This is a genomic window from Lactiplantibacillus sp. 7.2.4, from assembly GCF_018991185.1.
In the GTDB taxonomy this organism is placed as follows: Bacteria; Bacillota; Bacilli; order Lactobacillales; family Lactobacillaceae; genus Lactiplantibacillus; species Lactiplantibacillus pentosus.
Genome location: NZ_JAGYGS010000018.1, coordinates 1 through 56,747 on the forward strand (window position 1 = coordinate 1; position 56,747 = coordinate 56,747).

Consider the following 56,747-nt stretch of genomic DNA (forward strand, 5'->3'; position numbering starts at 1 on the left):
CATTTGAAATTGCGCAGTGGGTTTCTGCGTGAGTTCAAATCGATGTCCGCCCTGTTCCAGCGTTCTCAGCCAGCCCCGGAAGGCGAACTAGGACGCGCATCGGTTGACGAACAGGAATCCACTAAGTAAGTGGGCTTTGACACCGTCGCTGGCCCTCGCTATACTAAAGTTTGAAGTGAGGGATGACAGTTGAAAAATCATGAAGTGTTAGATTTGATTCAAGAAATTACCCGTAATGACGGGACAACTTACATGGAAATTGGCAATATGTTGATGAATGGTCGTGCCGAACTAGCTGCTGAACGGGGATTCATTAAGCAGGTCCGAATCTTGCAGTTGAATATTCCACATTCGACCCACGTGGTGAAATATGAGCAGTACATTAACGAAACCTTTACAATCCCGGATGAGAGTATGGATCATTGGGAAGAATGGACGAAGACACCGGAAATGCAAGAAGAAGTCGATATGATTTTGAAAGAAAACCATATTGGTTAAACGAAACACACCATCGTTCAGTGCATTACTGGTAGCAATTTAAGGGCATCATGATGGGTGACAGCGTGTTGAATGAGTCGCTTCAAACGCTGCGTTACAGGACATTCAACCACTCGATGCTAATTTAAATCAGAACCTAAGGAGAGTCGCCACAAGCAGACAGCGTTATGCTTGTGACGACTTTTTTTGGTGCCGTTGGGCGGGGAAAATAACTTACAAATCAAAAAATCCGTGGTATTATCGTTAAGCGTGCATAGGAGGGTGAGCCGTGACCGAATCATTATTACAATTTATTCAGAATCATTTTCAGACGCGTTTTCGGTTTCGCAACGGCTTTGAATCACGGTTGACCGTTCAAATCTTGACACGGCTAATCAGTGAGCATTCGGAAAGTTTATTATTAACGCGCCCAGAAATCGAGCGTTTGGCGGGGTGTTCCCTAGATGCGCCAGAACTGCGGCGCGAGTACTTCCCGAAGAGTGAAATGACGTTGTTAGAAACGGCGTTAGACGAGTTGACAACGCTCAGTGTCATGATGGTCCAAGATCAGGGACGGACCCGCTATCCCTTATTTCGGAGTATCCAACTTGACCAAGTGTGTCAGCGCATCGTTTTTAATTTGAATTTAGACGTTTTACCCCAATTAACCAGTTGGGCCCAAGAACTTCAGCAAGAACAGGAGCGATATTAAGTGGCAAGAAGTGTGATTGAAACCTTACAAGACCACCGGACTCGGCGGCTGTTCACGGATGAACCCGTCAGTGATGACCAGTTAGCCGAAATTATCACGATGGCACAACGGATGCCGACTAGTCAGTATTTACAAGCGTATAGCTTGATTGAAATTACCAAACCAGCATTGCGGCAGCAATTAGCTGAGATTACCACGATGCCAACGGTCGGCGAACATGGCCGACTATTCGTGGTATTAGCGGACCAGCACCGTAACGTTCAGTTGGCACCGGGCGCAACCACGCGCCAAGCGCTCAGTGAGTTTGATCGGTTCGTCGGCAGTATTGAAGATGCCACGCTGATGACCGCGGCAATGGTGATGGTGGCCGAAAGTCTCGGACTCGGGACGGTCGTGCTAGGGTCGATCAACAATGATACGCAAGCGGTCATTGACGCGTTGAAGTTGCCCGACTTGACCTTGCCAGTATTTGGCTTGCAGTTGGGACATCCGGCTGACGTGCCAGAAGTGAAGCCCCGGCTAGGTCTTTCAGCAGTATTGTTTAAGGATCAATATGCAGAACCGACCACGTATCAAGACGAGTTGACTCGTTTTGATGGCGTGTTGAATCAGTATTACCAACATCGTAGCAGTCATGCTCGGACCGAACATTTAGCCCACATGACGGCCGAAGCAACCCATTCAGCGGCCAAACGTCGGGAATTCTTGAATATTGCGCGTCGACAGGGGTTCTTGCCGGAACTAGATCACTAGTTAACGGGGGCAACTTGTTGCGACTAAGCGATATGAATCAGTATTGAATAGACTATAAATTAAGCGTTTGAAAGCCACGTCATCGAAGTTGAATCGATGGCGTGGCTTTTGGGCATGCTGTATGAGCACTGAGAGGAAGCGGCAGAGACGATGGCGTTTATTGGCGAAGCTTTCCAGGCTGATGATGAATGACTTCGATGATCTTGTGACAACTAATAACATCGACGAATAAGTTTTTAAGTTAAAATAAAATTAGTTATTCAAAAAACTCTCATTGTATTATAATTTAAAGCAAGCGTGATTCTGCCAATTCAAGCTGATGCTTGTTTTAGCGTTTCAGACGCGAACCAGATTCAACCGGCATAACTGTCCGTTGTGAGCAAACGCTGTTGGTGCAATAGTCAATTGGCAGTATCCGGCAAACATAATCATTTTTTGAGAGGGGGAATGACGATTGATCAATCCGAATTTTAGTAAACTGGTCTTTGGGCGGGCCATCGGTAATGCCGGCGATAGTATTTACATGATTGCGATGAACTGGTTTATTCTCAAATTAACCGATAGTGCCTTGTGGATTGGCATCATGAACGCAGCCATTGTGTTGCCAGGCATTCTACTGTTTTTATTTGGGAGTACGATCGACAAGCATTCCAAGCGTCGATTGCTGGTGGCCGTTGAGTTCTCACAATTAGTGGTCGTCGTATTATTGATTGCGGCATTGCTGGCGCACGTGAAGGTAGCGGGCGTCTACGTCATTTTGGTCTTCGTCGCAGCGTTGTTCGGCTCCTTGGCCTATCCCATTCAAGACGCCTTGGTGCCGTTGATTGTCAAAAAGGATGAACTAGTCCAGGCACAGGAATACATGTCGATTGCTTACAAGGGGACTGACTATGTGTTTAACGCGTTGTCGGGGTTCTTGATTGGGCTGTTGTCGGTACTCGGAATCCTTATTGCGGATGCAGCCACCTTCGTCGTGACGGTCCTGACGTTTAATCGAATCAAGGTGCACGAGCCGCACCACCAACCTGCTGAAACGTCTGAACCTTATTTTCAACAAGTACTGGTCGGCTTCAAAATCATTTCGAAAAATCGATTATTGGGCTTATTGACGTTTTCCAGTGCCGTTTTGAACTTCTTTTTCGGTGGGTTGAACACGTACGTGGTATTATTTGGCCGGCACTTTGGTGGTTCAATCTATTATGGGATTCTGGAATCAATGTCCGCAGTCGGGACGTTAGTGGGGATGACGTTGTTATACCGCAGTTTAAAACGATTGTCGGTTCGCGTTGCTTACCTGATTGGCAATCTAGGTTGTACGATATTCATGTTCTTGACGGTCGTCGCATTCAATCAATTTTGGGCGTTTGCGGTGGTCTATTTAGGAAGCTTTATTTTCTTAGGCTTGACCCAAGTGTATGAAACGCCAATGATTCAAGCCAGTGTGGCCGCAGATCAACTTGGTAAGGTCATGACTAGCTTTTATACCCTGGTCTCCATTACGCTCCCGTTAGGTTCAATCGCCTTTGCCTACCTAGCCGACCGCTTCGATTTACGACTCTTTCTCTTCTTATTCGGTGTATTCGACGCCGTGGTGTTCCTATTATTCGCGCTCAGCCGGTCCTTCAGGCGGGTGGATGACTTGCAATTATAATTAATTTGGCCGGTATACATATGGGGGCTGTGGTCAAATGAAAATCGGCGTTCCAACATCAGTGATTGCAATTGATGTTGGGACGCCGATTTCTGGTTAGTGTTTAAATAATTGCGCCGCTTTCACGGCCGTTTGCCAGCCCTGGTAGAGCGTCGTGCGTTGTTCTTCAGACATCTGGGGCTTGAAAACGTGGCCGGCTTGGTGAATGGCTTTGATTTCAGCTAAGTCTTGCCAATAGCCGACTGCGAGCCCCGCTAAAAAGGTGGCCCCGAGCGCTGTGGTTTCCAAGTCAGCGGCCCGAATGATTTCGACGTTCGAGATGTCCGCCTGAAATTGCATCAGCCAGTCATTACGGGTCGCACCGCCATCGACCATCAGTGTTGGCATGGTGATGTGGGCGTCGTGTTTCATCGTGTCGATGACGTCGCGGGATTGATAGGCCAGTGATTGGAGCGTCGCTTTGACAAAATCAGCCCGGGTCGTGCCGCGGGTCAAACCAAAGACGGCGCCACGAGTCTCAGAATCCCAGTACGGCGCGCCTAAACCAGTGAAGGCGGGGACGACATAGACTTCGTCGTGACTAGTGGCTTGACGGGCTAGCGTTTCAGATTCAGGGGCCGTTTCAATCAGTTGCATGCCGTCGCGGAGCCACTGAATCGCGGAACCGGCAACAAAAATCGAGCCTTCCAGGGCGTAATTGACTTCGCCGTTGAGACCGTAAGCAATCGTGGTTAGGAGATTGTGGTCGGAAAGTTGCGGTTGTTGGCCGAGATTCATCACGGTGAAGGCGCCAGTGCCGTATGTATTCTTGACCATGCCGGGTTCAAACGCCATTTGACCAAATAAGGCGGCTTGCTGGTCACCGGCCATCCCACTGATTGGAATTTGGCTGCCATACAGCAAGTAATCCTTGGTTGTGCCGTAAATTTCAGAGTTAGAGCGCACCGTTGGCAACATAGCAGTTGGAATTCGCAACAGATCTAGAATCGTCTGATCCCATTGAAGGTCGTGAATGTTGAATAGCATCGTCCGACTCGCATTCGTGTAGTCGGTGACGTGCGTCGTCCCCCCAGTGAGTTTCCAGACTAACCAAGTGTCAATCGTCCCAAAGAGCAGTTCGCCCCTTTCCGCTCGTCGTTGGGCGCCCGGAACATGGTCTAAGATCCACCGAATTTTGGTAGCCGAGAAGTAGGCGTCGGTCACCAGACCCGTGTGGCGATGAATCAGGTCCCCGTATCCGTCGGCGATAAGTTGTTCAGCCAGTGGGGCAGTTTGCCGGGACTGCCAGACGATCGCGTTGTGAATCGGAAGTCCGGTTTGTTTGTCCCAAACGACCGTTGTTTCCCGCTGATTCGTGATGCCAATGGCTTTAATTAGATTGGGTTTTAAGTCGGCTGAGATGAGCACGTCCGCAATCGTTGATGAGACGGCGTTCCAGATTTCAGTCGCATTGTGTTCGACCCAGCCAGGTTGGGGAAAGTATTGTGGAAATTCACGCTGGGCCTCGGCGACCTTTTGACCGGCGTGATTGAAAATAATGGCCCGGGTACTGGTGGTCCCCTCATCGATAGCCATAATATATTGCGCAGACATAGTTGTTCCTCCAAGTTGTTGAAATCGATAACATCAAGTTTGAGTCTAGCACGCTTAAGAAAATTTGTGAATAAATATCAAAAACTTAATAAAGCCGGCAGGAGTGCCAATCTGGCTGGATTTTTGACGGCTGCACCCATACCAATCCGGATTGATGGCGTAAGGGCTACCATCGCCAATAGATTAATAAGTCGATTGTACAAGCGTTAGTAACGGTATTGAACGAAGATTAAGGAATGTTTGAAAAATAGACCAATCTGATTATAATTGGGAGTCATATCATTGAGAAATGGAGGATTCCCACCATGCAAAAACACCGATTTTATTTAAAAGGCTCGGCTGCGGAAGTCGCCTGGCTCAATCGTCAAGCAGACGCTGGCTATCAACTCGCCGCCATTCATGGATGCACGTACCAATTCGAAGCGACGCCAACTGCAAAGCACGTGGTCGCTGAATACTTGCCAAAGACGACCTTAGACCTGATGACCCCCGTCTTTAAACCGTTCGCGACCCACGTCTTTCACGATGATTTGGCAGTGGTCTATTCCCCAGTGACACCGGAGCAACGGGTGGTCAATGATGATGTCCAGTACCGGTTAGCCGCTTATCGGCATGCGCGGGACGTCGCTCTGAATTGGCTGAATGGCTGGGTGCTCGCCATCTGGTTACTGATGAGTGCCGCAATCGTCTTGAGTTCTCAATTACAGGCGACACCACTTTTGACGCGGATTTTACTGACTAGTCTGGGCTTGGGTGCCGCTCTGATCGTCTTAGGAATCGTGATTGGTGCCCGCGCCGCATTGCGCTGCCACCGCGAAGTTTGCCGCTTGATTCAGGTGACCGGTGATGACCAAGATACCTGGAAACCAACTTTTCACGTGCTATTCAAACACCAAGCTGCGTTGCCAGATACGGAGCAGTGGGCAGACCTGGGCCAGTGGCAATTGACGATGCAAAACCAGCAGGGCGATTATTATTTTGATTTAAGAACGACTCTGAGTGAATTAGAGATTCGCCGCACGATTGCCAAGCTAGTCGCCGATAAGGACTTTACCGTCATGTCGTGGCTTGGTTTGTATTCCATTTGACCATTAAATAAAATCAATATGTGAAATTAGTGTGAATTATTTTAATAAACGCTTGTGTTTTATCAAAAAAGCGTGTATAAATAACGACATAGACATTGCCCGGTAGTTCAGCGGTAGAATAATTGACTGTTAATCAAGAGGTCGCTGGTTCGATCCCAGCCCGGGCAGTTGCTCAATGTCATGAATGGTTGTAGCGGTATCTTCAGAGATACCGCTTTTGTCGACATCATTACTAACCACTACCGGAAAATATTGGTTAATCGGATGTCCCGTAGCTTTAGAAAGTCTTAATTAAAAAAGTTCTGACAAACCTTGACTATTCTTGACTAAGCTCGTATACTTACTATATAAAAGTAAGTGGTGTAATGGCCCTTACTGAAACTTAGGAGGAATTCATCGTGACAGTAAACTTATATTATTCAACGTCCAGCAAGTCCAGTCGTAGTGCGCGCGCATGGTTAGTTGAAAATAACATTCCATTTAATGAACGCGACATTATTGCTAATCCTCTGGATCGCGATGAATTGAAACAAATCCTCCGGCTCACTGAAAATGGCTTCGAGGACATCGTTTCAACGCGTTCTAAGGCTTTTAAAGCATTGCACATTGATTTGGCGGACTTAGGTTTTAATCAGTTACTAGACCTATTAGTTGAAAAACCACAGCTACTCAAGCGGCCGATTATCTATGATGGTCGGCGACTCCAAATTGGGTATAACGAAGAAGATATTCGGGCATTTTTGCCTCGCTCAGTGCGTAAGTCTGAATTACGCGAAATTCAACAAAAACTCTATGATGACGACCAACAAGCAGTTGGCTAACCTTCATCATAACGTCGTTACAACTCGTAGCGGCGTTTTTTGTTTGCCATCAACTCGGCTAAGAAGACTAACCTCAATGCTTGCCTGAGTTGCAATTGCGAGTGACATTGGCCCGCGGCAAGTGGCGTCGGCGCCGGAATGTCAATGATTAGCGACCACTGCAATTGGACGGTACTTAACTAGTTACCATTCGACTTGGATCAAACTTGAAAAGGCAAATGATTTGGTAAGGAATGGTGAATTGTGTACAATGTAAAAAGAATGAATAGAAATGGAGCGCATCAACATGAGTGAACAAGACCAAACTGCTTGGGCGATTCAAGCATTAACAGACCTGCGCACGGCGGATAATCAAGTCGTCATCGATAGTGTCATCAAGGTGTTAGATGACCAGCAAGCTGAAATCGAAAGCTTACGCGGATCAATGGAAGGGCAGCTCTGGAGCCCGACTAGTTGGCATCAGGACCAACAAGCCCGCCACGCCGGTCAGGACAATTCTAAAGCTTAAGTGATCAAGCTGTATCAGCGGGTAACACCAGTAAAGCTTGGTCCTTGACCCCTGAGCACAGCATCAAAAAAGTCGCGACACGTACTTGTGAAAAGACGTGTCGCGACTTTTTTGTATGCCGATTTAGTTAGTGGCCATTTTTACTGATTCGTTGCCAACCGACCCTTGCGCAGACTGACCGCGTGCACGATCATTGCAATGACGGCACCGATTAGAATCCCCAGCGTATTGGCAACAACGTCGTTAATATCACTACTGCGATTGATGAGCCAGTGCTGCGACATGAAGTATTGTAAGCTCTCGATGCCGGCACTAATCAATAGGCCGGCCATCCCGATGCTGATCAATGAGCGTCGTTGGAAGCGCCGTTTGAGCCCCCAGCCTAATGGGATGGTCAATAAGATGTTTTCGAGAAAGCCAACGCCATGGAAGTACAGCCGCGTCAAGTTGACCTGACCAAAGCCCGCTGGCATGACGTACAGTGAATGACCATCAACGGACAGTGGTGTGAATAAAATCACGCTCAGTCCGAATAGGTAGGCGAGTCCGAGTAGTCGCCAACCACGCTGCTTCGCGTTACGGGTCGCAATTAAGATGACTAGGCAACTGACCGTTGTCAGTAATAAGATAAACATGAAAGGTTCCCAGCGCATGCCAACCACTCCTTTTCTGATTTAGGTGACGGAATTCGTCATCTGCTTACCCTTATCTTAGCGGAAGTGTCTGGAATGAAGTAGTTTCAAGATCAGCCTTAAAGAACCTTTTATGGATTTAAACAAAACCTAAGCAAATCAGTGTTGATGGCGAATGGATGAATCATCTGTTTGTCAGCGTTGGCTTAACGTTGACAAACAATCGAGTAGCGGATGAATCGGAGCCAGCACAGTTAATGAATAAACACGCAACCCGATGGCAATCCGGCGACTGTTCCTAATCAGGCCCGCTTATTGCGTTTAACAGTCAGCGCGAGTCCAGCCACTAGTACGATGACAACCAGGCTAAACCAGAGTGCAATCTGAGTCCCGACCGTGGTTTGAAACTTGCTGGCGGCGTGTGGGAAGACGGTGGCACCAAAGGTCATCAGGACGGCCATGATGGCAGTTCCCAGTGACCCCGCATACTGTTGCAAGGTGTTGAACAGCGCGTTACCATCGCCAATCAAGTGTGGCGGCAGTTGTTGTAAGCCATAAGTCAAGGCGTTGTTGAAGAGACAGGCAAATCCAATTTGGAAAATCACGAAGCCACCGACAATCAATGCGACTGACAGGTGACGAGCGGTTAAGGCCAAGCCTAACGTTGCGAGCACGATGAAACCACTCCCGATGAAAAACGGCAACCGTGCGCCTCGCTGGTCCATCAATTTACCAGCAAATGGCGAGATGATGGCGGCGCAGAGACTACCCGCCAGCAGCATGAGGCCTGAAATCAGGGCGTTTTTACCTAAGACTAATTGGGCGAAGTTCGGCAGGAGGAAGGTCATCCCAATCTGAATGAACTGAATCAAAAAGTAAATCAGCAGTGCGTGTGTGAAGTCGCCTTGTTTGAAAACGGTCAGGTTGATCAGCGGATGTGACGCTCGAGCAGCAATCATGATAAAGCCAATCAAAGCGACAATCGCTAGGAGAAGTGGCAAGCCGACATAAATTAGACTGAGACCGTGGCTGCTGAAGTTGTTGACGCCAAACAGCAGGCCGACCAGAGCAACGATGATGAGGATAAATTGGCTACCTGGGAAAGCTAACCGTTGCGGCGCGTGCGGTTGTTGGATGGCTTGTGCAGTGACCAACCACGCGATTAGACCAAATGGTAGGGTAATGCCAAAAATCAAGCGCCAAGAAGCGAGTTGGGTGACTAAGCCGCCGTACGTGGGTCCAAGCGAAGGGGCCAGGGCGATTAGCATACCTGCCGTCCCCGTGAAGCGGCCTTGGGATTCAAACGGGATTTGGGTCATGATTTGTGCGAAGACCAGTGGCAGTGCAAAGCCAGTCCCAATTGCTTGAATAATCCGGCCTAGCAGCAAGACCCATAGTGAGGGCGCCAGGGCACATAACAAACCACCAAGCACAAAGGCGCTACCACCAACATTGATAATCGTTTGCCAGTGAAAACGCGCTTGGATAAAGGCGGTGATCACCATCGTCGCAGCGACCGCTAACAAGTAAGCCGTGGTGACCCACTGCACGGTTTCGAGTGACGTGTTGAACTGGCGCATGAGTGTCGGAAACGTCACGTTCATCGACGTTTCGACTAGAATACCGCAAAAGGCGAGACTCGCTGCGCCAAAGATGGCGGCCTTGGTCCGCGTTGTAATTTGAGTTGAATTTGATGACATATAAAAACCTCCAGTGATCAAGGCCAGCTCGTTTCTGATGTGAAACGATGCTTTTCTTGGTCAACGGAGGTTCCGTGGCAAAGATATACAAGCATTTAAAGACGACCTTGAGTCATAATTGATTGCTTTAATGATGCTTTAAGCTTAGCATAATCTTTTTTGGATTGTCAGTAAAACTTACTCACTAACTTTTGCGTTTTGTTCAGCCAAGTTGGTTAAGTGTTCGAATAGGATTCCTTCACGCAAGCCATTCTGGGAGAAAATCATCCGGTCAGAGTCTAAGAAACGCATCAGACTGATGGCGGGGACCATACCACCGACGATAATGTCGGCCCGGTCCTTGGCGAGTCCCGGAATCGCAGCCCGACCAGCCGCATCTTGTGCGATGACGGTATTAAACGTGTCGTAAATCGCGTTATCGCGCAGTCGGTAGCCATGAATATCCTCAAAATTCAAAATATTACATTGGCGCCGGTTGATTTTCGCTAACGTCCGGTTACTGCCACCTAAGCAGACGAGGGGCAAGTTCAGGCCGTTGCGTAACCACCAAACGCTATTAAAAATTTTATCAACAAAGGTCATCGTTTGGAATAACTGACTCGCGCTGACTTGGTCATTGAGGCCAAATTTTTCAGACAGGCTCACCGCGCCAATCGGGAGGCTGATCAATTCCTTGGCCTGGCCATTGGTGATCAAGACGAGTTCGCAGCTACCACCGCCAGTATCGACCATCACACAGTTAGTCGTGGGCAGGGTGTTCACAACGCCGAGATAGTCGTAGTAAGCCTCAGTAGTGCCCGGAATCACTTCAATATCCAATCCGACTTCACTTTTGACCCGCTTGAGGAACTTCTTTTGATTACTAGCTTTACGGGTCGCAGCCGTGGCGACTGCTTTAATCGTTAGGTTGGGCAAAGTTTCGTAAACGGCTGCAAAGGATTTGAGGGCCGCAATGGTGCGGTCGATGGCATCTGGTTGTAAGGTCGGTTTGTCCGTCGCGTTTTCGTTAGCGGATAGCCGCACCATCTCCTTTAAGCGGTGCGTCACGGTGTAACTGCCATCTTCTTGAATCTGCGTAATCGTCATTCGACACGAGTTAGAACCTAAGTCAATGACCGCGAAATTTTCCATTGCTAATCATCCTCTCTATCTAGATCTGAAGCGTCTGGTTCGTTTTTAGGGCTCATCATGGGAATAAACTGGTGGGCGTTACTTGTCGGTGTCGCTTCACCGTGGTCCTCCTTGACGGCTTGTTCAGCTTCCTGAATAAACGTCGCTTGTGAATCGAACACTTCTAGGCCCCGGCCATCAACGCGCGTGTACGTATTGTCTGGTTGTAAAATCCGGGTCTTGACGGTATCGGCCCACATCGTCGCAAAAATGTTCATCGCACGGTGACTGATTTCGGGTTGCAACAGTGGAAAGAGCAATTCCACCCGCCGATTCAAGTTCCGTGTCATCATGTCCGCACTCGATAGGTAAATCTGCGGTTCGCCGTCATTACTAAAGTAGTAGATTCGACTATGTTCCAGTAACCGGCCAATAATCGAGTGGACCTCGATATTATCTGAGACGCCCTTGATGCCGGTCCGTAAGCAACAGATGCCCCGAATAATCAGCTGAATTTTAACGCCCGCATGGGAAGCTTCATAGAGTTTGCTAATAATTTGCGGGTCAGATAGTGAGTTCATCTTCATCTTAACGACAGCTGGCCGTCCCGCCTTGGCAATCGCGATTTCATCGTCAAGTTTTTCGTTGATGAAGTCGCGAATGCCATCTGGTGAGATGTGCAGCTTGTGGAAGTACGGAGGCTCCGAATAGCCGGACAACATGTTGAAAATGTTGGAGGCATCGATGCCCATGTCAGTATCCGCGGTGAACAGCCCCATATCGGTATAAAAGTGGGCGGTGACGTCGTTATAATTACCAGTTCCCATGTGCATGTAGCGCTTGATACCTTCGTTTTCACGACGTACGACTAACGCCAACTTGCAGTGGGTCTTGAGGCCAATCAAACCGTAGATGACGTGACAGCCCATTTCTTCAAGCTTTTTAGCCCAGTGCACGTTGTTTTCTTCATCAAACCGGGCCTTGACTTCGACCAGTACCGTGACTTGTTTGCCATTCTGCGCCGCTTGTCCGAGGTACTTGATGATTGGTGAGTCCGCCGAGACCCGGTACAAGGTCATCTTAATGGCCAATACATCGTTATCTTCGGCAGCTTCGCGGATGAAATCGACCACGGGTTTGAAATCATCATATGGATATTGCATCAAGATGTCATGATCCTTGATGAGGTCAAAAATCGAACGTTCACGGTATTTCGCCGGATAGTACGCACGATATTTCGGGTAGTTCAAGTCGTCATGACCCTGGACTGCCTTCACAAGCTTGGATAAGAAGGTCAAGTTGAGTGGCCCGTTGATGACGTACAGGGTACTTTCACTAATGCCAAGCGCTTTGGCCAAACGAGTCCGTTGATGCTTACTCATGCTTTTTTCAACTTCCAGCCGCATCACTTTACCACGTTCACGCATCTTCAGTTGTTTCTGGACTTCTTTTAACAGGTCAGACGTATCTTCCTCAGCAACGTCTAAGTCCAGATCCCGCATGACCCGGTAGCAGCTCGTCTCCTTGACCGTATAGTTGATAAATAGGGAACCGACAAACGCCTTGATGATTTCTTCAATCAAAATAAACTGATTGGGTTTGCCAGGTAAGACAACGACCCGTGGAAAGACGTCTGGGACTTGGACGGTCGCAAATTTGCGGTCCTTTTTATCACCATTTTTATAAATCCGTAGCGCAATATTTAAGGTGTTATTGCCAATGAATGGGAAGGGCCGTGAAGAATCATCCGCCATTGGGGTCAACGCCGGGTAGAGTTCATCATCAAAATAATTTTTGACAAACGTGTGTTGTTCTTCATTTAAGTCTGCCATCGTCAACAGGTGAATGTCGTGTTGTTCTAGTAACGGCAACAGGGAACGATTCAAGGTGTTATATTGCCGTTTGACCATTTCATGCGCCTTGTCGTTAATGGCCGCGACCTGATCAGCGGCGGTCAGTCCAGCCGGGTCCGGCTTGGTATAATTGACCGACATTAATTTGCGTAATGACGCGACCCGTACCGTGAAGAACTCGTCGAGGTTGCTCTGTGTGATGCCTAAGAAGCGCACCCGTTCGAGGAGCGGATTGTCCTTATCGCGGGCTTCATCCAAGACACGATAATTAAAATCAAGCCAGCTAAGTTCACGGTTGGTGTAATAACTTTCTTTGTGATAATTCATTTTAACGAACCCCCCGTTGTTTGATGACTGGTGTTAAACCAAAGACTTCTTTGAAAAAGGCTGCTTTTTGAGCGAAGACCCAATTCTCTAAGAACAGGTCGTCGTGGGCAAAGCAGGTGATGATGACGCGTGGATTACGAATCGAAACGGAGATTTTGTCGACTTTTTGTTTGCGACCATCATCGAGTGCGTCCGCAATCCGTAAAATCGCTGACAGTTTCGAGACTAACAACCGCTGTTCGACTTGCAAGTTGGCAAAGTGCCGAATATCTTTCGAAGGGGTTTGTGCGCTGTGATAACGTGAAATCAGCGCGACAATCCGTTTTTCAGTATCGGTCAGACCCATTAATTCAGTTGCTTGTAAGATGTAGTCTGAATGTAGGTAATGTTGATGTGGATCGACATAACTCCCCACGTCATGAACGATAGCGGCAACTTGCAGCAGTAACCGGTCACGTTTGCCAAGGTGGTGCAGCGGCTTTAATTGGTCGAATAGGTGTAATGAGAACTTTGTGACCAGGTCGCGATGCTTCGGTTCAACGTTGTAGCGGTCGGCAATATTCTTGGCCGCGGTAACGATTTGGTCGTTGAAGTTATACTTCTTGTATCCTAGTTTAATGGCTTCTTGGATAATCAGGCCATCGAGGACCGTGACGTTACCCAGCCAAATTTTTTCGGCATTCGTGAGCTGAAGTAGTTCGTTGATCAACAGTAGTTCCGGCACGATCAGGCGGACATCTTCCTCGTCGACTTCGTATTTATCCATTAAATACTGATCCGAGGCGTTGATGACGTCATCGTATAGTGCTTGAAAATCAGCCTTACTGAGTTCTTCGACCCCGGCTTTGGATTGTTGTTGCCGAAAGAGGGTCGCAAAGGGTGCCACACCTAACATCACGACGTTACTAGGTTGGTCGCGATGCCCAGGCAGGAAGCGTCCGAAGTCAATAATTTGACTAGAGATGTAATCATCAAGCACTTCGACATAATTAGGCACACTCGATTGCAAGTTTTCCAGCACTTCCGCAATCCGAACGGGTCCCAAGCGCAGACTGCGTGAATAAATAAAGTTACTCTGGTCGTAATGTGAAATACCGACACTCCCGGAATTGATTCCGAGGAGGTAAGTCGGTTTCGTAATCATTTCCTTAAAACGTGGAAAGTGGACGGCAATCGCGACGGAGCGCAGATAAGTTTCCTGACTACTGGAGAGCCAGTCGATTTTGAGGCCCGTGCGCACGAGTAACTGGTCTTGAATATAGTCGGCGTTATTGGCGGATGATAAAGACCACGATCCCCATAAATGGTAGTCCTTAACCCCGTAATCGTTCATAATCTGCACGAAGCCACTCAACGCTTGTGCGGCCTGTTCCACTGAATCATAGTCGATCGTATGCTGATCGTAAATATCTTCCCCAAGTGAAACGTCGGAACGAACCCGTTCGACTTGGCGGAGTGTTCTTAAATTGACAATCGACAATTCAATACTTTGAACGTTGATCATCATAATTCCAAATAATTTTGCTGCCATGGCGATCCCCCATTTAATGAATTCCTGACCCCGATTAGGTTAAAGTCATGTAATTATTTTTAGTTTAACACAGGTTGAGGTTAGTTAAATTAGTATTTTACTAGTACAAGCGTTAGCTAGCGCTTCTAGGTTATATTCGAAAATTAAGATTAAATCGACTTGTCTTTAGCGGTGTTGGTGCAAATGGACCGGGTATGATTAAAGTTCGTTAGTTTGTAGGGTCAAAACCGCCAGCTCAAGCCCGCTGGAAATAAGGGCAAATTAAAGTAAACCTGCAGTGGTAGGCGCATCCTAGGCCGGCTTCCAGGCATTCTGGGCAATGGCCGGAACGTGGTGGACGCAGATTTAAGCCGACAACCCACGTCTTAAATACTGGTCTTTCACGCTGGCTGCGATATGGGCGAAACGTGCTCGGGTCAGACTGGGACTTCCGGTTAGCTACGCCAGAACGCCAAGCGGAAGTTCGCCGCTTAACGCTCTAGCTAGGCTAATCCTCAGTCCCAACCCGTCTGAACCTCACACTCTGATAAGCACTTGGCCTTGCCCAGAATGCCTTCCAGCCGGGATGGTATTCGAAAGGCAGACATGGGCGGACGCAACTTTTTAATGGACTGGGCATTGATTCTTAGTAAACAGTTGTTTTGGCAATCAACTTTAAGACTGGTTTTCAGTAATTTTGAGGTTGCTTTACTCGTATTTTAATTCTAGAAATCGTCAATAATATTGAACATTTGCAAAATCTTCATAGTTGACTGAGCGGCTGAAGGCCTGATTTGAAGGCAATTGGCACTATTATCGTCTAATTGTAAGGCCATTTTTCATTGGGGTAAGCAATTATTTTTAGGTGATTTTACCGGTATACAAATGACGTAAATCAGCAGCGATATAATTCAAAGTTCATCTGAAGGACGGCCACTAAACATTCAGTGGTCAATTGTACCCAGATAGGTGGTCGTTCATCCGCCATTCGAGCGGTTTCCCGACTGGAGGGGCTGGCGGACAATGCTCAGTAGCCAAATTATTCTTAGTCGGAAGTGTTTTTCTTCCGGCTTAGAATAAGACTCGTATTTGAAATTGCGCAGTGATTTTCTGCGTGAGTTCAAATCGACGTCGGCTACGTTCCAGCAATTGTCAGCCGGCCCCGGAGGTCAGAATAAGGCGCGCACCGGCTGACGAACAGAAATCTGACCCACGCGCCAGTAACTAAAAAGGGCGTGGTTCAGCAGTAACGAGTACCCTGAACCACGCTAGCGACAGTTATAAAATCTCGTGATTATCGATAATTAGTTTGTTCAGATGTTTTTCAACTCGTTTATCGGCTGGTGGTAATTGCATATAGTCGCCGTACATCCGCGTTAGCACGGCATCATAAGCTTTTGGCACGTGAACTTGAAGTGTCTCGAATGGCACGGTCGTCAATTCAGTTAATTCACGATAGGACATGATTTCTTTATCGTAATCATACTGTGACGCTAAGTTTTTGTAGGTCCGTGAGTCTGATTGTTCATACAAGCGCATGTATTCTTCGCGTTCCTGCTTGTGCCGGTTGACTTCGGCGAGCTGTTCAGGCGTGTGTTTGCTTAAGATGTTGCGTAGCGGTGTTTTGACAAAATTATAGTTGAGTTTGAGCAAAATCGCGGCATCCGTTAACTTATAATGAAGCATCTGTGAGCGGCGTAAGGCCTCGTCATCAGGAATCTTGTCGAATGGAAAAATATCAACGAACACGCCTTTGAACGCATTATTGACGTTATTCTTTTCTTCGATATAAGTGTTGACGTCCAGTAACTTCATATAACTGAGGGCGTAATCTGGATCCGAGGCGCCCGTTTGGAGAAAATACTGGTTCGGATCCAGGTGACGATTGGCGACGGCGATAAAGCGCTGGTAGTCGCGACGTCGCATGCCAATGTCGATGTCATCGTCCCACGGGATGAAGCCGTGATGGCGGATGGCACCCAGTAGCGACCCGCCAATTAAAAAGTAATCGATGTTTTCTTCGTCACAAATATCAATAACGACTTGCATGAGGCGTAATTCGACGCGATGTAAAGGTGTCAAAGGCATAGTTTTCGTCTCCGTTTCCGTAAGCGGTTTATCATACTTCAATCATACACTTAGTCACTGAAAATTGTTAGGGAGGATGCTTAACAATGTGAAATGCGGGTAATTACATGCAAAATAGTTAAAGGCGTGATATATTCGAACAAAAGTAATGAAGTGATGGTGATCGCGATGAATAATGACGAATTAAGCAAATTGCTAAATGATTATTTTGAGGCATACCAAAATACAACTAAAATTATGATGGACTTGGTGGCTTGGCCATTAAGTCAAAATAAGCTGTCGTTTGAACAATTTTTGATTTTACGGCGGATTGCGACCACTGAAGACGTGACGCTCAACGATATTGCCATTCAGCGGCAAGTGACGCGCAGTGCGATTTCACGGCAAGTTAAGTCGCTATTGATGCAGCATTACGTGTTCCAAGTACCGGATCCACGTGACCGACGTCGGCTATATCTGCATCTGACGGAACGTGGGCAACAAGTTGAACGGGTCGTCGATCAAGCAATCACGCAACATTTTGATCACTGGGTCAATCAGTTAGGGGCACCGCAAATCGACCAAGTCCTCCAGATGATGGAGACGTTTAGTCAACAGGTCACTGACTTGGGCGAACCGCAGTCACACCCCGTCCTTCACTAGGTTCTACTGAATCTAAATGGTACTGAGGTGAGTAGTCGTCTGCAAGTTATCATAGTAAGTAGGAAAAACATAGGCGCGACAGGAATTTATAACTGAATTCTTGTCGCGCCTATTGTGTTTGGACTGCTATTCAAAGTGAGCAGGACGTATTCGCTGTGGGGACGATCCGTTTGAACCCGGAATCGTGCTAATGAGACTGCAGCGAGACTCATGAAAGTTGCAACGACTAATGTGGATCTAGCCAATGGTCGTTGCGGCTAACTTAGTGTTTAAAAAAGTTATGGTACACGCCTTCGCAAGCTTCCAGGAACATCCCGATGGCCATCAAATACATGACGAGCATGTTTTGCATGGTGAAGACCAGGTAGAGTAAGACTGCATACAGTACCAAAAAGAAGACTGCGGTGAATTTGGAACCAGCCATTCAAATCACCTCTTAAATCAAATTTTGATAAGTGGTTACATGGCATAATGGCGGTTCGGTCTGATGGCTAAAGCCGACATTAAAACAATGAACACGCTTTAATTAACTTTATTTTAACGCAAGCTTTAATGAATTGAAAATCGCATTTAATTCGAATGATAATTATTTATCGTTCGATTATTGCATTTAATTGGACATAATGATACGATTAAACACGTTAAAAGAACGAGTAAACACGAACGTTTACAAATGTGCAATTATCATTTAAGGCGAATAACTGGAGGGAATCATGAATAAAATTGCGGCATATTTTAATTTTTCAGAATTGAAAACGTCAATGCGGACGGAAGTCTTGGCCGGATTGACGACTTTTGTCTCAATGGCTTATATACTATTTGTTAACCCAAGTGTCCTGGGTGCATCCGGGATGGATAAAGGGGCGGTCTTCACCGCCACGGCCTTGGCTTCAGCGTTAGGGTGTTTACTGATGGGGTTAGTGGCGAAGTATCCCATCGCCATCGCGCCCGGTTTAGGGGTCAACGCCTTCTTTACTTATTCCGTAGTTATCGGGATGGGCGTCAAATGGCAGACCGCACTTGCCGGCGTCTTCATTGCCGCTGTTATCTTCATTATCATTACGATTTTTAAGTTACGGGAAATGATTATTGATGCGATTCCCCGTGATATGAAGCTGGCAATTTCTGCAGGGATTGGCTTCTTTATCGCCTTCATCGGGTTACACGGTGGTGGTTTGATCGTGGCGAACAAGTCCACGGTGGTCGGCTTAGGTTCACTGACCGTTGGGACGACTTGGTTGACGATTTTTGGTCTGATTGTTACGTTGATTCTGATGAGTCGTAAAGTGCCCGGTGGGATTTTCATTGGGATGGTGCTGACGTCAATCTTGGGCTTAGTTACTGGCTTAATTAAAATGCCGTCGACGATCGTTTCAGGCGCCCCTTCATTAAAACCAACTTTTGGGGTCGCACTGGCGCACATTGGTGACATTAATTCGTTACAATTAATCATTGTCGTTTTGACTTTCTTATTAGTCACGTTCTTCGATACGGCCGGCACGCTGGTCGGTTTAGCCGAACAAGCTGGTTTTATGAAAAACAACAAGATGCCGCGGGTCGGTAAAGCCTTGATGGCCGATTCGACTTCCATGTTAGTCGGTTCAGTGCTGGGGACTTCACCAACTTCAGCGTACGTTGAATCTTCCGCTGGGATCGCCGTGGGTGGCCGCTCAGGGATGAGTGCCGTGGTTACCGGTGCCCTATTCATCTTCGGACTGTTCTTCTCACCATTGTTAAACGTGGTCACGGACCAAGTTACGGCACCCGCTCTAATTATCGTTGGGGTCTTGATGGCGCAATCCTTGAAGCAAATCAATTGGGATCGGTTTGAAATTGCCGTCCCTGCCTTCTTGACTGTGATTGGGATGCCACTGACTTACAGTATTTCTGACGGGATCGCATTGGGCTTTATCGCGTATGTCATTACGATGGTGGCCACTAAGCATGCTAAGGAAGTTCACCCATTAATGTACGTACTCTTCTTCGTCTTTATTATCTTCTTATGGATTCTAAACGTCTGATGATGGACAGTACTTCATCATTGATTTGAATATTATTGAAACTTGTGTGGTGCGGGTTTCGTTAAATTGGCAGTCATTCCCATTTTGGGGGAGGGCGGCCAATTTTTTTGCGTGCAACTATGGTGGTCATTTAGCGTAACCTATGATCAAAACAGACATATGTGTACCAGCCTTTTGATGGACGAGGATGCAAATCAGCCGATGAACAGTAGGCTGACACAATGGCACGCTTTAATCATGAAGTAACCTGCGACCTGAAAAATCAAAGTAGTTAAGCGCAAAAAATCAAAACTTGCGCGTTGTGCTAGTTATTCTTTAGCCTTAAAGATGGTTAAATCATGACAATTTCTAAGTTCAAGTGCTGCCAGCTGAGACCCGCTGGAAACAGTGCGAGTTACCGTAAACTTGCTGTTGTGGAGACGTCCTACACCGGCTTACAGGCATTTCTGACAACGCTGGAACGTGGTGGACACAGATTTAAGCCGACGACCCACGTCTTAAATACTGGTCTTTCACTAACCAAGCACAAAACGCTTGCTAAGTGAAATTTCACCACTTAGCATTGTCAGAAACACCTTCCAGCCGGGATGGTATTCGAAAGGCAGACATGTGCGGACCCAACTTTTGATGGCATGGTCGTTGGTTCTTAGTAGACAGTCATTTTGACATTCAACGATCCGAATGGTTTCTAACGATTGCTCAGCTTTCTAAACCATAATTTAATAATTCGGACACACAGTTTCACTGAAATTATCAGAATTTCCTCTAGTCAACTGAGATAGCAAAGTCTCGAATTCTAAACGAAGGTCATTTTATCTACAAATTTCAACACTAGTTAACATTGAAATTTGTAATCTTGTGATGGGCGAATAATATTCAGATAATCTTCTCAGTAATTAATTGCTATCAGTCACCATTCGTACTGAATAAGCCTCAGCCTGAAGGACCAGTTACTTAATATTCAGTGGTCAATTGTACCCAGATAGGTGGCCGTTCATCTGCCATTCGAGTGGGTTCCCGACTGGAGGGGCTGGCTGACAATGCTCAAGGGCGAAGTTCTTCTTGTCCGGGTGGTCTTCCCGGGCTAGAAGAAGACTCGTATTTGAAATTGCGCAGTGGGGTTCTGCGTGAGTTCAAATCGATGTCCGCCCTGTTCCAGCGTTGTCAGCCAGCCCCGGAGGTCGGACTAAGGCGCGCATCGGCTGACGAACAGGACGCCAAATTGTCATGATTTAGCCATGATTCATGACAATTCTGGCTGACAAATTACCTAGCACAATGCGTAAAACTTGCCTAAAACTTGATGGTCGTCAAGTTAACGGCCGCAAATGGCGACTATACTACAGTCATGCAATCAGGAATTAGCGATAGCAATTTAAACGGATTGTTACTGAAATAAATGTAAGCGAAATCATTGGCGCTAGCATGAATCATAGATAGATTTCAACGGATGAATCAAAAAAATTCAAAAAAATGGGCGAATTTATCTAAAATTCAAAAAAACGCCTGAACCCTTGATGTGAACGCTTGTAAACCGATAGAAGGTTTAGCAAAATTCACAATGATAGATAAAATCTATTGATAAAAGCGTTTACATTTGTGGAATTCGTGATTACAATAAAGTCGTTAAGTTGATAATTAATTTATATATACATGAGGAGGACATTACTAATGGCTAAAATTAGTGGTTCAGATGCCGTATTACAAGTAATTCAGAAGTGGGGCGTTAAACATATTTATGGTTTGCCCGGTGGTTCATTCGATTCAACGATGAATGCCATCTATAATCAACGTGAAACGTTGAAGTACATTCAAGTACGTCACGAAGAAGCTGGTGCGATCGCCGCTTCCGCTGATTATAAACTGACAGGTAAAATCGGTGTCTGCTTTGGATCCGCTGGCCCTGGTGCTGTCCACTTACTGAATGGGTTGTACGATGCTAAGGAAGATGGCATTCCAATGTTAGCCATCGTAGCACAAGTCCCAACTAAGCGGATGAACATGGACTTCTTCCAAGCAATGAACGAAGAACCAATCTTTGACGACGTTGCGGTTTGGAACCGGACGGCAATGACGGCTGAAAGCTTACCAATGTTGACTGATGAAGCGATTCGTCAAGCATACGCCCACAACGGTGTCGCTGTTTTAACAATTCCTAAGGACTTAGGTTGGGCTGAAATCGAAGACAACTTCGAAACCAATGCTAACTTGCACACGGTCAACTACCCAGCACCAACGGCTGAATCAGTGGCTGATGCAGTTAAGTTGATCAAGGACGCCAAGTCACCAATGATTTACTTTGGGATTGGTGCCAAGGATGCGGCCGAAGAATTGAAGGCTGCTTCTGAAAAATTCAAGATGCCACTCGTTTCTTCCGTTTTGGCTAAGGGCATTATTGAAGATGACTATCCAGCTTACTTAGGTTCAACTGGTCGGGTCGCACCAAAGCCAGGGGCCGAAATTGGTTTCAGTACCGACTTGATTCTCTGGGTTGGGAACAACGTGCCATTCAGTATCTTCCTGTTTAACAAGAAAGCTAAAGTTATTCAAATCGATATCGATAGCGAAAAGTTTGGTAAGCGTCACCACACCGATGTTGCCATCGAAGCGGACGCTAAGAAGTCATTAGCTGCCATCAACGCCGCTGGTGAAGCCCGTGAAGCCTCCGCATTCTACAACGCAGCGGTTGCTGACAAGCAAAACTGGGATAACTGGTTGGACGGTTTGAAGGACAGTACCGAATCACCAGTCCGGGCAGAACCAATTTTTGATGTTTTAAATGAAGAAGCCAGCGACAAAGCCGTTTGGGCCGTTGATGTTGGTAACGTCAACATTAACTTCGAACGTTTGATTCGGATGCATGGGGACCAAAAGTGGGCGACTTCTGGGATCTACGCAACGATGGGCTTTGGGGTACCAGCTGCTTTAGCTGCCAAAGTTAACTATCCAGACCGTGATGTCTACAGTTTGAGTGGTGACGGTGCTTTCGCGATGTTATCAGAAGAAATCTTGGCCCAAGTCAAGTACAATTTGCACGTTATCAACGTGGTCTTCAGTAACGAAACGTTAGGCTTTATCGAAGCTGAACAAACTGACGACAGCCATCAACCACTATCTGGTGTTGATTTGCCAGATACTGACTGGGCAAAAGTCGGTGAAGGCTATGGTGCCGTGGGTTACACGGTTCGGACTAAGGCTGAATTCAAGCAAGCCCTTGAAGATGCCAAGAAGACCGACAAGCCAGTCGTAATTGACGTTAAGTTAACACACGCAATGCCATTTACGACGGAACACATGTACTTGGACGATTCATGGCAAGATAAGGATAAGATTGCTGAATTCGTCAAGAAGTACGATGCTCAAGACTTGAAGCCATTCAGCTATTTCTTGAAACAAGCACAAACGAACTAATTCGGTTGTTGAACAAACAAAGGAGCACGCGACTTTCGCGGCTCTTTTGGTACATAGCATCAAACGGGTCACCGTTGAACGGATGAGACCGCACTGAAGCCATCCTTGAGGAGGAACACACGCATGCAGGTAATCAAGCTCGATCAGCAACAAGTACAACACTTGACCGCGCAACCGCCACTAGTTTTAGCGTTAGGATTTTTTGACGGTGTGCATCAGGGACATCAGCGTGTGATTCAAACGGCGCGCAAAATTGCGCTTCAGCGGCACTTGCCCCTAGCTGTGATGACCTTCAACCGACACGCTTCACAGTTGTTTCAGCCGCAGTCACCATTCCGCTATCTGAATACGCTCGACCAAAAAATCAAGCACATGGCGGCGCTAAAAGTCGACCGGTTATACGTGACTGATTTCAATCGCCAGTTTGCTGGATTAGCACCGGCAGATTTTGTCGATCAGTATTTGGTTGGGCTGAATGCTCAAGTGGTCGTTGCAGGCTTCGATTACACGTTTGGTCAGGGCGGTGTGAATGGCATGACGGACCTGGCTCGACTGGGTGCGGGGTCTTTTGAAACGGTCACGGTCGACCGCTTAGCCAATCAACGATTAAAAGTCAGTTCCACTCGGATTCGGGGCTTGATTGCGCGGGGACAACTCGAACAAGCCAATCAATTATTAGGCTATGACTACGAGACGACCGCGACGTTGAACCCGCAGACGCGTGAATTGATATTTAAAAACGTCAAGCAACAGGTCGTCATTCGTGTCTCAACGACCGCTCCAAACGGTCAGATCATTTCGCCGTATCAATTACCAGCGGTCATGACTGACTTGACGGTGAGCTTACAGTGGCGCCAACAAGTCGCTGCTATGACGACACCAGCTCTGGCTGCTTGTCAGCAGTCGCTCCTCTAAACGTGTCTTTCTAGACCGACGCGGGGGCGGCTGTTATGATAGAGAGACTTTACTGAACAGCTACTTGATGATCCTCCTGATGACGAAACGGCCGCGGCAGAGACTGACGATGAACCGATTCAAATTAGTGGCTGCGGGGGCGCACTCGTAAATCTGCCCTGCGCTTATAGGCGTTGTAATCACTTTATTGAACAATAACTCATTCTAGATAGAAACTGGTCGTGCACACAAAACTGCCAACCAGTTTTTTAAGCTTTAAAAATTTACTTACAAAAAGTAAGCATATTAATTGCGTTCCCACTTGGAAGCGATTTATAATACGTTTGTTAAGAAAATTAAACCAATGAAATCAGTTGGCTTAAATGTTGAAGGGATGGGATAAAATGACAAAGATGATTGCAGGACAGGCGCTAGTAAAGGTGCTAGAAGCATGGGACGTTGACCATATCTACGGGATTCCCGGCGGTTCGATCAACCATACAGTGGAAGGCCTGTACCTTGAAAAGGCACACATTGACTATATTCAAGTGCGGCATGAAGAGGTTGGCGCATTAGCTGCGTCTGCGGATGCGAAGTTTACTGGCAAAATCGGGGTCTCGTTTGGCTCAGCTGGTCCTGGTGCCACGCATCTATTCAACGGTCTGTATGACGCCAAGATGGATCACGTGCCCGTCCTGGCATTAGTTGGTCAGGTCCCACAGGCGACCATGAATACGAATTATTTCCAAGAAATGGACGAAACGCCGATGTTTAGTGACGTGGCAGTATACAATCGGACGGTCACGACGGCTGCTCAGTTACCATACGTCATCAACCAGGCGATTCGTGAAGCCTATCGTCAAAAGGGGCCAGCTGTGGTTATTATTCCTGAAAATCTCTCAGCAGAAGAAATCGATTATGAACCCGTTTCAACGCCAAATACGGTCTCTGATACGTTTGAACAACGAGTCGACCCGCAAGCCATTACGGCAACGATGAAGCTCTTGAAAGCGGCTAAACACCCGCTAGTTTACGCCGGTCGTGGACTGTTAGGCGCGAAAGCGGAACTGGTTAAGTTTAGCGAACAGTTCAATCTGCCGGTGATGAATACGGTCCCAGCAACGGGGGTTATCCCGACGAATCATCCGAATGCGATTGGGACGTTCGGACGGCTCGGCTCCAAATCCGGCTTTGAAGCGTTACAACACGCTGACCTGATTTTATTCCTTGGTTCAGAATTTCCATTTGCGAGCTTCTGGCCTAAGGGTATCAAGATTATTCAGGTCAATAATAATTCGTTTGATATTGGTAAGATGGTCCCAATCGACTACGCGGTCATCAGTGACGCGAAGGCTTATCTGCAAGCGATGATCGACACTGGCGAAAGCTTGCCCGAAACGGCGTGGTTAACGACTAACCGGCAAAACAAGCGCAACTGGGATGACTGGCTCAAACAACGGGCTGCGGATGAATCCGATGGCCTGGCCCCTGAAGCAGTCATGCAAAAGGTCGCCACGATGGTCGGTCCGCGGGATACGTACGGTGTTGATACCGGGAACGTCTCTGAATGGGCAGTCCGGGGCTTACCGATGGACCACGAGCAGCGGTTCGCATTATCCGGCCTATTTGCCACAATGGGCTTTGGCCTACCAGCAGGGATGGCCGGTGCGTTGAGTGTGCCTGATAGCCAAGCTTGGAGTTTCTCCGGTGACGGTGGTTTTGCAATGGTCGCACCAGATATTATTACGGAAGCTCGTTACGGTTTGCCGGTCATCAACGTCATCTTCAGTAATCAGCGGTTTGGCTTCATCTACCGGGAACAAGTCGACACGAAGCAGCATTTGTATGGCGTTGATTTGACCGATGCGGATTGGGCCAAGGTCGCGGACGGCTTAGGTGGTATCGGCTTCACCGTTCAAAATAACCAAGAAGTCGAGGACGTCTTTGACCAGATCAAACAACTGCAGGCTAAGGGCAATCGCAAACCAATCGTGGTCAATGCCGTTATCAAGAACGACGACCCAATTGGCACGGCTTATATGCCACTGGACCCACAGTTATACGGTCAAGAAGCGGTCGACGAATACGCCAAGGCCAACCACATTGATATTGAGCAACAACCGTCATTAGGCGCGTTACTACGGGCGCAGGGCGATAACCTGTAAACGTGAGGACAAGCCGAGGATGGCAAAAGCCACGAACATTTTTAAATGCTCGTGGCTTTTTATCGTGGTGATAAAATTAATTATTTCTGATTAAAACTACCATCTTCAACGTCGCGGATGAACTGCTTCAAATGGTCAAAGTAGACTGGCGCGTTGTCGATCATGTGGTGGTGACCACCATTTGGCGTGGTGACGAGCCGTGAATTTGGAATGTCACGGGCCATCCGCCGTGCTGAAGCAAGTGGCATCGTTTCGTGTTCACCAAAGGTCAATAGCGTTGGCACCTTGATGTTGTGAATCTGGTCGCGAATGTCCCATTCCTTTAATTTACCGGTGATGACGAATTCATTGTCACCTTGAAAGGCGTTGTAGACCGGGGTCGCGGTCGTATTGATTAAGTGCCGAATGGAAGCGGGTTGCTTACGATCAACGTAGCCGGCGTTCAAAACGTCGATGTATTTCTGGTATTGTGGATCGTCCCAGTTGCCTTCCGCTTCTTTTTGCTTCATGTAGGCGACAGCATCAGCAGGTAGGGCTTCTTCACGACACTTGTTGACGTTGACGACGTATTCTTCGATGTTGTCGACCATGCTTGAAATAATCGCACCCTTTAAGTGTTGGCCATATTTCAACGCGTACATCATCGTGAGTGCGCCACCCCATGATTGCCCAATCAAGTAGAAATTGTCGAGACCTAATTTTTGCCGGACTTCTTCAACTTCATCCAAGAAATAGTCGTAGGTGAGGTATTTCTTAGCGATTTCTGGATCGGAGTAGTCGGGTTGGTCGGAGTACCATGAGCCCAGTTGGTCGTACATCGAGACTTGAACGCCCAAGTCTGAGAGCTCTTCACCGAAGTTTTCCCAGTATTCGTGATTGCCACCAGGGCCACCGTGGAGGCAGAGTAATTGAATATCGCCTTGTCCCTGCGTGTTCGTCCATAAATGGTAGCCATTATCTAACGTGATGATTGTTGTTCCTTGCTTCAAATGATCACCCAATTTCCTATATATTAATTGTTATCTTACCACTGTTAAGTCAGTAGGGTCAAAAACGGTTGACGGTTGGATTTAAGCCGACAGTAGAAAGTGGGAGCGGCTGCAGTGTTGGTAATGAAGTGCAATTGTGCGTTGGTGTTAATTCGGGAGTCTCGCTGAGTCGGCGATGTTGACCAGTGATCATTTCTGATAACTTGCTGTTGGGTAAACGGGGACGCTAGTAGGGGTAAATATTACTTAGAGTTATAACCAGCATAATGCAGGTTATATAATAGAAGAAAACGGATTCAATTTTGAACTCAAGTGTTCGAAAGAAAGCGTTTAGGTCGAATTGATGACGTGGCCCTCAAGTCGACATCAGTGCTGAATCGTTCGCAAGTAGACGAACCGGAATCGGTGGGCTAGTGCAAGTTGCGGATTAAATTTTTTATACCCGCGACAATCCGTAACTGCACGGCAATCGCCACAAAAATTGTGTACAATTGATTTGACAAGCGGTTACATTTTCAGCGATAATAAGGAAACTGATGATTGTAGGAAAATGTAATATTACATTTTTAGGAACCAATTGCAGTTGGTTAACCGATATGAAATAATGGGTTAACTAATTAGAAATGAGTGCGATCAACATGTCAAATCAAGAGACCATTTTACGCTTGTTGATTCAAGCCGCCCCGGACTATTGCTCCGGTGAATGGCTCGCGCAGCAACTCGCCATCAGTCGACCTGCAGTCTGGAAATGTATTCAGCGACTGCAGCTCAGTGGACATCAGATTGAAAGCCGGCATTACCGTGGTTATCGGTATCTAATGTCTAATCAGTTGAGTGCGCCCGTCATCGAACAGGGCCTGCGCGACCTGCCACCATTTAAGTTGATCGTTCGTTCGACGGTTGATTCGACCAATCGAGACGTCAAACGGTTGATTAGTCAAGGCGTCGTGACTGTTCCGACCGTCGTCATTGCGGATACGCAGACGGCGGGGTACGGACGGTCTGGACGGTCATTTTATTCACCGGGTCAGACCGGCATTTATCTGAGTATCGGCTTGCCAATCAACGACCAAGCGTCCTTTGATGCGGGGCTGTTGACGACGAGCACCGCTGTCGTGGTCGCACAGACCTTGCAACAATTGTTCAAGGTACCGGTTGCGTTGAAGTGGGTCAATGATGTGCTGGTCAATCAACACAAAGTTGTCGGTATTTTGTCGGAGGGCACGACTGATCTAGAAACCGGGCAAATGGCTGCAGTAGTCATCGGTATCGGTATCAATCTAACCACTGCGGCTTTTCCGGATGAGCTAGTGACGAAGGCGGGGGCGGTGACCACGGGCACTACGGATGTCACTCGTAATCAGGTCATTCAAGTGTTACTACATCGTTTCTTTACCAGTTATCCGACGTATCAGCGTGGTGATTTCATGGCTGAATACCGCCGACTGTCGATGGTGATTGGTCAATCGGTGGCGTTAGCCAGTGGGCAACAAACGTACCAGGGCCGTGTGCTCGACATCGATGACCGCGGGGCGCTAGTGGTGCAATTAACTAGCGGTCAGGTCCGCCACTTTACTTCCGGCGAGATTACCAAGGTCAACCTGCAGACTGGTGGTTATCGCGGTTAGCGGGTTTGTAAAACTAATTAATAAATTGATCAAACGAATGCGGATAATATGTAAAAATATTTTTGTATTCAATGTTTTACGGCTTCATACTGTTGTATAGTAGTAGTTAGTGACTGATTATGACAAGACGGTTAACTACCGTTAAATTCAGTACTCAGTCAGACGTACCAACCTTAAATTGTTGATAGTATGGGAATGACAAAGGATGAAGTAAAGGACTGACGTCGATTTTAGTTATAGTGTGATTAAGTTGGGGATTATATACATTTAACCAGCATAATAAATAAAGTGGTTAATAAAAATAATTAATGAATTTTAATTAATGCTGGTCATTGCGGGCGTTTACATATTATAGTAAAGGTACCGGGACGCTAGTTGGGTAAGTTAATCATTGAGAAACAATTCAAGGGGTAATCGAAATATGAACGAAAATTTGCGGAGCGTAAATATGAGCCGAACAATGAGTCGGATGAACCGACACCGGATGAATCCACGGCGCTACATAACGGGTTTTGATGGCATTCGGACACTGGCAGTGCTAGGGGTGATTATTTACCATTTAATGCCAGCATCGTTGCAAGGTGGCTACTTAGGGGTGCCCATCTTCTTCGTTGTTTCTGGTTACTTGATCACTGATATTTTATTACAAGATATTTTAAGTCGTGGCCATGTTCGAATCTGGCGCTTTTTAGGTCACCGGATGCGGCGGCTATATCCGGCGTTTGTCACGATGTTGTTGGGGACCACGGCGTATATTACCTTGTTTCAGCGGTCGTTACTGACGAATATTCGGGCGACGGTCCTGACGAACTTGGTCTACGTCTACAATTGGTTTGAAATCAATCACGGACAAAGTTACTTTGATCGGTTTAATGGTGAATCACCATTTACCCACCTGTGGTCACTATCGATCGAAGGACAATATTATTTATTCTGGCCATTAATTATTGGTGTATTAATGGTGATTTTCAAGAAACGCTCCCGGGTCTTTTGGTTCATGATGATTGCAGCTGGTATTTCAGCCATTACGATGGCGCTGTTATATGACCCAGCGAACACGAACCGGGTTTACTACGGTACTGATACGCGGATGTTCGCCATCCTATTAGGTTCCGGATTAGCCTTTATCTGGCCTTCACGTGAGTTGTCAGCTGACATTGCGAACATCAATCGGGTGACCTTAGACATCGTCGGTGGGGCTTCGTTAATTGCAATTATTTGGATGTTTTTCCAGATGTCTGGTCAATCTGACTTTACGTATCGCGGCGGGATGTTGATTTTCACGATTCTATCGACGATTTTGGTAGCGACGGTTGCGCATCCAGCCAGTCACTTGAACCGCGTGCTGACCAATCCGCTATTTAAATACGTTGGTCAACGGAGTTATGGGATTTACTTGTATCAATTCCCAGTGATGATTTTTTACGAATCCAAGGTCAAAAACATCGGCGATCACTTGTTGCTGAATAGTTTGATTGAAGTCGCCTTGATTTTGATCGTGACAGAATTGAGTTATCGCTTTATCGAAAACCCAATGCGTCACTACGATTACAGTCGCTTGTTAGTTGATCTTCGCGACTTTATCCGGAAGCCAAAGTTCAACCGCGTGACGACCGCCATCACAGTTGTGACGACCGCCTTGTTCGTGATTACTGCAGTCGGCTTCGTCCAACAACCAAGCAAGGCTGAAGCTAACAAGAAGACTGAGTTGCAGAAGACGATTGCTGCTAATTCTAAGGCTGCGGATAAGAAGAACGCAGCGGCTTTGAAACGGCAAAAGGCAGCTCAGGCTGCGGCCGCTTCACATAAGAAGGTTGCTACCGAGAAGATGGAAACCAAGCAGGCTGAAGCCAAGTTATCGTCGAAGCAGAAGCAAGTTGAAAAAGAATACAGTTTGAAGCCACAAGTCGTTTTAGCAATGGCGGATACTGATTTGACAGCGATTGGGGATTCAGTGCTCCTGGATGTTTCCTCTGACTTACAGGACGTGATTCCTGGGACCGTTGTTCAAGGTCGGGTCGGACGCCAGGTCACGGAAGTTCCTAGCATCGTCAATTCATTGAAGTCGCAAGGTCAACTTGCCCACAACGTCTTGCTGAACATCGGGACGAATGGGACGGTTACTAACGATCAAGCCGAACAGGTCGTTAAGCTGATTGGTAAGGACCGGCAGATCTTCTGGGTCACCGCGCACGTACCAACGCAAAGCTGGCAGAATGCGGTTAACGCACAAATCGAAAAGACGGCCAAGAAGCATCCAAACGTTCACGTCATTGATTGGCATGCGCGGGCTTTGAATCACAGCGATTGGTTTGCCGCTGACAACGTTCACCCGAATAACACTGGTAACGTTCAGCTTACGAACTTGATTGCTAATCGGATTGCGGAAGTTAATAATAACTAGTTTGAGAAATCCAGCCTACCATGATGGGGGCTGGATTTCTTGTAATTTTCGGGGCACTAATGGACCTGGCCGTGGTCGTGGGCCCCGAACCTGTTTGCTAATGATACCGAGTAAAAATGAATTTGCACCATGAAAAAACGTCCCCTTCAGAACACGCACGGTAGTCTGGAGGGAACGTTTTTCAATTAGTGGCTTTTCTTAAGTGGCACATGTAAACGAATATCATTTAAATTCAGTGAGTACTGGAGATCCTGGTTGCCACGAATCGTCATCTTCATGTCGGTCGCGTAAATGACCAGCCCCAGTTGGTGCCCCTTGAGTAGGTGGTGGAACAGGGGTTGAAGGTCGACCGCAAAATCATAGAAGACGTTGGGTTGGATGGCCTCGGCATGCCATGGTTGATGGCGGTTTTGTAGATTGAGGTGACCCTTCGTAATCATCTTGAAAGGCGTCTCGCCAGCTAGCTTGAAGTCTTTCAAATCGTCTTCGCGCCAGTGGTAGCCTAAGTCCAGTGCTTTCGCTTCCAAGACTTGCGGGCTGACGGTCAAGCGCCGTGCTGCGCCAAAGTCGATCAGCATAAAGCTCAGCATCCCGAAGTTTTGATTAACAGCGACGGACCCTTCGATGTGTGGCACGCCAACTAGCAACTGGTCATCCTCGGCTTGCCAAGATTTGAAGAGCAACCGGTGGTCATAGAGCGGATTCAACTTATCTTCTTGCAACAAGTCACGTTGCCAAGCATCCAGATGATGTTTGTAGTGGTCAAAGAGCTTGTCCGGCAACTTATCTGTAAAGTGGGCAGCCCGTTGGTCGACGGTGTGGTCAGCGGGCACCAGCTCCTTATATTGCACCTTAAAGTCAAGTGCGTCGGTCGTATCTTGCCACCAGTTATCGTAGCCATGCCAAGTCTGCGCGGCCGTGTTGTCCTGAACGAGGACGTTTGGCAGGAGTGCATCGGCGTGGTTATCCAAATCATATAATTTATGACTCAACCATAAATTCATCATATCGGTGAAATCAAGTGACTGTAAATTATTGATATAAATATGTTGGCCCTGATGTAGAATTAATTTTTTAGTGACGGGGACCTGCTGGAGTTTATCCCAGAGGTTCGCCACGTTACGCGGTTTGACGTTCCAGTCGTTCAGTCCGTGGACCATCACGATGTCTGCCTTGATATTGCCGACATTTTTGAGATAGTTCCGTTCGTCCCAGAAGCGGTTGTAGCTTCCAGTCGCGCGGTCCTGGTCACGAGTCAGTTCGGCAAGTTTTTGGTCAAACTTGGCCTGGATTTGATGCGCGTCACCGGCTTTTAAGCTCCGAGAAAAGACTTCGGCGGCTAACACATCGGTATCTTCACCTTGGAAAGTATCGGGGGCAACGACGAGCCCGTTATCGCGGTAGTAGTCGTACCAGCTGGAAATGGCGGCTTCTGAAATAATCGTCTTAAGGCCATCAACACCGGTAGTGGCAGCCGCAGTGGCGAGCGTGCCGAGGTATGAACGGCCAGTCATCGCCACGTTGCCATTGCACCACCAAGCGGTAATCGCCACGTCACCATCGCGATTGGTGAATGCTTGACGTTTGCCAGTCAACCATTCGATAATCGCCACGGTCGAGGTGGTTTCATCCACGTCACCAGTCGGGGCCAAGCCGTCGGAATCAATTGAGCCGATTCCAGCCGCATACACGACGGCAAATCCGCGGGCTAAGAAGTAGTCGTTGAGGGTGTAGGACTTCTCACGACTAAAGGTCTCTTCAGCGGTCGTGGTCGTACTTTCAGGCGTCCGTGGTGCGGGTAGTGATGTTTGTTCAGGTTGGTATTCAACGTCGGCATACGTATTGTCATCCGGTTCCTTAGCGGTTAACGGCACGTCGACGTTGTGCATTTGAGCTTCGCCAGCGTGGTCGTTGATCCCTTGGTTGTAAGGACTAGCCGTGTAAAGTACCGGCACTTTTAGACCAGTGGCGGTTTCGGCCGGGCGTAAGATCTCGACTTTGAGTAAATCACGCTGGCCGTCGTGGTCCGTATCGAGTGGTGCTTCAACGTAGACCACTTCACGAATCAAGGTATTGGTATCAAAGACGGCTTGGGCTTTACCATTGAAAAACAAGGGCTTTTGTTCGTTCGGTAATTGATAGAACGGGACAAAATAACCGCGGGTCGTTAAAGATTCAATTAATGTTTGGCCATGGTTGCCACGTGTATTGAGTAATAAATACCAGGCGTAATAAAGTGATTCACGGTCAAAAGCGGTGTCACCAACCATTGGTAAATGAATGTCACGCATTGCCAGCAATGGGTCAGCTAAGTCAAAGTCTTGGCCCGGCAAAAAACCGAGCAATTGCAGGCCGACGTTATAAAAAACTTGATTATTGACGATGGTCGCGTCAGCTAACCATTCTGTCAGGGTCTGCTGACTGGTGGCCATGATATTGTTGAATTTATGTTTGAGGCCACTAGCCGTGTGAACTTCTGGTAAGCTCTTCGCCAACAAGGCTTGATAAACGGCAGGCACAGTTGTGAGCGCCGTCATTTCAGGCGTAATAAAGTGTATTTTTTGGAGTTCGGCAATTGCTGCTTCCGAATCGGTGGGCACAATTGCAAATTGATTATTTTTCATAAGTAAATTCCTCATTAAGTATTATTAGCAATATTATACCGCTAATTATGTCAGAACCAAGGTTTCTTACTGACAAGTTTGTCAGGTTGTGGTAGGTTGAATGCAAAGTGAATTATCTAATGGAGGAATCAACATGGCAGAGTTTCCAATTCTATATCAAACCCAGGCAGTGAACGAAGACGGCATCCAAGGGCAAGCCTATGTGCCAGACGGGTTACAAGTATCAGTTTCGAGTCCACTCAAACCGGTCGCCGGCACTAATCCGGAACAACTGATTGGTTTAGCGTTGAGCACTTGTCTGAATGCGACCTTAGAGGCCATCGAAAAAGAACACGGACAAGCGCACCAGAGTAAAGTCGTAACGACGATCAAAATGTCCCGTGACCGTTTTGGCTACCAATTCTTCTTGGACGCAGCGGTGACGATTCCAGAGGTGGATGCGGCGACCGCCAACCATTGGATCGAAATCGCGGAGACCCGTTGCCCAGTCGCCAAACTAGTGGGGGCATCCGCTAACGTGACCATCCATTTGGCCGAGTAAGCGCAGGACGTGAGTTAAAGCGATCTATTAGTCAGAACTGCACATTAGTAATAGCAACATTCAGTCCAACCAACACCTTAGTAAAAGCAACGTACTTAGTCAAAATCATACAATCGTCACAATAAAATAGCAATCAAACAAAACATGGCTTGTGCCGCAACCCGAATTGGTCGCAGTGCAAGCCATGTTCAGCTTAGTGCTGTGAATGCAACTTCATCATCAAGTGGTGTAAGGCTGGCATTTGGCAATGGTGGTCCGCCATCGTCGTTTGAACCTTGTCAACTTGTTGTAAGGCGAGCTGCTTGGTCTTTTCACGCTCGATTTTGAGCTGCTTGCTTAGTGCCCGTGACTTCCAGAAGCCGTGGACGCCAATCGCAACTGGGACAATGTGCAAAGCCGTCGTAACTGGAATCAACCAGGGATTCTGTTTAAATAGCTGTAGGACCTGGGTATGGTGTTCGTGGAGATTCTCGTGAATAAGTTTAGGTGTCAACATCGAATCACGCTCCTTTATCATTAACGCTATCATACCTTAAAATGCAACCGTTGTCATTGATGCGCTGAAATTACCTTAAGACGCAAAACCGCTCGTTTCAAAGTCCGGGATGACTTGAAACGAGCGGTTTTATCTTGTCAGTATCAATGTGTCTGTTGGTGCGCTTGTTCTAGCCTCTGAGGTGAACTGATAACGTTGGAAATATTTAAACGCACGCATCAATCATTACCAGTTTGACATGAACGGGTACTGTTTCCAGCAGGCCAAGCCTAGCATTCACAGTGCCCTAAGCTTCGTCGTCCGCCTTATTCATACGACTATGACGGATACCGTAACCGAAGTAGATGAGTAGACCGAGCACGAACCAGGCTAGTGATGCGAGCCAAGTTTCGGTTGAAAGTTGGGTCATCATGAAGAGGCACAGTAACCCCGAGATAATTGGTAAGACCGGATAAAATGGCACCCGGAATCCTTTGATCTGGTTAAGCTTGGGATTGCGCCGTAGTAACAAGATACCGAATGAAACGAACGCAAATGCAATCAGTGTCCCGATGTTAACCAGGTTAGCGAGTTGGTCGAGTGGAATCAAACCACCGAGAATCGAAATGACGATCGTCACAGTCAACATGGCGTTTTTAGGCGCGTGATGTTTGTCAATTTTACCTAAAAACTGGGGTAATAAGCCGTCCCGGCCGATGGAATAGAGTAGTCGTGAACTACTGTAAATCATCGTGATCATCATAGTGAACATCCCGGCGAGGGCCCCAATCGAGATGATGCCGGCAACAAAGTTCTGATGAACGAGTTGCAATGCGAAGGCAACGGCATCGTCCACATTGAGTTGTTTGTACGAAACCATCCCAGTCAACACGCCTGAAACTAAGATGTAGAAAATCGTACAGATCACCAACGTCCCAATAATCCCAATCGGCATATTGCGTTTGGCATTTTTGACCTCGGCGGCGGATGACGAGACGGCGTCAAAGCCCAGGTAGGCGAAGAAGACGACCGCCGCTCCTTTTAGAATTCCCATGCCGCCAAATGGTGCAAATGGCGTCCAGTTGCTTGGTTTGACGTAGAATGAACCGACCAATAGGAATAACACGATAATGGCGAGTTTGACGACCACGATAATATTGTTCAAACGAATCGAAGTCTTTAAGCCGGTGTCAATGATCCAAGCAATCAAACAAACAATTAAAATTGCGACGACGTTAATGTAAGTGCCGTGAGCCGGGTCAAACGAACCAGTAATGGCTTTCGGCAACTTGAGTCCGAAGCCAGCAATGAACGAATTGAAATATGCTGCCCAACCGACTGCCACCGTGGCGACGGCGAGCACGTATTCTAGGACGAGGGCCCAGCCGATGATCCAACCAATCATTTCGCCGTAGACGATGTTGCCGTATGAGTAAGCCGAACCGGCAATCGGCAGCACCGAAGCGAATTCAGCGTAGCACATTGCGGCCACCGCACAGACGATGGCGGCTAGGACGAAGGATAAAATGATGCCGGGGCCGGCCTTAGTTGCGGCGACTGTCCCGGGTAGAATAAAGATACCAGTCCCGATAACGGCACCGATACCCAGCGCAATCAAGTCGACTGCTGAGAGGGTGCGTTCAAAATGACTGTCTTTTTGTAAATAGCGCTCTAAATCTTCTTTTTGGAAGATGCGCTGGAAAATCCCCATAACATGGACCACCTTTTTGGTTATTTGTAACAGTTGATTGTCATTATCGACAATTTACCATGCTCATATGATACCGTGGTTGATTATTAAAAGTCAATTAGAACTAACACTTTTTATTCTTAATAATTAAGGAAGGTTCCGCTGGTTTTGCTGAACCGCCAAGTTATGACGGCAAAAATTAGCTGATGACGGATAGTTGCTAGTTGATAAACACTGTCTAAATACAGTTAAGACCAGTGATTATCAAAATCTAAGCGAAGTTAATACGTTAAACTGTTAAATCGATACGCTAAAGCTTATAATATTGTTATCAATAGCGTTTATTTCAAGAATGGTGGGATTAAAATGGCAGCGGCAATCGATATTACCGGGCAACACTTTGGGCGGTTAACAGCGATGTATCGGGCAGGACGGGCGAAAAATGGCAATGCCCTATGGTTTTGTCAGTGTTCGTGCGGGCGCACTTGTGTCGTAGATTCTTACGTTTTGCGCCACGGCAAGACGCGGAGTTGTGGCTGCTTGGCAGCTGAACAGAGTCGGCGCAATATCTTCAATAATCCGGAAGTCGTGTCACGGATGGGTGATCCACGGAATTTGAAGATTCATGACCATCACACGGATGTGAGCTCACTCAAGAAGTCCAAGCGCAACACGAGTGGCGTGGTTGGCGTGAGCTACGACAAGCAGTCGCATTCGTGGGTCGCACACTTTTACTTTAAGGGCCACTATGTCCTCAACAAGCACTTTGACCATTTTGAGGATGCCGTGCAAGCCCGGCGCGCGATTGAGCAACAATATTTGTTACATCAGGAGTAAATAACTAACTTGTACAGTTCTGGAGAACATCCGACTAATGAGGGGCGCGGAGGAAGGGCCTCTTTTTCGTGTTTGGTCAAATGCGTGATTTGTTAAAAGCAGCCAGCTTAGAACCGCTGGAAAATACAGCGAATTCTGTGTAAAATCGATGGATAGGATCGTCCTACGCCGGCACCCAGGCATTCTGGACAATGGTTAGAAACGTAATGGGCATAGATTGAAGCCGCCAAACCACGTCTTAAATACTGGTCTTTCACGTTGGTTGCAATATGGATGAAACGTGCTCGGGTCAGACTGGGACTTCCGGTTAGCTACGCCAAAACGCCAAGCGGAAGTGCACCGTTAACGCTCTAGCTAGGCTAATCCTCAGTCCCAATCCATCTGAACCTCACAGGCTGAGAAGCATTTAGCCTTGCCCAAAATACCTTCCAGCTGGGATAATATTCGAAAGGCGGAAATTTGCGGACCCAACTCTCGATGAACTGTTCGTTAGTTCATAGTAGACAGTCATTTTGATATTTAACGGTCAGACTAGTTTTCAGTAACATCGAAATTGCCTATCCGTATTTTTAGTCCGCATCACTGAACATTGACAGAACTTTCTCTCGTCGACATAGCTGATAAAGCTCTAGATTCGCCACAAATGGCTATTTTATCGTTTCATCGTAAATGTAGGTTAAGCAGTAATCTTCAAACGACTTTACCGGTAAATAAGCATCATCAATATAGACTCAAAAGTTTGCTTGAATGACCAGCCACCTAATATTCAGTGGTCAATTGTACCTGGTTAGGTGGCCGTTCATCCGCCATTCGAGTGGGTTCCCGACTGTCCGGCCCGCCGGACAATGCTCAAGGGCGAAATTCTTCTTGTCCGGGTGGTCTTCCCGGGCTAGAAGAAGACTCGTATTTGAAATTGCGCAGTGGGTTTCTGCGTGAGTTCAAATCGATGTCCGCCCTGTTCCAGCGTTGTCAGCCGGCCCCGGAAGTCGGACTAGGGCGCGCATCGGCTGACGAACAGGAATCCAGCTAATTCGTTCTGTTTCCAGCGGTTCTCAGCTGGTTGTTTTTGAACTTAGCTATTTTATAGTAGTGACGCTTTTCAGATGAGCGTTTCACCCCATGATTGCTTTGAAATCCAATCAATTCGGTGCAGGCGGGTTACAGGGTGGTTGAGTTCTGATAGAATAAGCACTAAACAACTTATTAGAAGGAGGCGACGTCCGTGTCAACGATGTTAGTTGTCGAGGATTTATCAGCAGTTGGGGGAATCTCGCTGAGTGCGGCTTTACCGGTGTTAACGGCGATGCAATACGAGGTCGCGGCATTACCGACTAGTTTATTATCAACGCATACAAGTGGTTACGGGACACCAGCCGTGGTCGACTTAGCGGATTGGTTGCCACGGGTTTTTCAACATTGGACGCAGGCTGAACTGAAGATTGACCAGGCGTTGATTGGCTATCTAGGCTCGGTACCGCTGTGTCAATTAGTGACGCAGTATTTGGCCCAACAACCGTTAGACTTATTAGTGGTCGACCCAGTTTTAGGCGACTTAGGCAAACTGTATCAGGGCTTTGATCAGCAGTATGTCGACGCGATGCGCGATTTGATCAAACACGCGGATGTCATTTTACCAAATACGACTGAAGCGGCGTTGTTGACGGGGATGCCGTATCAAGAAAATCCCGATTTAACGGCCATCTTGCCAGCGCTACAACAGCAACTAAAGCCCGGGGCACATGCGGTTATTACGGATGTCCAGCGGGGTAAAGAGATCGGCTGTGCGTGGCTAGATGATCACGGCGCGGTTCAATTCTATGGTCAGCCACGGTTACCCGGTCACTATAATGGCACCGGCGACACGCTCGCAGCGGTGATTGCGGGACTGTTAGGGCAGGGCGTCGACTTAGCGGCTGCCTTGAAGCGGGCCAATCAGTGGTTGCATCTTGCAGTCGCCGAAACGATTGCGCAGCAACGAACAGATGAGCGTCAAGGGATTGCCTTGGGCCAACTGCTTCGTGCAATTTTGAGCGTTCATTGAGCCTGGAACATGTTATACTAAGACGTAATTCATAATTAGGAAGGTGCGACTTCATGAGTACAGAAGTAGCAAGTGGCGCGGTCGTCTATCAGCAAAAAGACGGTCATCCCGCTTATTTATTATTGCAGAGCGCAACAAGTGATTTCTGGGGTTTCCCTAAGGGGCACGTTGAAGGCAACGAGACTTTAGCGGAAACAGCCAAACGCGAAATTCGTGAGGAGACGCAGATCGACGCGACATTGGACACGAATTTTAAAGCGTACACGGAGTACGATTTACCAAACGGCAATTTGAAGCAAGTGACCCTATTTGTCAGTGAAGTGCCGAGTGGCGTGGTGGTGACGCGGCAAAAAGCTGAGATCAGTGCGATTGGCTGGTTTGACTATGCCGCAGCCCGCGAACGACTGACTTACGATAACTTGAAAAAAATGCTGGACCAGGCGAATGCGTACATTGAACAACACCTGTAAGCCTGAACGAGCGTAAAAAAATTACTGGTGCCGTCGCATAAACGGTACCAGTAATTTTTAAACAACTTTTTTTAGATGTGGCTTAGGCCTGAGTTTTTAAGTTTGCAACTGCATCTTCGATTGTTACGCCTTCAGCGAACAATTCTGGATGAAGTTTGTCAGTTGCAACAAACATTTGGCGTTGCGTATCTAAAACAATGCTGAACCAGCTATTCGTTTTTTGAAATTGCATATGACAAAACTCCCTTCTGAAAATTGTTGGTTTGCTACGAGATGCGTGAATCATCTATTTGAACCTTACAATCTCGTTACTATACTCGGTTTACCGAGCTAACGCAAATGAAAAGCTTTACATGGACTAAAAATGGAGGTTAATTTACTTTGACAAAGCAACGCATCTTTGTGATTACTGGCCCGACTGGGAGTGGCAAGACAACGGTCAGCCATTACTTGTGGTCGCAGTATCAGATTCCGCAAGTTATCACTCATACCACCCGGGCACCGCGAGAAGGCGAAGTGAGTGGCCGTGATTATTACTTTGAAACGCCGGCTAGTTTTGCAACCAAACATTACCTCGAACACGTCACATACAGTGGCAATCAATACGGGTCTTCACGGGAAGGCTTAGCGGCCGCCTGGGAACGCTCGCCATTAATTAGTATCGTCTTGGATACCGCGGGCGCGATTACTTATGCCCGTGAGTTAGGTGAGCAAGCCGTCGTGATTTACCTGGAAGTTGCGGACCAAGAAGCACTGATTGAGCGGTTGACTAAGCGTGGTGACCAACCAAGCCGGATCCAAAAACGGGTCGCCAGTGAGGAATATTTACGGGACCAAGCGTTGCCAGCCGGGTTAGTCGGGCACGCACACGTGATGGTCAATGATGAGTGGCAGGCCACACAACGTCAACTGGACCAACTAGTGGCAGAGTATGGTGCGCCGAATGCCGTTTCTAAGGACTAGCTCGTTGGATTCACCGGGCAACAAGATTCACTTTTATGGGTGACTATGCTAAACTAAATAGTAATGATTATGATTTAGTCGAGTCCTGGTCGGTAGGAGGCAACAAGCAATGGAAACACCAATTGAACAAGCCGTCGCGATTTTACGCCGTAATCAACTCAAGATTACCAAGCAGCGGCAAGCACTTTTAGATTATCTGGTCACCTATCAGGACCATTACGTCGCCATCTCGGAAGTTGATGAGCATATGCGCACGCTATTTTCAGGGATGAGCCACAATACTATTTATCGAAATATTAAGGAATTTGAAACGTTGGGCCTACTCGAATTGAAAGCCCAGGCGAATCAGACGCTCGTGAAATATCAATGTGACTTCAAGCACCAGCACCATCATCATTTTGTGTGCTCGAATTGTGGCAAGGTCACGGAACTCGAGGCTTGTCCGCTGGATGAATACGAAGCGCAACTGCCTGGTTGCACGATTACCGGGCATCGAATCGAGATTTATGGGTTGTGTGCGGACTGTACGAAAAAACAAGCGTTGAATAGCTGACGAAAGGTCGGCTTTTTTTATGGCGGCTGGCGGTAAAGAGTTTATTAATTTGGGTTGGAATTAGTGCATTCTACCCGTGAGCATGGTTTAATTATAGATTAGAAAGAATAACAGGAAAGCCTCAGAAGGGAATGACAGCGATGGCTTATCGAACACCACCATTTATTTCACCATTTGCAATCGTGTCGATCGTTTTAGCGCTCGGCGCAACCAACGTGGTCGTTAATAAAACCACCCATACTGTGAATGGTGCCAAGGCCAGCAGCAGTGTCGTCAAAAGCTCGTCAGCGACTTCAAGCAGTGCGAAGAAGGCCGCTGATGATAGCTCCGATGAAAGTAAATCCAAAGACAAATCGAGTTCGGATTCATCCACGGATGATGAAGATAACAACTCAAGTAGCAGTAGTAGCGCGGACAAGACCAGCAGTACGTCGAGTTCGACGACGGATACAAGTTCTAGTACGACGGATGACGACGATGCTTCAAGCAGTAGCAGCAGTGCCGCCACGACGACGGATGATGACGATGATGATAGTTCATCGACGACCTCATCAAGTGCAACGACGACGTCCAGCTCGACGACCACACAGTCAGCGACGACGACTACTGACGACGGGAGCGAATAGTGAATGTTTAGTATTTTAGATATGATTAATCATGCGTTGGGGTACGTCAACGTCAATGTTAAGATTAAAAATCAAATTTATATTGGCATTGGTATCGCTGGTAACCTGTATTTGGGCTACGTCGCCATCCGCTTGATGCAAAACGGTGCGTGGTTACGCGGTATCCTCTACATGTTAGTCTTCTTGGCGTTGATTTACTTTATTACGTTAAACGTGATTTATTACTTTACTAATAAGACAGCCAAGTATGATTTATCACCGAAAATTGAAAAATTGTTAGGCGGTAAAACTAAGGAAGCGTTGGCTGCTGAACAGCAAGCGCAAAATAACCAGCAACAACCCTACATTCCGGCCAATGGGATTTTTGATGGTCAGGAATTATTGCCGGCCACGGTCAAAACGTCGCATATCGAACAGGAAAATGTGCATCAAATCGTCGATCAGTTGCAAGCGGCTAATATCGTGCGGTTGGATTACGGTGGCATGAGTGATGATGCGGTCATCCAGCAGGCCCAAGCAACCGGCGAACCGGTATATGCGATTGGGCAGGGGATTCAGATCCCATTTTCACAACTGAAATTGGAAAACCATCGTTTGGTCATCTATGCGGGTATCAACCAGATGGACCAGTCACCAGTCGGGCATATTACGAAAGTCGGCTTGACGGATGTCCACGATGCCCATGAGGACTACAAGCTGTATCTCGCTTCAACAGTGATCACGGGCGGCATGAGCAAAATCGCAGGTCGGACCTCAGCCATCGAGCAGCCAGGTGATTACCAGGTCACGGCGCAGGTGGCGTATGAGGATAGGCAAGAATAAGAGTGGTTCTAAAGGCGGTTAGTTTGTGAGCATTAACGGTAAAAGGGCTATCATCCTGGGCTTGGATGATGGCCCTTTTATTGTTAAGCGGAACAAACTGCCTTTAGAACCACGTTTCGGCCATCTAGGTAGAGCGGCTGGTCATCCGGTTTTTGGATGATTAGCGGAACAGGGTTAAGCGGAACTGACTGTGGCTTTTAGCACGTTTCGACTGTAAAGATAGAGAGCGGTAGGTAAAAGGGTTATCATCCCGGGCTTGGATGATGGCCCTTTTAGTGTTAAACGGCCCAAACTGCCTTTAGAACCACGTTTCGGCCATCTAGGTAGAACGCGGTTTGGTCATCCGGTTTTGGGATGATTAGCGGAACAGGGTTAAGCAGAGCTGGCTGTGGCTTTTAGCACGTTTCGACTGTAAAGATAGAGAGCGGTAGGTAAAAGGGCTATCATCCTGAACTTGGATGATGGTCCTTTTAGTGTTAAGCGGCTCAAACTGCCTTTAGAACCACGTTTCGGCCATCTAGGTAGAACGCGGTTTGGTCATCGGGTTGTGGATGATTAGCGGAACAGGGTTAAGCGGAACTGACTGTGGCATTTAGCACGTTTCAATGTAAGCAGTAAATCACAAGTATTCAAAAGCGCGCAAAAACCGGTAGCTATCTGAATTCAGATAACTACCGGTTTCGTCTTAGTTAAGCAGGATAACGAATTTTTAACTGACCGTCGATTACTTAAAGAGTTCCAAAATATCCAATGGTTGTTCAAATCGGTGCGCCACATGCACGTGTTCCGCATTCGGGTCCATCCCCCAGGAAGCTAAACCAAAGTCGACGTTGGCAGCGTGGGCCGTTTGTTCGTCACTCAGCGAATCGCCGATGAAGAGGGCGTTTTCTGGCGCAACGTTGACCATGCCGAGCGCCGTCAACAATGGCTGTGGGTCAGGTTTACGCCGTTCAGTATCGTCGGCACTGATAGTCACGGTCATCCGCATCATGAACGGATAATTGCGCATGCCGCTTTCAAGTTCATTGCGACGTTGTGAGGTCACGATACCGAGGCGCAAGTCCGCAGGCAGTCGTTCGAATAAGGTCGTGATGCCTGGATAAAGGTCGATTTCATCGTAATGACTCGCCATCACATCTTCATACTGTGCCTGAAAATGGTCGAATTCACTGGCAGCAATACCGAGCTCAGCCATCGCTTGTTCAGCGGCCATCGGAAAAGTCTTTTGGGCCTGCGCATCGCTGAACGGTTTGCCATAGGTTGCCAAAACTTCCCGCATCACCGTCGTATAGGCTGGTTGACTATTCGTTAACGTCCCGTCAATATCAAACATCAGTGCCTGGTAAGTCATAATAATCGGTCCTTCCAAAGTGGATTTACTCTCAGTATACCAAATTGACCCTTGACAGTGCTGACAACAACCATTATAGTTAGATTAACAATTGATGAGGAGCTAATGATATGTCATTACCGTTAAATTCATTAAAATCTAGAACTAGCTTTTACTTTTGGTATTTTCGCTAGTGTTTGTGCCCGCTGCTTAGGTGCAAACACGAATCCGATGTTTGCATCGATGCGGTTGCCAAAAGCATTTTGTGATTTAACGGCGCCCATGGATGTTTGAAAATTCCAAGGGTGGCTAATAATTCTGTATTTGCGTTGTCGCGCACCCTTTGAATTTTCAGAGGGTGCGCTTTTTTCGCTCTGATCCAAGCCGCTTCCACCAACTAAACTTAACTAAAATTCGGGAGGAACCCCTATGTCAATTAATGCAGAAACACTCGTCCAACAAATGAATCATGAAATCGCGGCGATTCAGCCGTCTGATATTTTAGCCTTCAACGCCGAGATCGCGTCGATCCCCGGCATCGTTCGTTTAACACTCGGTGAACCAGATTTCAATACACCGGAACACGTTAAGCAGGCCGCGATTAAGAGTATCGAAAACGATGAAAGTCACTATGCGCCTTCGAATGGGACGATGGCGTTACGAACTGCGGCAGCCGACTTCTTAGCGAAAAAATACGATGTGCACTATGACCCAGCTAGCGAAGTGATTATTACCGCGGGGGCGACGGGTGGCATCTACACGGCGTTAAGTTCAATTTTGAATCCTGGCGATGGAGTCTTGATTCCGACGCCCATCTTCCCACTGTACATTGCCATCGTGAAGTTGGCGGGCGCAACGCCGGTATTTATGGATACGTCCAAGAACGGCTTCGTGCTCTCACCAGAACAATTACAACAGGCGCTCAACGACCATCCTAAGACCAAAGCCGTTGTCTTGAACTTCCCCTCGAACCCCACTGGTGTGACGTATCGGCATGATGATTTGAAGGCATTGGCGGCTGTCTTGGCGGACCAACCAATCTTCGTTTTATCAGATGAAATCTACAGTGAACTGACCTATGGGGAGCGGCATGAATCGATTGCATCTTACTTACCAGAGCAGACGATTTTACTAAACGGGGTCTCGAAGTCACACGCGATGACCGGCTGGCGGATTGGCATCATGTGTGCGCCTAAGGCAATTACGACCCAACTGGGAAAGATTCATCAATTCACGGTGACTTCGACGACCACCAATGCCCAAGCTGCCGCGACGGAAGCACTCAAAAATGGCCTCGATGACGCGCAACAAATGAAGCGCGAATACCAGGCCCGTCGCGATTACTTGTACGACGCGTTAAATCAATTGGGTTTCAAATCTGCCAAACCAGAAGGGGCATTCTACCTATTCAGTAAGATTCCGGCCGGGTTGCCACAAGACAGTATGGCATTCTGTCGTGAATTGGCCCATGAGGCCCGCGTCGCATTGATTCCCGGAAGCTCATTTGGCCCTGGTGGTGAAGGCTACGTTCGAATCAGTTACGCCGCATCCATGGCCGATTTGAAGACGGCCGTTGAACGAATCAGTCAATACGTTGCCAGCAAAGCACAGGAGGCCAAGTAATCATGAAAATTTTAATGTATAGTGTTCGCGATGACGAACAGGATGCCATTCAAGCGTGGGCTGCAGCACACCAAATTCAGGTCGATACCAATGACTTAGAATTCCACCCGGATACTGCAGGCTTGGTCAAGGGTTACGATGGCCTTGTCATCCAACAACGGAGTCCAATTGGCGGCGACGCTAGTTTGTATCAGGATTTGGCTGCGGCTGGGTTGAAACAATTGACCAGTCGGACGGCCGGGGTCGATACGATCGATATTCCCGCTGCCAAGGCTGCCGGGTTAGTGGTCACCAACGTACCGGCTTATTCGCCGAATTCAGTTGCTGAAATGTCGGTGGCACAAACGATGCGTTTGATTCGGAACTTGGAACTGTTTGACCAACGTATCGGGCAACAGAACTTCCAGTGGGCGGGGTTGCAAGCACGTGAAATCCGGTCGTTAACCGTTGGAATTATTGGCGCTGGTCGAATCGGTGGGACAGCAGCCCGCTTGTTCCACGGTCTCGGCGCTAAAGTGATTGCCTACGATGTCGTGCGCCATCCTGAGTTAACCGACGTTTTGACCTACGTCGATACTAAGGAAGACTTGTTACGGCAGGCAGATGTGGTCGACTTGCACGTGGACCTCAATCCAACGTCGCAAGGCTTAATTGACGCAGCGGCGTTAAAAGTCATGAAGTCCGATGCCTACATTATTAACGCTTCACGGGGGCCAGTCATTGTGACGGCTGACCTGGTCGCAGCCTTAAAAGCAGACGAAATCGCGGGCTGTGCGCTGGATACGGTCGAAGGTGAAAATGAGTTGTTCAACCAAGACCATCAGGGCGAAGTATTGCAAGATACCAACGTGGCACAACTCATGCAGATGCCGAACGTGATCATTACGCCACATGTCGGCTTCTACACGAATTTGGCGGTCAAAAACATGGTCGAGATTAGTTTGGATGACGTCGTGACGATTCTGAACGGTGGCACGAGTGAACATGCCTTTTAACTAAACTTGAAACTAGACGCGGTGTGGGCACGGCGACGGTTGAGTGAGACGCTGATAATGGTGTTAATTGATTGGAAAATAGTCGCTTCGGGAATTTAATGGTAAATTCTTGAAGCGACTATTTAAATTTAAGTGTGATTCAATTATATGGGGCTAAGTTTGGGTGCAAATTGAGCGGACGAAATCAGTCGGATACCTGCTAGGACCATGTCAGGTGAAGAGTCAGCAAAACGTCAACTAATCGTCAACTGATGCCGACCGCTAACCAGCCGTTGTCGAGCAACTGGTGATAGTGGCGACCGATTGGCACCCAGAGTTTTGCTTGCAAGATGCTGCGCAGTTCATCCCAGAAGAGTGGGTCCCGTTGTTCATTGGTCGATAAATTGAGGCTCAAGTATTCGCCAGCCTCCGTTTTGGCGATGACAAATGGATAAAACACCTTGATGATTTGAGCGGCGATAATATTGGTCATGTTGGTGGCTTGGTCAATTAACATTTAATCAGCTCCTATCGATGATTGTCATTGAAATGAGTCTAGCAGGGATTAGTAAAGAAAGCTTATCGAAAGGATTAACGAAGCATTAAGGTCGTTTGTTAACCGGTTAAATCATGAAATTTATGCCTGAGAAGCATTGGTTGGCTACGGTAGTGGTATGATTGACCTAATGAGCGAGTCGGAATAATAAAATTTTTATTAAGTGTATTGATAAATTCTTATTACAAGACTGAAAAACGCTGATAAAACACGAATTATAGGCGCACTTAGGACTAGATTGTTCAAGATATCTAGATGGATTCAGTTAATTTAACTGAAAACAACGGATGACTTTCTCACTATTTTATTGATATCGAACAATATTTGACTCCTTTTTGACAAAATTACTAATTATGTATTAAACTATTTAAATAGCATTAACGAAGAATAAGGATTTCTTAACTTTATAAATTAATGCAATAATTCTAGACCGTCAGTCAACAGGCTGATAGAGAAAGCGAAGGTGACTGCAATGTCAATGATCGAATTTCACGACGTCGAAAAGTATTATGGTGATTTTCACGCCCTCAAAAATATCAATTTAACGATTAATGAAGGTGAAAAAGTTGTTTTGATCGGACCTTCTGGCTCAGGTAAGAGTACCTTGATTCGAACTGTCAATGGTTTGGAACGAGTCCAGTCAGGTCAGTTGTTAGTCAATGGGTTTGATTTGGCGGACCGCAAGACGGATATGAACAAGATTCGTAAAAATGTCGGCATGGTCTTCCAACACTTTAATCTATATGCCAATAAAACGGTGCTCGAAAATATTATGATTGCACCGCGGTTAGTCTTAAAACGGCCAGAAGCGGAAAATAAAAAGCTGGCGATGGATTTACTAGATAGCGTCGGCTTGGCTGACAAAGCCAACAGTTTTCCAAGTCAATTATCTGGGGGCCAATCACAACGGATCGCGATTGCGCGTTCACTCGCAATGAAGCCAAAGTGCCTGTTGTTTGATGAACCGACCTCTGCGCTGGACCCAGAAATGATTGATGATGTGTTGAACGTAATGAAGAGTGTCGCGGAAGACTCCAGTATGACCATGTTAGTCGTGACGCATGAAATGGGCTTTGCCCGTGAAGTTGCGGACCGGGTTATTTTCATGGCTGACGGCGAAATCCTGGAAGACGATGCGAAGGAAAAATTCTTTGATGGTCAACCAACCAATGAACGGGCCCGTCAATTCTTGAGTAAAATTATTACACACTAATTTGTAGGGGAGGACCACGAATGAAGAAGCTAAAACGACTAATTGGCGCACTCAGCATGCTCGCCGTGCTAGTGGTGGTCTTAACCGCTTGCGGTTCACGGCAGTCGTTATCGAAACAAGATGTTTTGACTAATGATAAGGCTAGCAAGACTATCACTTGGGGTGTTAAAGCTGATACGAAGTTATTTGGGTTGATGGACGTTAAGGACAACACCATCAAGGGGTTTGACGCTGATATCGCTAGAGCCCTCACAAAACGGGTGTTGGGTAAAGACGCCACGGCCAAGTTTGTGCAAGTGACGAGTCAGACGCGGATTCCGTTGTTGAAAAACGGGAATATCGATGCCATCATCGCCACAATGACTATCACCCCCGAACGGGAAAAACAAGTTGATTTTACCGATTCCTACTTCGATGCCGGGCAATCGTTGCTGGTGAAGAAGGGCAGTTCGATTAAATCGGTCAAAGATTTGAATAAAACTGGCACGAAGGTTCTAGGTGTTACGGGTGCGAACTCCGTTGAAAACATCAAAAAAGTGGCGCCTAAGGCCAAAGTGTTAGAGTTGTCAGACTACGCACAAGCAATGACGGCCTTGAAATCAGGCCAAGGGGTTGCCTTGACGACTGATAACGGGATTCTTTATGGGATGGCTGCTCAAAACCCAGGTTACGAAGTCGTCGGCGGGACCTTTACGAAGGAACCTTACGGGATTGCCGTTAACAAAGGGCAAACGCCATTGAAAAAGGAATTAAATAAAGCATTAAAAGAAATTGAAGCGGACGGGACGTATAACCGCATCTTGAAGAAGTGGTTTGGGAACGTGGCCGGCTTCGACTATAAGGAGGCGTCACGCTAATGGGATACATTCTAACGCATTATTGGTCAGAGCTGATTCAAGGTCTCGGATATACGTTGTTATCCAGTGTGATCGCTCTGATATTTAGTACGATTATCGGGACGATGTTCGCAATCTTTGAAGTCTTGCCCAGTCGCACGATGCGCATCATCGGTCGGGTCTACATTGAAGTTTTCCGGAACATTCCATTGCTAGTCATCGCGATGTTTTTCTACGTGATTATTCCGATGTACGTCGCCAAAATCGACGGTTTTACTGCCGGGACGATTGGGCTGACGATTTATACGTCGTCCTTCATCGCCGAAACGGTCCGGGCTGGTATTCAATCCGTGGACCCTGGTCAGATGGAAGGGGCCCGTGCCAATGGGATGACCTACTGGCAAGCAATGAGCAAAATCGTGTTGCCACAAGCCTTCAAAATCATCATCCCACCATTGGGTAACCAATTCATCAACTTGGTGAAGAACTCGTCAGTGTTAGCCTTCGTGGCTGGGTTTGATTTGATGTATCAAGCGAACTCGATTGCGTCGTTATCACTAGACACGATCAACAGTTACGTGGTCGTTGGGTGCTTCTACCTGGTGATTACGCTACCGCTCAGTTATTACATGCGGCATCTCGAGAAGAAGTTAGCTAACTAGAAGGGGGCGACGTTTCATGCAAAACTTTATTCAAGCTTATTCGTGGATAAACATCCGGTTCTTGCTCGAAGGACTCTGGGTCACGGTGGAAGTGTCCGTCGTTTCCATCATTGCCAGTTTTATTATCGGCTCGGTCTTAGGGGTGCTCCGCTACGTTAAAATCAAGTACTTGTCAGCGGTGGTCGGCTTTATCGTCGACATCATCCGGAACTTACCATTAATTTTGATCATCTTCTTTACTTATTTTGGCCTGCCACATCTGGGTTTCAAACCCGGCATTATCTTCGCAGCAATCTTAGCGATGACGATTTTCGAATCAGCCATGTTAGCTGAAATCATTCGTTCTGGGATTCTCGCGGTGGACTATGGCCAAATGGAAGGCGCCCGCGCCAACGGGATGAGCTACGTACAGGCGTTGTGGCACATCGTCTTCCCACAAGCCATCAAGAAGACGATTCCAACGATCGTGAGCCAATTCATTTCCTTGATCAAGGATACGTCACTGGCCACCATCATCGTGTTACCAGAATTACTGAACCACGCACAAATTATTTACGGGCAAAATTCAGCCTACATCTTACCAATGTTCTTGATGATCGCAGTCATGTACTTCATCATCTGTTACGCACTCTTCGTCTTATCACGGGTGCTGGACAAGAAGTTGGCATAGAGGTGTTAAAAATCGTTCCGTTGTGGAGCGATTTTTTTGTGCGGTTTTATCGGTTGAATGCAGCCAGCTCTGGAGGTCAAATTAGGTCGATTATTTGCTGACGAATATTAAAACGCTATAAATCAAAATAGTCACGAAAAACGAGCACTGCCAGAACATTTAATTCTGTCAGTGCTCGTTTTTGCAATCATGCCTTATTCTAATTTGAATTCAGATTAAAGTTTTCTCGCAATCAGCGCGTGGCATTCTGTCGCCGTTTCCAATAATAAATCGGAAAGCCAATTGCGACGATGACTAGTGAAATCAGCACACCGGAAAGGTCGGAACCAATCTCACTGATAATCACGAACAGGGCGCCTAAGATGGCAATCAGCGGTGTTACTGGAAAGCCCGGCGTTGAGAATGGCCGCGCGGATGCTGGATTGCGTTTGCGAAGGAGAAAGACGCCCACAAACGTCGCGACGTAGAAGCAGTACACTGTGAAGATGCACAGGTCTGACAGCCGGTCGGGATTAAAGAACAGAATCATGATGCTGGCATACACTAGGATGGCAATGGTGGCCACAATTGGTTCATGCGACTTCTTGTGCAAAAAGCTGAGTTGCTTGGCGAACGGCAGCTGGTTCTGGTGCGCCATCGCATACACAATACGGGGGAACGTCATGATTTTCCCGTTCAAGCAGCCGACCATCGAAATAATGATCCCGATGTTCAGTAATCGGCCACCAATCGTACCAAACGCCGCCTGGGCAAAGTACAAGGTCGTTTGTTGCCCTAGTTTGTGGATTGTGGCGGCTGGAACAAAATGCAAGATACCGTAACTTACAAGGGTGTAGGCGATTAGCACCAGTGAGATGCCTAAAATAATGGCTTGAGGCAATAGCTTTTGGGGATTTTTGATCTCGCCACCAAGGTTAGCAACCAAAATCCAACCATCATAGGCAAATAACGTTGCGAGGACCGCCACCCCAAAACTACCAGTTGATTGGCTGATCGTATGTAGGGACTGTCCAAAGGCGTTTTGATTACCGAAGAACAGCCCGAAGATGATAATTGCCGCAATCGGTAATAGTTTACCCAGTGTCGTGGCAATTTGAAAGGCCGCGCCCCAGCGGTTTTCGAACATATTCAAAATCCCAATCAAAACGATGACACCGATTGAAAGGGGCGCCTGCCAGCCAGAACTCAAATTAAAGAAACCGACTAACAGAATCCCTAGATAAGCACCAATCGAGGCAATAATGGCGGGACCGTAGACCGCAATCTGCATCCAGCCAGAAAGGAAGCCCCAGAGCTTGCCATAGATTTGTTCCATGTAGACGTAGAGGCCACCAGTGTGCGGCATTTGCGCGCCAACTTCGGCAATCGTCAGGCCAGCCGTCAACGTGATCAGTCCACCGAGCAGCCAAGCAAGTAGCGCCGCACTGGGTGAACCGGCGCTGTCCAGAACGGATGACTGTTTGAAGAAGATTCCTGAGCCAATAACTGTACCCACGACGAGTGAAAGTGCCGACCAAAAACCGAGTGAACGGTTCAAGGTCGTTTCTTGTTTTGTTTCCTGCATGACCTGAATTCCTCCTTGGAGCAGCCAAATTCTAAATGATTGCAATTAGCATACCAGAGATTACCGACGCTGACAACGAAATATCGCCCTTTTATGGGTCTGATAACGTCAAAATCCGAACTAATAACGATTTAGTAATAGAAAAGTTCGATAAAACCATCTAGGCGGTTTCCTGGAGCTACAGAAGATTCAGAGTGGAGGTGACAAGGCTGATTGTGCCATAAGTGGTTTATGCAGCAACTTATTTATATACAGATATTATCTGTTTTATTGGTCGGTCAAGTTACGCATCAGCTTATTCATCAACATCTGGAGCTGTTGCCACTCAGCTTCGTCTAGTCCGCCTCGTTCCGTTAAAATGTTAGGCAGGGTGTTCAAGACTTTGCGCGTCGTGACCCCGGCTTCCGTTAAGGTAATGAGCACGCTACGGTCATCGTGTGGATTGCGTTGCCGGGCAATCAAACCGGCCTTAGTCATCCGTTTTAAAATTGGTGTAAGGGTGCCCGTGCTCAAATCGAGCTGGGCACTCAGTTTTTTGACGGGAACAGCCTTAGGCGGATCAGCATAGAGTGCCACTAAGACTAGGTACTGCGGGTACGTGAGATGATGTTCGGCCAAGGTTGGCTGGTATAAACGTTGAATCGCATGAACCGTCGTATAGGCCGAAAAGCAGATGTGCTCGTCAAGCGGTCGAATGGGGGCTGTGTTCATATTATGACCACCTTTCTATTGTAATTTTGGTTGAATAAGAAAACTTAAAAACAGATTGTATGCAATCTAATTGCCTGGATTATAGCATATAATCGATAACATATGGGCTGCAGGGTCCTGCAAGCTAGTCGCGGATTGTTATTGTAACCGTTTGCCGAATTTTAGTGTATTTATTTCAGACTCGACTGCGATAAAAATAATTGGTTCGACGGGTGAAATACAGTATAATGCTACGAGTAAGTAAGAGAGTGGGGTTAGATTGATGGTCATTGCAATTGTGATAGTGTTGGCGATTTTCAGCATCGGGTTATTTGGCTTACTGTTAGCCGGTGCGAAACGCCAAGGCGCTGCTATTTTTGACCATTCCTTTGGTTTTGGAATGGTGATTGGCGCGGTGACTGATTTTTTGGATACGTTGGGGATCGGCAGTTTTGTGGTCTCAACGGCGATTTTTCAAGCCAGTCACTATTTAAAAGATGAACGCCAATTGCCGGGAACTTTAAATACGATGCATGCGATTCCGACCGCCTTTGAGGCCTTTTTCTTTGTGACGGCGGTCACCGTCGACCCGGTCACACTGATCAGTTTGGTGCTGGCCGCGACAATCGGAGCATTAGTAGGTAGTGAAGTTATGACGAAGCTCAATCAACGGTGGGTCCAATTGATCATGGCTGGCGCTTTGATTGTGACGGCGTTGTTAATGGCGGCCAAACTACTAGGTTTGATTAGTTTATTAGGGGTCGCCAATCAAGCAACTGGCCTGGTGGGCTGGAAGTTGATTGCCGGAATCGTGGGTAACTTTATTTTAGGCCTGTTAATGTCAGCGGGAGTCGGTCTGTACGCACCTTGCATGGTCATGGTGTACTTCTTAGGTTTGACGCCGATTGCGGCTTTTCCAATCATGATGTTGTCCTGTGCATTATTAATGCCGATTTCGTCAGTTAATTTCATTCGGCATGACCGTGTCGATTACCGCGGGTTGTTTGGGATTATCTTAGGCGGCATTCTGGGTGTGGTCGTTGCGGCGACGCTCGTTAAGTCACTTTCCTTAACAGCCCTCAGTTGGCTAATCGTGCTCGTCAGTTGTTGGACGGCCTTTTCACTCTGGCAGACGGCACAACGGCAGAAAAATGCGCTATCCTAAATTTGAATCATAGCAGCGAAGTTGTTAAGCGTTCCATGAGCTAACAACTTTTTTTGTGCGTTGATGATGTTGTTCGGTTACGCGTTGTGCTGATTATTGTTTAGTATTCAAAATTCGGGAGCGTTAAAGATGATTGAAACGTGCCAGTTTAGATTGCTGTTCGTCTGCCAGTGATCTCCTTATTCCGACTTCCGGGGCTGGCTGACAACGCTGGAACAGAGCGGACATCGATTTGAACTCACACAGAAACCCACTGCGCAATTTAAAATGCGAGTCTTCTTCTAGCCCGGGAAACTCACCCGGACAAGAAGAACTTCGCCCTTGAGCATTGTCCGCCAGCCCCTCCAGTCGGGAACCCGCTCGAATTGCGGATGAACAGCCACCTATCTAGGTACAATTGACCACTGATTATTAGGTGACTGGTCCTTCAGGCAAACTTTTAGTTGGTATCGATAAAGACTTATAAAATTTAATTACTGAGAAGATTCCTGGATGCTATTTACTCATCTCAATACCACAAATTCAATAGCAATTAGTCTTGAAATGAGTCGATGAAATTGCCGTCGTTTCGAATTTGAGACTTTGCTATCTCAGGCGACTAGAGGAAATTCTGATAAGCTCATTGAAGCTGCTTGTCTGACAGCATGTGTAAGGAGCCTTAGCTAACATTAAAACCCAGTCCGACGGTTGAATGTCAAAATGACTGTGTACCCAGGAATCAACGACAAATCCATCAAAATGTTGGTCCACACATGTCTGTCTTTCGAATACAACTCAGGCTGGAAGGTGTTTCTGACAATGCTCAGCGGCTTTTAGAGTGTGAGGTTCAGACGGGTTGGGACTGAGGATTAGCCTAGCTAGAGCGTTAAGCGGTGAATTTCCGCTTGGCGTTCTGGCGTAGCTAACCGGAAGTCCCAGTCTGACCCGAACACATTTCATCTATACTGCAGCTAACGCGGAAGACCAGTATTTAAGACGTGGGCTTTCGGCTTAAATCTGTGTCCATCGCGTTCCAGCGTTGTCAGAAATACCTGGAAGCCGACATAGGACGACCCCATCACAGGAGGTTTACGCTAACTCGCACTGTTTCCAGCGATCCTCAGCTGGCTGCTTTTGAACTTGATAATTGGCATGATTTAATCATAGAACCTGACCAACGCAGCTGACATAATGGGGATGTTAACGTTTTACAGTCCTCTGACCCTATCAGTTTAACAGCACGTGTAATCTTGACATTATACACAGCTAGCTGTATAAAAGATAGGGATGGTGATGGGATGAATCATGATGAAATGGTGGCTAGGCAAGTCTTGGTGCTAGCCAGGCAGATTACGCGCCGCCGTAATCAACATTTAAGAACGGTCGGATTAACGACTGAGCAGGCGGATGCGCTCGTCTTTTTTACCGACCATCCTAAGCAGACGGTGACGGCGTTTAAGGCGCGCCAGGGTATCACGCACCAGACGGCCCGTTTGATCGTCCAACGGTTGCAAGCGCGTGGCTACGTCCAATTGGTGGTCAGTCCCACGGATGCGCGGGCCAAGCAGGTGGTGATGACGGCGAGCGGCCGTGCCAAACGTGCTCAGTTACGGCAACACGGCTGGCAAACGAGTGCGCAGATGTTTGCACACCTCGATGAGCAACAACAACAGTTATTCTTAGATTTGTTACGACAGGTCAATCAAAATTTAGAGAGCGATGAGAATTGATGAAGACGCGTTTATACACGCCAGATGTGAAGTTAGTCCTAGTAGCGAGCTTTTCTTCCTAATGAGCCCGATGTTGATCAACCCGGTGATTGCCGGATTTGCGCACGGTATCGGGGCGAGTTCGGTGCTAGCGGGGGTGATTGCTGGGTTGACCAACCTCACGTCCTTAGTTTTGCGGCCCCTGGCAGGTAATCTGACTGACCGGGTGTCGAAGTACCGGCTGACCTTTATTGGGGGCTGTCTGTTACTATTAGCTAGTCTCGGTTACAGCTTAACGACTAACGTTACCCTGATTATGCTACTGCGAATCGTGAATGGTCTGGGTTATACCCTCTGTTCCGTCTGCATGGCTTGTGGGCCCGCAATCAGTGTGTTTTTGTATCAGCATTACAGTTATCAAAGTGTCTTCTGGCTAGCAGCCGGTTGTAGCTTACTACTGGTGATCATGATTCAATTTGTAGGTGACCACGGTGAACCGGTGGCGGTGCCCAAGGCGGATGCACAGCAACGGCACTTTCGCATCGTCCAGCCGCGCGTCATTTTCACGTGGCCGCTGGGATCTTCTTCCCAGTTTACGCGGTGATTTTACTCGTCTTGCGGCTGATCTTACGTGACTGGTTTGACCGGGTGCCATTTAAACGGTTCATCTGGTTGTGCCTGATTTTTAATCTGCTAGGCTTAATTGGCCTAACGGATATGACCAACTGGGCGATGCTTTTGCTGGGCGCGGCCGGTTTAGCAGCGGGTTACGGCTTGATGTTTTCAATCTGTCAGGCTAAGGCGCTAACGCTGGTACCAGAAGCCGACCATGGTTTGGCCAACAGCACGTTTTACATTGGCGTCGACTTAGGCATGTCCCTGGGACCGATTTTTGGTGGGCTGATTTCCAGTGTACTGTCGATGACCTGGTTCTACCCGGTCATGATGGTGACGTTGCCGCTAATTGTGATCGTCTATCTTGTGAGCCGGCGGGGGTTGGCTTAAAACGGCGGTAAATTAAAATGCCTTGAGTTAAAATGGTACGAAGATGTGAATTGAAACTTGATGAATACTCAAACGATGGGCGTCCGCTAATCGTTTGAGCAAGCTGAATATGACAAAAAGGAGGTGCCCTAGAATCAAAGGGTATAATCAAA

Annotated in this window: 48 protein-coding genes, 1 tRNA gene and 1 pseudogene; 32 read left to right on the forward strand and 18 right to left on the reverse strand. The window is 47.3% G+C overall.

Going from position 1 to position 56,747, the window contains the following annotated elements:
- Positions 1 to 189: 189 nt before the first annotated feature.
- From KGF70_RS07640 to KGF70_RS07655, 4 genes are all read left to right on the forward strand, one after another.
- A complete protein-coding gene (locus KGF70_RS07640; RefSeq protein ID WP_003637905.1) occupies positions 190 to 498 on the forward strand; it encodes a hypothetical protein in 309 nt (102 codons plus the stop codon).
- A gap of 268 nt (positions 499 to 766) precedes the next feature.
- The gene (locus KGF70_RS07645; RefSeq protein WP_056952497.1) at positions 767 to 1,189 is read left to right on the forward strand and encodes a hypothetical protein; all 423 of its coding nucleotides are present in this window, start codon (positions 767 to 769) and stop codon (positions 1,187 to 1,189) included.
- Positions 1,190 to 1,942: a nitroreductase family protein gene (locus KGF70_RS07650; RefSeq protein WP_216768247.1), complete on the forward strand. Its 753-nt coding sequence runs from the start codon at positions 1,190 to 1,192 to the stop codon at positions 1,940 to 1,942.
- Between the two features lie 454 nt (positions 1,943 to 2,396).
- Positions 2,397 to 3,593 carry an MFS transporter gene (locus KGF70_RS07655; protein WP_216786428.1) on the forward strand — a complete coding sequence of 399 codons (1,197 nt, stop codon included), beginning with the start codon at positions 2,397 to 2,399 and terminating at the stop codon, positions 3,591 to 3,593.
- Positions 3,594 to 3,689: 96 nt separating this feature from the next.
- Here the strand turns inward: KGF70_RS07655 and glpK are convergent, their stop codons facing one another.
- The gene (glpK, locus tag KGF70_RS07660; protein WP_216768250.1) at positions 3,690 to 5,186 is read right to left on the reverse strand and encodes a glycerol kinase GlpK; all 1,497 of its coding nucleotides are present in this window, start codon (positions 5,184 to 5,186) and stop codon (positions 3,690 to 3,692) included.
- Between the two features lie 305 nt (positions 5,187 to 5,491).
- Here glpK and KGF70_RS07665 point away from each other — a divergent pair, with 305 nt between their 5' ends.
- From KGF70_RS07665 to KGF70_RS07680, 4 genes are all read left to right on the forward strand, one after another.
- Positions 5,492 to 6,274 (forward strand): hypothetical protein, encoded by a 783-nt coding sequence (locus KGF70_RS07665; RefSeq protein WP_216768251.1) that lies wholly within the window; start codon positions 5,492 to 5,494, stop codon positions 6,272 to 6,274.
- Between the two features lie 96 nt (positions 6,275 to 6,370).
- Positions 6,371 to 6,442: transfer RNA gene (locus KGF70_RS07670), tRNA-Asn, on the forward strand.
- A 230-nt stretch (positions 6,443 to 6,672) separates the two neighbouring features.
- Positions 6,673 to 7,095, forward strand: coding sequence for a Spx/MgsR family RNA polymerase-binding regulatory protein (locus tag KGF70_RS07675; protein WP_003637911.1), 423 nt, complete (start codon positions 6,673 to 6,675; stop codon positions 7,093 to 7,095).
- 286 nt (positions 7,096 to 7,381) lie between these two features.
- On the forward strand, positions 7,382 to 7,603 hold the full coding sequence (locus KGF70_RS07680; RefSeq protein WP_003637912.1) for a hypothetical protein: 222 nt from the start codon (positions 7,382 to 7,384) through the stop codon (positions 7,601 to 7,603).
- Between the two features lie 140 nt (positions 7,604 to 7,743).
- On the opposite strand, the gene KGF70_RS07685 is transcribed toward KGF70_RS07680, so the two are convergent.
- The 6 genes from KGF70_RS07685 to KGF70_RS07710 all read right to left on the reverse strand — a co-directional run bounded on the left by KGF70_RS07685 (position 7,744) and on the right by KGF70_RS07710 (position 16,823).
- The gene (locus tag KGF70_RS07685; RefSeq protein WP_216768253.1) at positions 7,744 to 8,256 is read right to left on the reverse strand and encodes a VanZ family protein; all 513 of its coding nucleotides are present in this window, start codon (positions 8,254 to 8,256) and stop codon (positions 7,744 to 7,746) included.
- A gap of 281 nt (positions 8,257 to 8,537) precedes the next feature.
- The gene (locus KGF70_RS07690; RefSeq protein WP_216768255.1) at positions 8,538 to 9,935 is read right to left on the reverse strand and encodes a DHA2 family efflux MFS transporter permease subunit; all 1,398 of its coding nucleotides are present in this window, start codon (positions 9,933 to 9,935) and stop codon (positions 8,538 to 8,540) included.
- A gap of 177 nt (positions 9,936 to 10,112) precedes the next feature.
- Positions 10,113 to 11,066, reverse strand: coding sequence for an exopolyphosphatase (ppx, locus tag KGF70_RS07695; RefSeq protein WP_003637915.1), 954 nt, complete (start codon positions 11,064 to 11,066; stop codon positions 10,113 to 10,115).
- A 2-nt stretch (positions 11,067 to 11,068) separates the two neighbouring features.
- Positions 11,069 to 13,225: an RNA degradosome polyphosphate kinase gene (locus tag KGF70_RS07700; RefSeq protein WP_216768256.1), complete on the reverse strand. Its 2,157-nt coding sequence runs from the start codon at positions 13,223 to 13,225 to the stop codon at positions 11,069 to 11,071.
- Between the two features lies 1 nt (position 13,226).
- Positions 13,227 to 14,756 (reverse strand): HD domain-containing protein, encoded by a 1,530-nt coding sequence (locus KGF70_RS07705; protein WP_050339090.1) that lies wholly within the window; start codon positions 14,754 to 14,756, stop codon positions 13,227 to 13,229.
- 1,257 nt (positions 14,757 to 16,013) lie between these two features.
- Positions 16,014 to 16,823 carry a phosphorylcholine transferase LicD gene (locus KGF70_RS07710; protein ID WP_120768016.1) on the reverse strand — a complete coding sequence of 270 codons (810 nt, stop codon included), beginning with the start codon at positions 16,821 to 16,823 and terminating at the stop codon, positions 16,014 to 16,016.
- A 168-nt stretch (positions 16,824 to 16,991) separates the two neighbouring features.
- On the opposite strand from KGF70_RS07710, the gene KGF70_RS07715 reads away from it, so the two are divergent.
- Entirely contained in the window at positions 16,992 to 17,465 is a 474-nt protein-coding gene (locus tag KGF70_RS07715) for a MarR family winged helix-turn-helix transcriptional regulator (protein WP_050339291.1), read from the forward strand.
- 262 nt (positions 17,466 to 17,727) lie between these two features.
- Here the strand turns inward: KGF70_RS07715 and KGF70_RS07720 are convergent, their stop codons facing one another.
- Positions 17,728 to 17,889, reverse strand: coding sequence for a hypothetical protein (locus KGF70_RS07720; RefSeq protein WP_216768258.1), 162 nt, complete (start codon positions 17,887 to 17,889; stop codon positions 17,728 to 17,730).
- A gap of 289 nt (positions 17,890 to 18,178) precedes the next feature.
- Between KGF70_RS07720 and KGF70_RS07725 the strand changes: the two genes are divergently transcribed.
- The 4 genes from KGF70_RS07725 (at position 18,179) to KGF70_RS07740 (ending at position 25,956) form a co-directional block, all read left to right on the forward strand.
- Entirely contained in the window at positions 18,179 to 19,486 is a 1,308-nt protein-coding gene (locus tag KGF70_RS07725) for an NCS2 family permease (protein ID WP_209040882.1), read from the forward strand.
- A gap of 1,671 nt (positions 19,487 to 21,157) precedes the next feature.
- Positions 21,158 to 22,897 (forward strand): pyruvate oxidase, encoded by a 1,740-nt coding sequence (gene spxB / locus KGF70_RS07730; protein WP_003637922.1) that lies wholly within the window; start codon positions 21,158 to 21,160, stop codon positions 22,895 to 22,897.
- 123 nt (positions 22,898 to 23,020) lie between these two features.
- Positions 23,021 to 23,812, forward strand: coding sequence for an FAD synthetase family protein (locus tag KGF70_RS07735; protein WP_216768259.1), 792 nt, complete (start codon positions 23,021 to 23,023; stop codon positions 23,810 to 23,812).
- A gap of 383 nt (positions 23,813 to 24,195) precedes the next feature.
- Positions 24,196 to 25,956 carry a thiamine pyrophosphate-binding protein gene (locus tag KGF70_RS07740; RefSeq protein ID WP_216748402.1) on the forward strand — a complete coding sequence of 587 codons (1,761 nt, stop codon included), beginning with the start codon at positions 24,196 to 24,198 and terminating at the stop codon, positions 25,954 to 25,956.
- A gap of 80 nt (positions 25,957 to 26,036) precedes the next feature.
- Here KGF70_RS07740 and KGF70_RS07745 read toward each other — a convergent pair whose 3' ends face one another.
- Positions 26,037 to 26,945 (reverse strand): proline-specific peptidase family protein, encoded by a 909-nt coding sequence (locus tag KGF70_RS07745; RefSeq protein WP_216768261.1) that lies wholly within the window; start codon positions 26,943 to 26,945, stop codon positions 26,037 to 26,039.
- A 638-nt stretch (positions 26,946 to 27,583) separates the two neighbouring features.
- Between KGF70_RS07745 and KGF70_RS07750 the strand changes: the two genes are divergently transcribed.
- Both KGF70_RS07750 and KGF70_RS07755 read left to right on the forward strand, forming a co-directional pair.
- On the forward strand, positions 27,584 to 28,573 hold the full coding sequence (locus tag KGF70_RS07750) for a biotin--[acetyl-CoA-carboxylase] ligase (RefSeq protein WP_105920615.1): 990 nt from the start codon (positions 27,584 to 27,586) through the stop codon (positions 28,571 to 28,573).
- A gap of 421 nt (positions 28,574 to 28,994) precedes the next feature.
- On the forward strand, positions 28,995 to 30,977 hold the full coding sequence (locus tag KGF70_RS07755) for an acyltransferase family protein (RefSeq protein WP_213472043.1): 1,983 nt from the start codon (positions 28,995 to 28,997) through the stop codon (positions 30,975 to 30,977).
- Positions 30,978 to 31,162: 185 nt separating this feature from the next.
- Here KGF70_RS07755 and KGF70_RS07760 read toward each other — a convergent pair whose 3' ends face one another.
- Positions 31,163 to 33,601: a Xaa-Pro dipeptidyl-peptidase gene (locus tag KGF70_RS07760; protein WP_216768262.1), complete on the reverse strand. Its 2,439-nt coding sequence runs from the start codon at positions 33,599 to 33,601 to the stop codon at positions 31,163 to 31,165.
- 133 nt (positions 33,602 to 33,734) lie between these two features.
- Between KGF70_RS07760 and KGF70_RS07765 the strand changes: the two genes are divergently transcribed.
- The gene (locus tag KGF70_RS07765; RefSeq protein ID WP_050339082.1) at positions 33,735 to 34,142 is read left to right on the forward strand and encodes an OsmC family protein; all 408 of its coding nucleotides are present in this window, start codon (positions 33,735 to 33,737) and stop codon (positions 34,140 to 34,142) included.
- A 193-nt stretch (positions 34,143 to 34,335) separates the two neighbouring features.
- Here KGF70_RS07765 and KGF70_RS07770 read toward each other — a convergent pair whose 3' ends face one another.
- The gene (locus tag KGF70_RS07770) at positions 34,336 to 34,638 is read right to left on the reverse strand and encodes a hypothetical protein (RefSeq protein WP_021336718.1); all 303 of its coding nucleotides are present in this window, start codon (positions 34,636 to 34,638) and stop codon (positions 34,336 to 34,338) included.
- A gap of 286 nt (positions 34,639 to 34,924) precedes the next feature.
- Positions 34,925 to 36,328 (reverse strand): amino acid permease, encoded by a 1,404-nt coding sequence (locus KGF70_RS07775; RefSeq protein WP_216768263.1) that lies wholly within the window; start codon positions 36,326 to 36,328, stop codon positions 34,925 to 34,927.
- Between the two features lie 345 nt (positions 36,329 to 36,673).
- Between KGF70_RS07775 and KGF70_RS07780 the strand changes: the two genes are divergently transcribed.
- From KGF70_RS07780 to KGF70_RS07790, 3 genes are all read left to right on the forward strand, one after another.
- Positions 36,674 to 37,144: an alcohol dehydrogenase gene (locus tag KGF70_RS07780; protein ID WP_050339079.1), complete on the forward strand. Its 471-nt coding sequence runs from the start codon at positions 36,674 to 36,676 to the stop codon at positions 37,142 to 37,144.
- Positions 37,145 to 38,375: 1,231 nt separating this feature from the next.
- Positions 38,376 to 39,185, forward strand: coding sequence for a pyridoxamine kinase (locus KGF70_RS07785; RefSeq protein ID WP_152705839.1), 810 nt, complete (start codon positions 38,376 to 38,378; stop codon positions 39,183 to 39,185).
- Positions 39,186 to 39,238: 53 nt separating this feature from the next.
- Positions 39,239 to 39,655 carry a bis(5'-nucleosyl)-tetraphosphatase gene (locus KGF70_RS07790; RefSeq protein ID WP_021336720.1) on the forward strand — a complete coding sequence of 139 codons (417 nt, stop codon included), beginning with the start codon at positions 39,239 to 39,241 and terminating at the stop codon, positions 39,653 to 39,655.
- A gap of 82 nt (positions 39,656 to 39,737) precedes the next feature.
- On the opposite strand, the gene KGF70_RS07795 is transcribed toward KGF70_RS07790, so the two are convergent.
- The gene (locus tag KGF70_RS07795) at positions 39,738 to 39,887 is read right to left on the reverse strand and encodes a hypothetical protein (protein WP_003637935.1); all 150 of its coding nucleotides are present in this window, start codon (positions 39,885 to 39,887) and stop codon (positions 39,738 to 39,740) included.
- 149 nt (positions 39,888 to 40,036) lie between these two features.
- Here KGF70_RS07795 and KGF70_RS07800 point away from each other — a divergent pair, with 149 nt between their 5' ends.
- The 4 genes from KGF70_RS07800 (at position 40,037) to KGF70_RS07815 (ending at position 42,619) form a co-directional block, all read left to right on the forward strand.
- Complete coding sequence (locus KGF70_RS07800) at positions 40,037 to 40,618, forward strand: guanylate kinase (protein ID WP_216768264.1); 582 nt, start codon at positions 40,037 to 40,039, stop codon at positions 40,616 to 40,618.
- Between the two features lie 109 nt (positions 40,619 to 40,727).
- Complete coding sequence (locus KGF70_RS07805; protein WP_003637937.1) at positions 40,728 to 41,171, forward strand: Fur family transcriptional regulator; 444 nt, start codon at positions 40,728 to 40,730, stop codon at positions 41,169 to 41,171.
- Between the two features lie 140 nt (positions 41,172 to 41,311).
- Positions 41,312 to 41,797 carry a hypothetical protein gene (locus KGF70_RS07810; RefSeq protein WP_216786429.1) on the forward strand — a complete coding sequence of 162 codons (486 nt, stop codon included), beginning with the start codon at positions 41,312 to 41,314 and terminating at the stop codon, positions 41,795 to 41,797.
- 3 nt (positions 41,798 to 41,800) lie between these two features.
- On the forward strand, positions 41,801 to 42,619 hold the full coding sequence (locus KGF70_RS07815) for a DUF6681 family protein (protein WP_216768267.1): 819 nt from the start codon (positions 41,801 to 41,803) through the stop codon (positions 42,617 to 42,619).
- Between the two features lie 724 nt (positions 42,620 to 43,343).
- On the opposite strand, the gene KGF70_RS07820 is transcribed toward KGF70_RS07815, so the two are convergent.
- Together KGF70_RS07820 and KGF70_RS07825 are read right to left on the reverse strand one after the other, a co-directional pair.
- Positions 43,344 to 43,970, reverse strand: a complete 627-nt coding sequence (locus KGF70_RS07820; protein ID WP_088769940.1) for an HAD family hydrolase — start codon at positions 43,968 to 43,970, stop codon at positions 43,344 to 43,346.
- 131 nt (positions 43,971 to 44,101) lie between these two features.
- Positions 44,102 to 44,332: a hypothetical protein gene (locus KGF70_RS07825; RefSeq protein ID WP_050339071.1), complete on the reverse strand. Its 231-nt coding sequence runs from the start codon at positions 44,330 to 44,332 to the stop codon at positions 44,102 to 44,104.
- 46 nt (positions 44,333 to 44,378) lie between these two features.
- Between KGF70_RS07825 and KGF70_RS07830 the strand changes: the two genes are divergently transcribed.
- Complete coding sequence (locus tag KGF70_RS07830) at positions 44,379 to 45,572, forward strand: aminotransferase class I/II-fold pyridoxal phosphate-dependent enzyme (RefSeq protein ID WP_216768269.1); 1,194 nt, start codon at positions 44,379 to 44,381, stop codon at positions 45,570 to 45,572.
- A 2-nt stretch (positions 45,573 to 45,574) separates the two neighbouring features.
- On the forward strand, positions 45,575 to 46,567 hold the full coding sequence (locus KGF70_RS07835; protein ID WP_216768271.1) for a D-2-hydroxyacid dehydrogenase: 993 nt from the start codon (positions 45,575 to 45,577) through the stop codon (positions 46,565 to 46,567).
- Positions 46,568 to 46,811: 244 nt separating this feature from the next.
- On the opposite strand, the gene KGF70_RS07840 is transcribed toward KGF70_RS07835, so the two are convergent.
- Positions 46,812 to 47,063, reverse strand: coding sequence for a hypothetical protein (locus KGF70_RS07840; protein ID WP_050339069.1), 252 nt, complete (start codon positions 47,061 to 47,063; stop codon positions 46,812 to 46,814).
- Positions 47,064 to 47,574: 511 nt separating this feature from the next.
- Between KGF70_RS07840 and KGF70_RS07845 the strand changes: the two genes are divergently transcribed.
- From KGF70_RS07845 to KGF70_RS07860, 4 genes are read left to right on the forward strand one after another with little or no spacing between them, the layout of a single operon-like run.
- Positions 47,575 to 48,315, forward strand: a complete 741-nt coding sequence (locus KGF70_RS07845) for an amino acid ABC transporter ATP-binding protein (RefSeq protein WP_003637948.1) — start codon at positions 47,575 to 47,577, stop codon at positions 48,313 to 48,315.
- Positions 48,316 to 48,335: 20 nt separating this feature from the next.
- Positions 48,336 to 49,172: a transporter substrate-binding domain-containing protein gene (locus KGF70_RS07850; RefSeq protein WP_050339068.1), complete on the forward strand. Its 837-nt coding sequence runs from the start codon at positions 48,336 to 48,338 to the stop codon at positions 49,170 to 49,172.
- On the forward strand, positions 49,172 to 49,813 hold the full coding sequence (locus KGF70_RS07855; protein ID WP_003637950.1) for an amino acid ABC transporter permease: 642 nt from the start codon (positions 49,172 to 49,174) through the stop codon (positions 49,811 to 49,813). Before KGF70_RS07850 ends, KGF70_RS07855 begins: the two co-directional genes overlap by 1 nt.
- Positions 49,814 to 49,829: 16 nt before the next feature.
- Complete coding sequence (locus KGF70_RS07860; RefSeq protein ID WP_216786430.1) at positions 49,830 to 50,483, forward strand: amino acid ABC transporter permease; 654 nt, start codon at positions 49,830 to 49,832, stop codon at positions 50,481 to 50,483.
- Between the two features lie 232 nt (positions 50,484 to 50,715).
- On the opposite strand, the gene KGF70_RS07865 is transcribed toward KGF70_RS07860, so the two are convergent.
- Together KGF70_RS07865 and KGF70_RS07870 are read right to left on the reverse strand one after the other, a co-directional pair.
- Complete coding sequence (locus KGF70_RS07865) at positions 50,716 to 52,047, reverse strand: APC family permease (protein WP_216768272.1); 1,332 nt, start codon at positions 52,045 to 52,047, stop codon at positions 50,716 to 50,718.
- Between the two features lie 267 nt (positions 52,048 to 52,314).
- A complete protein-coding gene (locus KGF70_RS07870) occupies positions 52,315 to 52,758 on the reverse strand; it encodes a MarR family winged helix-turn-helix transcriptional regulator (protein WP_122211018.1) in 444 nt (147 codons plus the stop codon).
- Positions 52,759 to 53,020: 262 nt separating this feature from the next.
- On the opposite strand from KGF70_RS07870, the gene KGF70_RS07875 reads away from it, so the two are divergent.
- From KGF70_RS07875 to KGF70_RS07885, 3 genes and pseudogenes are all read left to right on the forward strand, one after another.
- Positions 53,021 to 53,902: a sulfite exporter TauE/SafE family protein gene (locus KGF70_RS07875; protein WP_003637954.1), complete on the forward strand. Its 882-nt coding sequence runs from the start codon at positions 53,021 to 53,023 to the stop codon at positions 53,900 to 53,902.
- Positions 53,903 to 55,179: 1,277 nt separating this feature from the next.
- Positions 55,180 to 55,611, forward strand: a complete 432-nt coding sequence (locus KGF70_RS07880; protein WP_216768274.1) for a MarR family winged helix-turn-helix transcriptional regulator — start codon at positions 55,180 to 55,182, stop codon at positions 55,609 to 55,611.
- Positions 55,611 to 56,595 (forward strand): annotated as a pseudogene (locus tag KGF70_RS07885) (MFS transporter). The gene KGF70_RS07880 and the pseudogene KGF70_RS07885 overlap by 1 nt, the downstream one beginning before the upstream one ends.
- The last annotated feature ends 152 nt before the right edge of the window (positions 56,596 to 56,747 follow it).

Coding starts and splice junctions, on each gene's coding strand:
- KGF70_RS07875 (WP_003637954.1), top strand. CDS start 53,021: ATGGTCATTGCAATTGTGATAGTGTTGGCGATTTTCAGCATCGGGTTA.
- KGF70_RS07685 (WP_216768253.1), bottom strand. CDS start 8,256: ATGCGCTGGGAACCTTTCATGTTTATCTTATTACTGACAACGGTCAGT.
- KGF70_RS07735 (WP_216768259.1), top strand. CDS start 23,021: ATGCAGGTAATCAAGCTCGATCAGCAACAAGTACAACACTTGACCGCG.
- KGF70_RS07795 (WP_003637935.1), bottom strand. CDS start 39,887: ATGCAATTTCAAAAAACGAATAGCTGGTTCAGCATTGTTTTAGATACG.
- KGF70_RS07770 (WP_021336718.1), bottom strand. CDS start 34,638: ATGTTGACACCTAAACTTATTCACGAGAATCTCCACGAACACCATACC.
- KGF70_RS07680 (WP_003637912.1), top strand. CDS start 7,382: ATGAGTGAACAAGACCAAACTGCTTGGGCGATTCAAGCATTAACAGAC.
- KGF70_RS07715 (WP_050339291.1), top strand. CDS start 16,992: ATGAATAATGACGAATTAAGCAAATTGCTAAATGATTATTTTGAGGCA.
- KGF70_RS07870 (WP_122211018.1), bottom strand. CDS start 52,758: ATGAACACAGCCCCCATTCGACCGCTTGACGAGCACATCTGCTTTTCG.
- KGF70_RS07810 (WP_216786429.1), top strand. CDS start 41,312: ATGGCTTATCGAACACCACCATTTATTTCACCATTTGCAATCGTGTCG.
- KGF70_RS07775 (WP_216768263.1), bottom strand. CDS start 36,328: ATGGGGATTTTCCAGCGCATCTTCCAAAAAGAAGATTTAGAGCGCTAT.
- KGF70_RS07790 (WP_021336720.1), top strand. CDS start 39,239: ATGAGTACAGAAGTAGCAAGTGGCGCGGTCGTCTATCAGCAAAAAGAC.
- spxB (WP_003637922.1), top strand. CDS start 21,158: ATGGCTAAAATTAGTGGTTCAGATGCCGTATTACAAGTAATTCAGAAG.
- KGF70_RS07665 (WP_216768251.1), top strand. CDS start 5,492: ATGCAAAAACACCGATTTTATTTAAAAGGCTCGGCTGCGGAAGTCGCC.
- KGF70_RS07865 (WP_216768272.1), bottom strand. CDS start 52,047: ATGCAGGAAACAAAACAAGAAACGACCTTGAACCGTTCACTCGGTTTT.
- KGF70_RS07840 (WP_050339069.1), bottom strand. CDS start 47,063: ATGTTAATTGACCAAGCCACCAACATGACCAATATTATCGCCGCTCAA.
- KGF70_RS07830 (WP_216768269.1), top strand. CDS start 44,379: ATGTCAATTAATGCAGAAACACTCGTCCAACAAATGAATCATGAAATC.
- KGF70_RS07720 (WP_216768258.1), bottom strand. CDS start 17,889: ATGGCTGGTTCCAAATTCACCGCAGTCTTCTTTTTGGTACTGTATGCA.
- KGF70_RS07765 (WP_050339082.1), top strand. CDS start 33,735: ATGGCAGAGTTTCCAATTCTATATCAAACCCAGGCAGTGAACGAAGAC.
- KGF70_RS07860 (WP_216786430.1), top strand. CDS start 49,830: ATGCAAAACTTTATTCAAGCTTATTCGTGGATAAACATCCGGTTCTTG.
- KGF70_RS07755 (WP_213472043.1), top strand. CDS start 28,995: ATGAACGAAAATTTGCGGAGCGTAAATATGAGCCGAACAATGAGTCGG.
- KGF70_RS07705 (WP_050339090.1), bottom strand. CDS start 14,756: ATGGCAGCAAAATTATTTGGAATTATGATGATCAACGTTCAAAGTATT.
- KGF70_RS07710 (WP_120768016.1), bottom strand. CDS start 16,823: ATGCCTTTGACACCTTTACATCGCGTCGAATTACGCCTCATGCAAGTC.
- KGF70_RS07740 (WP_216748402.1), top strand. CDS start 24,196: ATGACAAAGATGATTGCAGGACAGGCGCTAGTAAAGGTGCTAGAAGCA.
- KGF70_RS07780 (WP_050339079.1), top strand. CDS start 36,674: ATGGCAGCGGCAATCGATATTACCGGGCAACACTTTGGGCGGTTAACA.
- KGF70_RS07750 (WP_105920615.1), top strand. CDS start 27,584: ATGTCAAATCAAGAGACCATTTTACGCTTGTTGATTCAAGCCGCCCCG.
- ppx (WP_003637915.1), bottom strand. CDS start 11,066: ATGGAAAATTTCGCGGTCATTGACTTAGGTTCTAACTCGTGTCGAATG.
- KGF70_RS07690 (WP_216768255.1), bottom strand. CDS start 9,935: ATGTCATCAAATTCAACTCAAATTACAACGCGGACCAAGGCCGCCATC.
- KGF70_RS07855 (WP_003637950.1), top strand. CDS start 49,172: ATGGGATACATTCTAACGCATTATTGGTCAGAGCTGATTCAAGGTCTC.
- KGF70_RS07760 (WP_216768262.1), bottom strand. CDS start 33,601: ATGAAAAATAATCAATTTGCAATTGTGCCCACCGATTCGGAAGCAGCA.
- KGF70_RS07700 (WP_216768256.1), bottom strand. CDS start 13,225: ATGAATTATCACAAAGAAAGTTATTACACCAACCGTGAACTTAGCTGG.
- KGF70_RS07815 (WP_216768267.1), top strand. CDS start 41,801: ATGTTTAGTATTTTAGATATGATTAATCATGCGTTGGGGTACGTCAAC.
- KGF70_RS07845 (WP_003637948.1), top strand. CDS start 47,575: ATGTCAATGATCGAATTTCACGACGTCGAAAAGTATTATGGTGATTTT.
- KGF70_RS07805 (WP_003637937.1), top strand. CDS start 40,728: ATGGAAACACCAATTGAACAAGCCGTCGCGATTTTACGCCGTAATCAA.
- KGF70_RS07850 (WP_050339068.1), top strand. CDS start 48,336: ATGAAGAAGCTAAAACGACTAATTGGCGCACTCAGCATGCTCGCCGTG.
- KGF70_RS07725 (WP_209040882.1), top strand. CDS start 18,179: ATGAATAAAATTGCGGCATATTTTAATTTTTCAGAATTGAAAACGTCA.
- KGF70_RS07820 (WP_088769940.1), bottom strand. CDS start 43,970: ATGACTTACCAGGCACTGATGTTTGATATTGACGGGACGTTAACGAAT.
- KGF70_RS07880 (WP_216768274.1), top strand. CDS start 55,180: ATGAATCATGATGAAATGGTGGCTAGGCAAGTCTTGGTGCTAGCCAGG.
- KGF70_RS07835 (WP_216768271.1), top strand. CDS start 45,575: ATGAAAATTTTAATGTATAGTGTTCGCGATGACGAACAGGATGCCATT.
- glpK (WP_216768250.1), bottom strand. CDS start 5,186: ATGTCTGCGCAATATATTATGGCTATCGATGAGGGGACCACCAGTACC.
- KGF70_RS07785 (WP_152705839.1), top strand. CDS start 38,376: ATGTTAGTTGTCGAGGATTTATCAGCAGTTGGGGGAATCTCGCTGAGT.